Raw genomic sequence first — 55301 nt, forward strand, 5'->3', positions numbered from 1 at the left:
CGACGCCCTGACGCTGCCGGGTTGGGCGTCGGCGGCGGCGGGCCCCCGCCGTGTCGGTCGGGCGCTCACCACCGCCGGCGTCTGGTCCCGACAAGTCCCAGCCCGGCCAGCGAGATGGCCAGGCCGATGACCCCGGACCAGAACAGTGAGCGGCTCACGTCGTCCCGGCGTTCCGTCGCCCCACCCGGTGCCCGGCGGGCCTCGACCACCGTGTCCGTTCCGTCGCCGGCGCCCGCGCCGGCGGGGCCCGGCACGCCGACCGCCCTCGCCGGAGCGCCCTGCGCCCCCGCCTGCGGGTCCCGGTCGGCCCAGCCCGGCCCGGGGCCGGTCCCCTCGTCCACCACGGTGATCTCGGGGGCCGGGACCGGAGCGCTCAGTTCGGTGGCGGACAGGGCCGGATATCGGACCACCATCACGAGGGTGGTGACGGCGCCGAGCAGCGCCAGCAGGCCGAAGGCGTAGAGAGTGCGGGAGCGGTGGTGCCGCCGCGCGGCGGGCAGAATGACCATGACCATCCCAGGTTCAGGGTCCGGGACGCGCGGGGTGGAGACGTTCGCCGGGGTGGGCGTACCGATTCTATGCCGGCGGCACGCCTCCCGACCTGCGATTCCGGGGGTCAGCGCACCCGCACCGCCGTACGGGCCACCGGGCGGCGCGGGCGGGCGGTGTGCTGCCGGGGCTGGGGCGCGGTCCGGAGCTGACGCAGCCCGGCCGCCTGCACGAAGATCGACCGCTGGCTGACCGCGTCCCCCGCCGCGTTCAACTCGTAGCCGTCGAGCCACACCCAACCTTCGTACGTGGGCCAGTCGTGCACCCGGATCACGCGGAACATGATCGGTGTGAGGAACTGGACACTCGCCGCGCGAGTCACGTGCAGTACGTCACCTGAGCGGGGAAGCACAGAGGACTCCTGAAGAGGATCGGCCGGCGTGTGCCGGCGGTGATTCGGGGGATGCCGTTGGCCCGGCCACGTGGTCGTGCCCCGTGAACCGGTCAGGCGGGTCGGTGGTGGTCGGGTTGTGCCCGCTGGTGGCGTGCCGTCACCCGACCATCACCCGACTGCATCCGGTCGTTGCGCCCGCCATCGCAGCCAGTGGCATGCGACAACGGGGCCTGGAACCGGGGCAGGTCCGTGTGGTGCCAGGGCTGGTCCCTCGACCGGGTGCTCCGTCGCGGCGGAGCACCCGCCTCTCCGGTGGCCGGCCGGAACGGTGAGTGACCTTGGCCCTACGGACAGACTGCATCAGTGGCGTGCTTCATGCAAGTTGCATGTCGACTTTTGCCGATACGTGAGCGGCGCGCGGAAATAGACGCTTGATGCCGCTGTCCCCGGGACGGCACACTGGACGCCGGTTTCGCCCGCCGCGGCCGGTCGACGACCGCACCACGCCTCTGCCGCGAAACGCTCGCCGCCCGACGGTCGCGCCCCCGGCGGGCGTCGATTCCGGGCGCGATCGACCGGAGGTAACCGGGTGAGCGCGAGCAGCGATCGGTTCGGCCACGTGGCCCGCTGGGGGACGCCGTGAGTGAGCGACACAGCCCCACCATCCGCCGCCGGAGGCTCGGAGCGGAGCTGCGCCGCCACCGCGACGCGGCACGCATCACGATCGAGGCGGTCGCCGAGCAGTTGGAGTGCTCCGCGTCGAAGATCTCCCGGATCGAGACCGGCCACACCACCGCCACGCCTCGCGACGTCCGGGACATGCTGCTGATCTACGGGGTGTCCGGCGCCGAGAGCGACGAGCTGGTGCAGATCGCCCGGGAGGCCCGGCAGAAGGGCTGGTGGCACCCGTACAGCACGGTGCTGGTCGGGTCGTTCGTCGGCCTGGAGTCGGCCGCGAACTCCATCCGGACGTTCGAGCAGCAGGTGGTGCCGGGCCTGTTGGAGACCGAGGAGTACGCCTCGGCGATGATCCGCGCCGCCCGTCCGGACTTCACCGCCGATCAGGTCCAGCAGAGAGTGCGTGTCCGAATCGACCGCCAGTCGTTGTTGACCCAGGACGATTCGGTCGATCTCTGGGTGGTGCTCGATGAGGCGGTGCTGAGCCGGCCGGTGGGCGGCGACGCGGTGATGCGTGGTCAGCTCAGGCGGCTGGTGGAGGTGGCGGAGCTGCCGAACGTGACGCTCCAGATCCTGCCGTTCTCGGTAGGGGCGCACGCCGGCATGGACGGCACTTTCACCATCCTCAGCTTCCCCGAAGCGGGTGATCCCGATGTCGTGTACGCGGAGAACGCCACGGGTGGGCTCTTCCTCGAGAAGAGCGACGAACTGCAGAAGTACAACTTCATCTTCGATCACATTCGAGCAGCGGCCAGACGTCCGGAGGAATCCATCGCACAAATCGCAAAACTGGCAGAGGAGCCGTTGTGGAAGTGGCGACCAAGTGGTCCCGTGGGGACCTGACGCGGGCGACGTGGTTCAAGAGCTCGAAAAGTGGGCCGAACTGTGACAACTGCGTCGAGGTGGCGTACGTGACCGGGGTGGTCGGGGTGCGGGACTCGAAGGACAAGAGCGGGCCCAACCTGATCTTCGCTCCGGGTGACTGGCACGCCTTCGTCGCCGGCACCAGGGAAGGCACCTTCGCCCGGGACTGATGGACCGGACCCAGACACGACGGGCGCGGCCCGTCCGGCAGCGTAGCCGGACGTTCCGCGCCCGTCGCGCGTCCGGCCGGGCCCGTGACCTGTGGGTACGGACCGGCGGTCGGCGCTACGGATCGGGCCCGGACCCGTCGCCACCCCCGCCCCGGGTCGTTGTACCCCTCGGTACGGCGCTGGTCGACAACCCGCCGCACGGATCGGCAACCGAGCGAGGCAGGCGAGACGATGACGACGATCGGGTCAGAGAACCTCACCAACGGTCCGGGCAAACCGGAGCGGTTCGGCGGCAAGTACCGCGGGGCCCGTCGGGACACCGTGCTGACAGAAGTGGTCTCCACCGACACCGACTTCGGTGGCCGGGACGGCGGGGCGCCGGCCCCCGAGCAGGCCGGGCCGCCGCTGTCGCTGCCCTCGCTGGACCCGAACCCGCTCACCGAGCCGTCGTTCCCGCCGGCCGGCTGGCCGACCGGGTCGGTCGAGTCCCTGGCCGACCACCCGTTGCTGCGCGGCCTGCTGCTGGAGTTGCCCCCGAAGGGGAGCGTGCCTCCGCCCGGCTGGATGGACCGCTGGTTCGAGGCGACCCGGGCGATCCTGGAGTTGCTATACGTACAGGGGACCGGCCACCCGCGATGACGCCGGCTGCTGTTGGGGCAGCGCCCGCTCGGCCAGCCGGCTGTGGCGCAGCGCATGTCGTACCCCGATGGCGGCGACACCCAGCGCGCCGACGGTGACGGTGACCCCGGTCGTGCCGGGCCCGGCGAAGACGTCCAGGCCGCTGGCCGAGAGCACGCCCGGGACGGTGGCCAGGCCGGTGGCCTGGAGCGGCAGGCCGACGAGCGGATGGGCGGCGGCGGCCCGCAGGCCGTGCGGGGCCGGGGCGTGCGGCGCCGTGGCGAGGGCGCCCGCGCCGGTTCGCAGCCGGCGGACCCGCCGGGCGGTGCAGACCGCGACAAGCAGCGCGGGTGTGGCCGCCAGCGCGAGCCCGGCGGCGGCCCGGTCCACCGTGCCGGCGCCGGCGCTCTGCAATCCGGCGGCCAGCACGCCCGCCGTCAGGCCGAGGCCGGTCAGGGTCAGGGCGAGCACCCATCCGGTACGCCGGTGGAGTGCGCGGGCGCGGTCCAGCCGGGGCAGCCGGTCGGCGAGGACCCCTGCGGCCAGCCAGACGCCGGCGACCGGCAGCAGAACGACGAGATGCTCATCCATGGGGCCAGCCTCGCCGAATCCGACCCCGGGCGGATCCGGGCCGTTCCCGGGTTCGACCCGAAGCCTGGTCCCCTAGGGGCCCCGTAGCGACATCTACCATCATGGGGTAAATGTGGTATCTGCGGCTTGATGGATAGATTGGGCGGAAACCCTGGCCATGTAGTCGGCGTTGGCCGTTGTGGGTGAGCGTGTGAGACAACGGGCCGGCCGTCCGAGCGGCTGGGGTGCCGGGCGGGTAATGCCACCTCGCCCCCTTTGCTCTGCTGCCGCCACTGCAACACCAGCACCGCGTGCAGCACCAGCATTAGCGGCTGCACAGCCGCTTCGGGTGGGGTGCCGGCATGAGAGGTCGGCAGAATCGTCACGCTCCGCGAGCGTTGCGCCGGGGGCGGCAGAGCAAAGGGGGCGCTGTGGGGGTGCCCGCGGGTCGGCGACGACATCAGCGTCGGCGTTCCCGCCCGCCCCTGGGGGTGGGACGGACTTCACGATCGTGCCGATTCTGGAGAACCCGCCCGGCGTGTTGTCTCACAAATCAGCAGACGACCACGCCACGACAGACTGCCAAAGGGGCTGCGTCGACGACCTCGACACAGGCCCCTAGGGCGACCCGTCGGCGCGCGGGTCACCGCATCGATGTTGCCGGGTGACCGGCGGGGCGTGGGTTAGACGGCGAAGGTGGCCGGACGTTCGGCGGCCGGGGCGGGCGGCTTGGCCTTCCACAGGCCGGTCTTCTGCGCCGCCAGCCGGCCCAGGTAGGCCGGGTTGAGGATGACGTAGCGGCGCCAGAGCCGCTTCGGCTCCAGCCCGAGCCGCCAGAACCACTCCAGGCCGGCCCGCTGCATCCACGGCGGCGGCTTGCGGAGCAGGCCGGCGTGGTAGTCGAAGGCCGCCCCGACCGCCATCAGCGGCATGTCCAGCAGGGGTCGCATGGCGTACGCCCAGACCTCCTGGCGGGGGCAGCCAAGGCCGACCAGGACGAGCCGGGCGCCGCTGGCCCTGATCCGGTCGGCGATCTCGACGTCCTCGCCCGGCTGCACGGCCCGGAACTTCGACGGCTCCACCCCGGCGATCTTCAGGGCCGGGAACATCCGCTCCAGCTTCGGGATCAGCCGGCCCAGGGTGTCCTCCGTCGAGCCGTAGAGGTAGACCGGTAGGCCCTCCTCGGCGAATCGGCGCAGCACGTCCAGGGTCAGCTGCGGGCCGTAGACCCGGTCGGCCAGGCCGGCGTGGTGCAGCAGGTTCAGCGCCCAGCGCACCGGCTGCCCGTCCGGAGTGACCACGTCGAACGAGTTGAGCCGGGCGTTGTGCGCCGGGTCGAGCACGCCGGTCATCACGCCGTGCACGGCGAGCGCGGTCAGCGCCAGCGGCCGGCGCTCACGCGCCGCGGCCACCACCCGCTCGGTCGCGCCGGCGTAGTCGGTGGCGTCGACCAGGACGCCGAGGACGTTGCGCTTGCTGTCGACGGTCATGCGCCCGGGGTCCACTTGTCCACGTTGGCCTCGTGGATCTCCCGCATGATCATCGGAACGTCGTAGACCTGCTTCCAGCCCGGGTAGTCGGCCTGGAAGGCCTCGGTCGAGCCGATCCACCACTTGTGGTCGCCGACCCGGTTCGCCTCGACGTACTCGGTCACCATCTCCTGGCCGGTGATCTGCTCGGCCAGGGCGAACGCCTCCCGGTTGGAGATGTTGGAGTGCCGCCCGCCACCGAGGTTGTAGATGGCCGCCGAGCGCGGGTTGCGGAAGAACGCCTCGAACGCCGACACCACGTCCGAGCTGTGGATGGCGTCCCGGACCTGCTTGCCCTGGTAACCGAAGATCTTGTACGTCCGGCGTTCCATGTTGGCCCGCATCACGTACCCGAGGAAGCCGTGCAGCTCGGTCGCGGAGTGCGCGGGGCCGGTGAGCGTGCCGCCCCGGAAGCAGGCGGTCCGCATCCCGAAGTAGCGGCCGTACTCCTGCACCATCACGTCGGCGGCGACCTTCGACGCGCCGAAGACCGAGTGCAGGCAGGCGTCGATCGACATGTCCTCGCGAATGCCCTGCTCGTACGGGTGCCCCGGCTCGATCTCCCACCGGGTCTCCAGCTCGACCAGCGGGAGGCTGTTGGGGCGGTCGCCGTACACCTTGTTGGTGGAGCAGTGGATCACCGGCGCCTCGATGCAATGCTCGCGGACGTTCTGCAGCACGTTGAGGGTGCCGCCGGCGTTGACGTCGAAGTCGGTGAACGGGTCCCGGACCGCCCAGTCGTGCGACGGCTGCGCGGCGGTGTGGATCACCACGGCGATGTCGCGGCCGTACCGGGCGAAGAGATTCGCCAGCGAGTCGCGGTCCCGGATGTCGATGCTGTGGTGGGAGTACGCCCCACCCAGCTCCTCGGACAGCCGCCGGACGTTCCACGCGGTCGACGCCTCGGCGCCGAAGAACTCCTGCCGCATGTCGTTGTCGATGCCGACGACGTCGAGACCGAGGCCGGCGAAGTGCCGGACCGCCTCGGAACCGATCAGGCCGCCCGACCCGGTCACCAACGCGACACTCACACGCCACTCCTGGTCAATAGGAGGCAGGGAAACGATCGGAGCATAGCGTGACGTCTGGCACCGGCCGGACGCGACGCAGGCCCCCGAATGACTCAAGGGCCCCGCATCGCTGCGGAGCCCTTGATCTGGTGGGGAAGGGGGGAGTTGAACCCCCACGTCCTTTCGGACACACGGACCTGAACCGTGCGCGTCTGCCATTCCGCCACTTCCCCGTGGCTGACCAGAGAAACTGTAGCCTGCTCCGGTTTCGCCGCTGTCAGCGGCCCGGCACATCCTACGGTCTTTCCGACCCTGGCCACGACCGGTTACCGTTCGTGGCGGACGAAACTGTAGCACGAGGGCACCGGCCCGTCCGAGCGGGCCGGCAGCGGGCGGCCGAGCGGCGTGTGAGCTGCACGCGCGCCGGCCGGATACCATCATGTCCTCGGGACCCGAGGAGGAGCCGGTGAGCGTGCTGCAACGCTTTGAGAAGCGTTTGGAAGGCCTGGTCGAAGGAGCCTTCGCCAAGGTCTTCAAAGGGGTGGTCCACCCTGTGGAGATCCTGAACGCCATGCAGCGGGAGGCCGAGGCGCACAAGGCGATCCTGGCCGGTGGGCGAACGCTGGTGCCCAACCGCTACGTGATCGATCTCTCGCCCTACGACCACAGCCGTCTGGCGCCGTACGCCGCCGCGCTGGCCCAGGAGCTGGCCCAGTCGCAGGCGGAGTTCATCGGCGAGCAGGCCTGGACGGTCTACGGCGACGTGATCGTCGAGATCGAGCGCGGCGAGGGCCTCGACACCGGGATGTTCCGGGTCACCGCCGAGGTCTACACCGGCGGCGACGTCGCCCCGGTCTCCGCGCCCGGCTACGACCAGGGCGGCTACGACCAGGGCCCGCCCGCATACCCGGCGTACGACCAGGGTGGCGGCTACGGTCCCCCGCCCGGGCACGGCGGCGGGCGCAACGTCCGGCTGGTCTCCGGCGACGGCCGCACCTACCCGCTCCAGATGGGCTCGACGGTGATCGGCCGCGGCGACCAGGCCAACCTGCGCCTGCCGGACGTCGGCATCTCCCGGCGACACGCCCGGCTGGACTTCGACGGCGGTCAGGTCGTGCTGACCGATCTCGGGTCGACCAACGGCACCATGGTCAACGGCCAGCGGGTCTCCGCCGTCGCCCTCAACCCAGGCGACATGATCCAGCTCGGCACCACCACCCTGACCTTCCGCGTGGACGGCTGATCCGCCTTGCCGGAACTCGTCATCACCGTCGCCCGGTTCGGGTTCCTCATCCTGTTGTGGATCTTCGTGTTCACGGTGGTCGGCGTCATCCGCCGGGACCTGTTCGCGGGTGCCCGTTCGGGTCGGCTGGTGGCCGCGCCACGCGCGGTGGGGGCCTCGACCGGGCAGCCGCTGGCCAAGCCGGCGAAGGTGAAACGGGGCAGGGCCGCACACCAGATGGTGGTGACCGCCGGCCAGCTCGCCGGCACCCGGATCACCCTGGGCGAATCGCAGATCACCATTGGTCGGGCCGAGGATTCGACCCTGGTCATCACCGACGACTACGCCTCCGCGCGACACGCCCGACTCGTGCCGCGTGACGGGCAATGGTTCGTCGAGGACCTCGGATCGACTAACGGCACGTACCTGGATCGCGCTAAGGTCACCGGACCAACCCCCGTCCCCCTCGGCGTGCCGATCCGTATCGGCCGCACCTCTCTCGAATTACGGCCATGACTCTGACCCTGCGCTATGCGGCCCACAGCGACCGCGGTCTGATCCGAGACGGTAACCAGGACTCCGTCTACGCCGGACCGCGGCTTCTCGCCGTCGCCGACGGCATGGGCGGCATGGCCGCCGGTGACGTCGCCAGCAACATCGTCATCGGTGCCATGGAGCCGCTCGACCAGGACGTCCCCGGTGACGCCCTGGTCGACGCGTTGCGCTCGGCCGTGGGCACCGCCAACCAGCAGCTCCGCGACACAGTGGACGCCAACCCGCAGCTGGAGGGGATGGGGACCACGCTGACCGCGACCCTGTTCTCCGGCACCAAGCTGGGCATGGTCCACATCGGTGACTCGCGGGCCTACCTTTTGCGCAACGGCGAGTTCGCGCAGATCACCAAGGACGACACGTACGTCCAGATGCTCGTCGACGAGGGCCGGATCAGCGCCGAGGAGGCGAGCAGCCACCCCCAGCGTTCGCTGCTCACCCGGGCGCTCGACGGCCGCGACATCGACCCGGAGTACAGCGTCCGGCAGGTGCTGCCCGGCGACCGCTACCTGATCTGCAGCGACGGCCTTTCCGGCGTCGTCAGCGCGGAGACGATCGACGACACCCTGCGTGAGTACACCGACCCGCAGCAGTGCGTCGAGCGGCTGGTGCAGCTCGCGCTGCGCGGCGGCGGCCCGGACAACATCACGGTGATCATCGCCGACGCCACCGCCCATGACATCGTCGAGGCGAGCCCGATCGTCGGTGGCGCCGCCGCCCGCGACCGGGGCATGGCCACCTCCGCCGACGTCTCCACGCCCGCCGCGCGGGCCTCGGCGCTGTCCGCGCCCCGGCCGCCCGCCCCCGAGGAGCCGGTCGAGGAGGACGACGACCGCCCGAAGCGTCGCCCGCTACGGACCACCGCGATGCTCGTGGGCCTCGTGGTCATCCTCGGCGGCGTGCTCTTCGCCAGTTGGAGCTACACCCAGCGGCAGTACTACGTCGGCGCCACCGAGCAGGGCCAGGTGGCCGTGTTCCGGGGCGTCCAGGGGCAGGTCGCCGGCCTGGACCTCTCGGCCGTGCACTCCACCAGCCCCGCCCGGTTGGACGACCTCACCCTGGCGGCGCAGGAGCAGGTCAAGCAGGGCATCCCGGCCAAGAACGAGCCGGACGCCGAACGCCGGCTGGCCGAGCTGACCAGCGACGACCCGGCCAACCCGAACCTCAAGCCGATTTGCCCGGCCAATCCGACTGCGACGCCGGATCCGGCCAACTCGGCTGCGGCGAGCCCCACCCCCGCGGTCACCCCCAAGGCGAGCCGCACCCCGGTCGCCAGCGGCGAACCCGCCGCCACCCTGACGTCCTCGCCCACCACCACACCCGACACGCTGCCCTCTGACACGGCCACGCCGGCGGACCCCGCCGGCTGCCGGTCGCCCGAGTGAGCGTCGGCTGAGAAAGTCCGAGGACCATCCGTGACCGCAGCGGCCGTACCGGCAGCCTCGCCCGCCACGACGGGCGAGCAGTCCGGCGTACGCATGGCCAGGTCGCGGCGCAACGCCGAACTGTCCCTGTTGCTGTTGGCCCTGGTGATCGTGGCCGCGTACGGCGCGACGGTGGAGGCGACCGTGCTCGACACGGTCACCCCGGACTTCTGGGTCCCGACCGCCGTGCTGGCGGCCGTCTTCCTCGCCCTGCACGTGGTCATCCGGTTCCTCGCGCCGTTCGCGGACCCGGCCCTGTTGCCGGCGGTGGCCCTGCTCAACGGGATCGGGGTGGGCTTCCTACGCAGGCTCGACCTGGCCAAGGCCGCCCCCGGGGAGCGGGAGTCGCTGGCGATCTTCGCCGGCAACGGCGGCCGCCAGTTCGCCTGGACGCTCGCCTCGGTGTTCCTGGCCGCCGTCCTGCTCGCGCTGATGCGTGACCACCGGTCGATCTCGCGGTACGCGTACACCCTGGGTCTCGCCGGCATCGTGCTGGTGATGATCCCGGCGGTGCTGCCGGCGCGGTACTCCGAGATCTACGGCGCGAAGCTGTGGATCCGCGTCGGCGGCTTCAGCATCCAGCCCGGTGAGTTCGCCAAGCTGGCGCTGCTCGTCTTCTTCGCCTACTACCTGGTGCGCAAGCGCGAGGTGCTGTCGCTGGCCAGTCACCGGGTGCTCGGCATCGACTTCCCGCGTGGGCGGGACCTCGGCCCGGTGCTCGCGGTGTGGGTGCTGAGCGTGCTGGTGCTCGTCTTCGAGAAGGACCTGGGCACCTCGCTGCTCTACTTCGGCATGTTCGTGGTGACCCTCTACATCGCCACCGAACGGGTGAGCTGGCTGCTCATCGGCCTGATCCTGTTCTTCGGCGGGGCCTATCTGGCGTACGTGCTGGGTGGCGTGATCGGCGGGCCGTTCGAGAACTTCCACCTGCGCGCCGAGATCTGGCTGGACCCGTTCGCCGACCCGTACGAGGACGGCTACCAACTGGTGCAGGGCCTGCTGGCGCTCGGCAGCGGCGGCCTGTTCGGCGCCGGGCCGGGCGGCGGGCAGCCGCTGGAGATCCCCGAGGTGCAGAACGACTTCATCTTCGCCGGCATCGGCGAGGAGATCGGCCTGTTCGGGCTCTCCGCGCTGCTGGTGGTGTACCTGCTGATCGTGGAGCGGGGGCTGCGGGCCGCGCTGGCGGTGCGGGACTCGTTCGGCAAACTGCTCGCTGGTGGCCTGGCCTTCACCCTCGGCCTCCAGGTGTTCGTGATCGTGGGCGGGATCAGCAAGCTGATCCCGCTGACGGGTCAGACCACCCCGTTCCTTTCCGCCGGTGGCTCGTCGCTGATGGCGAACTGGCTGCTCATCGCGGTGCTGCTGCGGGTCTCCGACGGCGCACGCCGTCCGCTGGCCGGGGCCGGCGGCTCCACGGCCCGACCCGGGGGCGGCCCGCCCGAGCAGCTGCACGGTGCCCCCACGGAGGTGATCCGGCCGTGAACGCACCCCTGCGCCGCGTTGGCGTCGTCGCGATGGTCCTGTTCGGTCTGCTCTTCGCGAACCTGAACTGGATCCAGGCCTACAAGGCGGACGAGTACCGCGGCAGCGACTACAACGGCCGGGTCCAGGTGGCCGAGTACGAGCGCAAGCGCGGCAACATCGAGGCCGGCGGCACCGCCCTGGCCACCAGCAAGGAGACCGGCGGCAAGCTGCGGTTCCTGCGGACCTACCCCGGCGGGGAGAAGTACGCGCACGTCCTCGGCTACAAGCCGGTCACCCTCGGCGACACCGGCATCGAGCGGGTGGAGAACGACTTCCTCGCCGGCACCAGCGACGCGCTGATCGGCAACCGGATCAAGGACATGTTCACCGGCGACGAGACCGGCGGCGGCAACGTCCTGCTCACCCTCTCCAAGCGGGCCCAGGACGCGGCGTACAACGGGCTGGCCGACAACAAGGTCGGGGCGAAGAAGGGCGCGGCGATCGCGATCGACCCGCGTACCGGTGCGGTGCAGGCGCTTGTCTCCATGCCCAGCTTCAACCCGAACCCGCTGGTCAGCCATGACAGCAACGAGGCGACGGCGGCGTACAACAAGCTGGACAACGCCCCGGACGGCCCGCTGAAGAACCGGGCGCTGTCGGAGGTGCTGCCCCCGGGGTCCACCTTCAAGATCGTGGTGGCCGCCGCCGCCCTGGAGAACGGCGTCGGCAAGAACACCGAGATCCCGGCCGGCTCCAGCTGGACCCCGCCGACCTCGGGCACCCCGATCCGCAACGCCGCGCCGTCGATCTGCCCCGAGGAGCAGGTCACCCTCCTCGACGCGGTCACCGAGTCCTGCAACACCGGATTCGCCCAGCTCGGCGTCAAGCTCGGGGCCGACAAGGTGAAGGAGAAGGCCCGCCAGTTCGGCTTCGAGCAGGACGACCTCACGGTCGGCCAGCTCGGCGAGGGCGGGCTGCCGACGGCGGCCAGCCGCACCGGAACGATAGAGGCCCCCGACGGCACCACCGACCCGGCCGCGCTGGCGCAGTCCTCCATCGGGCAGCGCGACGTGAGGATGACCCCGCTCCAGGGGGCGCTGATCGCCGGGTCGGTGGCCAACGGCGGCAGCCAGATGCGGCCGTACCTGGTCCGGCAGTTGCTGGCGCCCGACCGCACCACCAGCTACTACACCGCCAAGCCGCGGGAGCTGCGCCAGCCGGTCAGCGGCCCCGTCGCGTCGGACCTGCGAGACATGATGGTCAGCGTGGTGGAGAACGGCAGCGGCCGCAACGCGAAGATCGACGGCTACCGGGTCGGCGGCAAGACGGGCACCGCCCAGTCCGGCCCGCAGACTCCCGACCACGGCTGGTTCATCGGCTTCGCGTTCGACAAGAACGGCAATCCGGTCTCCGCGGTCTGCGTGATGCTGGAGGAGGCGGGGGCCGGCGGCAGCGGCGAGGCGGCTCGGATCGCCGGCAAGATCATGCAGGCGGCGATCGCCGACCCCGGGGGCCGCTGACATGCTCAGCCCCGGCGTCCAGCTCGGCAACCGCTACCGCCTCGACGAGCGGATCGCCAGCGGCGGAATGGGCGACGTGTGGCGCGGCACCGACCAGGTGCTGGGCCGGACGGTCGCGGTGAAGAGCCTCCTCCCGGCGTTGCTGGACGAGCCGGGCTTCGCCGAGCGGTTCCGCGGCGAGGCGCGCACCATGGCCACCATCAACCACCCCGGCGTGGTCGACGTCTACGACTTCGGCAGCGACCAGCACATCGCCTTCCTGGTGATGGAGTACATCGAGGGCGACGCCCTGTCCTCCACGCTCGGCCGGGTCGGCCGGCTCACCCCGGCCCGCACCATGGCCCTGCTCGCCCAGGCCGCCGACGCGCTGCACGCGGCGCACTGCAAGGGCATCGTGCACCGCGACGTGAAGCCGGGCAACCTGCTCGTCCGGCCGAACGGGACGCTGGTGCTGACCGACTTCGGCATCGCCCGCTCCGAGCTGGTCGGTCAGCTCACCGCAGCCGGCTCGGTGCTCGGTACCGCCTCGTACATCTCCCCCGAGCAGGCCACCGGCGCGGTCGCCACGCCCGCCTCCGACGTGTATGCCCTCGGCGTGGTCGCATACCAGTGCCTCGCCGGACGGCGGCCGTTCGAGGGGGACAATCCGCTCGAAATCGCCATGAGGCACGTCCGGGACGCCCCCCGGCCGCTGCCCGGCGACATCCCGCCGTCGGTGCGGGCGATCGTCGAACGGGCGATGGCCAAGGATCCGACGGCCCGCTGGCCCAGCGCCGCCGCCCTGGCCGGGGTGGCCCGGCAGGCGAAGCTCGCGCTCGGCCAGAAGTCCCGCACCGCCGGGCACCTTGGCCAGATCTCCGCCGCGCCGGCGTCTCCGGCGGCCCCGCAGGCCCGCGCCCAGGTGCCGCCCGCCACCCGCCAGCCGCCCCGCCCGCCAGCGGTGGCCCAGCGGCCGGTCCCGACGTCCGCGCCGCCGCAGCCCCGGCCGCCGGCCGCCGTGTCCCGGCCGCCGGTCGTGCACCAGCCGCGCCCGCCGGTCACCCACCAGCAGGCGCAGCCCCCGGCTGCCGTCTCCCGCCCGCCGGTCGCCACCCCGCCGGCCTACCCGCGTGGCGCCGCGCCCGTGCCCCCGGCCCCGGTCCGGCAGGCCGGCCCGATCGGGTACGTGCCGCAGCCCGGTCACCCGTCGGTCCCGCCGCAACGGTCCAGTTCGGGGGTGGTCCTGCTGGTCGTCGCGCTGGCCGTGCTGGTCCTGCTCTGCTCGGGCGTGATTTCCTACAACTTTTCGAAGAGTTCGGCGGCCGGTGATCCCGGCGTCCTCGGCACCCGGGTCTCGACCTCCGGCGCGCTGGTGGCCGGCGAAGGCGACGAATCCTTCCGGACGCCGTACCGTCGGGTGGAACGGCTCCTGCCGGGTGGCGGCGAGACGACGACGAGCGAAGGACGACAGACGCGATGACAGCGCAGGCCCGCCTGCTCGGTGGCAGGTACCAGGTCGGCGAGCTGCTCGGCTACGGCGGCATGGCCGAGGTGCACCACGGCCGTGACCTCCGGCTCGGTCGGGACGTCGCGATCAAGATGCTCCGGGCCGACCTGGCCCGGGACGACACGTTCCAGATGCGGTTCCGTCGGGAGGCGCAGAACGCCGCCTCGCTCAACCACCCGGCGATCGTCGCCGTCTACGACACCGGCGAGGAGACCGGGCCGACCGGCGAGACGCTGCCGTTCATCGTGATGGAGTTCGTCAACGGGCGGACCCTCAAGGAGCTCCTCGGCGTCGAGGGGCGCCTCCAGCCACGCCGGGCGCTGGAGATCTGCGCCGACATGTGCGCCGCGCTGGAGTTCAGCCACCGGCACGGCATCATCCACCGGGACATCAAGCCCGGCAACGTGATGCTCACCCAGACCGGCCAGGTCAAGGTGATGGACTTCGGCATCGCCCGGGCCCTGGCCTCCGGCGTCACCACGATGACCCAGACCAGCGCGGTCATCGGCACGGCGCAGTATCTCTCCCCGGAGCAGGCGCGCGGCGAGGCCGTCGACGCCAGATCCGACGTGTACGCGGCCGGCTGCGTGCTCTTCGAGCTGGTCTGCGGCCACCCGCCGTTCGTCGGGGACAGCCCGGTCAGCGTGGCGTACCAGCACGTCCGGGAGGCCCCGCCGACCCCCAGCGACATCAACCCGGACGTCACCCCCGCGATCGACGCGATCGTGCTGAAGGCGCTGTCGAAGAACCCGCTCAACCGGTACCAGAGCGCCGGCGAGATGCGGGCCGACCTGCTCCGGGCGGCGGCCGGCCGGCCGGTGCTGGCCACCCCCGTGATGCAGGAGGCCGAGACCGCTCCGATGGCGGCCGCCGGGTCGGGGTACCCGACCCAGGTCGTCGGCGGCGCGGCCACCCAGCAGCAGCCGCCGGCCCGGGTCGGTGACCCCCGGCAGCGCAGGGCCTCCTCCTGGGTGATCGCCACCTTTGCCGCGCTCGGCGTGCTCGCCGTGATCGCCCTGGTCGCCGGCATCCTGCTGAACCGCAGCCCCGAGAAGATCGGCACCCCTGAGGTGGCGGGCCAGACGAGGGACGTCGCGGTGGCCGCGATAGAGGGAGCCGGTCTGGTCCCCACCGTCGGCGATCCGGTCTTCGACAGCACCTGCAAGAAGGACACGGTCGTCAACCAGAAGCCGTCGGCGGGCACCGAGCTGGAGAAGGGTCAGGGGGTCACCATCCAGCTCTGCGGCGGCAAGCCGGAGGTGACGATCCCGCCCGCCCTGGTCGGCTCCCCGTTCAAGAACGTCGAGGAGCAGCTCGATGGGCTGAAGCTCGTGGTGATCAAAAAGGAAATCGACAACGCCGCCCCCAAGGGGAACGTCACGGAGGTCTCCCCGCCCTCCGGCACCTCGGTCGCCGAGGGGACGAAGGTGACGGTGACGGTCTCCAAGGGCAACATCCGTGAGGTGCCGAACGTCGTCGGCTCCTCGAAGGAGGACGCGAAGCGGGAGTTGGAGCGGGCGGGCTACCGGGTGAGGATCGTCGACGGCGACGAGGTGCCGGCCGACCAGGCCGGCAAGGTCTCCGGCCAGAACCCCCGTGGCGGCGCGCCTCTGGAGCAGGGCAAGCAGGTGACCATCGAGGTCGACATCCCCGAGCCCAGTCCGGAGCCCACCGATCCGACCGGGACACCGCCCCCCAACAGCCCGACCCCGCCGGTGGGCGGCGGCGGCGGCGGTGGGCAGCCGTTCCCGACCCCGCCGGTCCGCCTCCCCGAGCAGTGATCCCCGAACCCGGCCCCTCCGAGGGGCCGGGTTCGTCGTTTCCGGCCTCGGGGCGGCGCGACCGCGACCGGTCGACCTTCGAGGCGGCGCCAACGCGACCGGCCGACGTCAGGCGGCGGCGAACGCGGAGCGGCGGCGGGCGTCGACCTCGGCGGCCAGCTCCGGCGCCCGCTCCAGCGCCTCGGGGTGGCCGCACGTCGCCAGCCAGTTGGCCAGCATCAGGTGGCCGCCCTCGGTGAGCACCGACTCCGGGTGGAACTGGACGCCCTCGATCGGCAGCGTCCGGTGCCGCATCGCCATCACTACGCCGGAGCCCGTCCAGCCGGTGACCTCAAGCTCGTCTGGCAGCGTCTCGGGCAGCACGGTGAGCGAGTGGTAGCGGGTGGCGGTGAACGGGTCCGGCAGCCCGGCCAGCACCCCCACCGAGTGGTGTCGCACCTCGGACGTCTTGCCGTGCAGCAGCTCGGGGGCGCGGGCCACGGTCGCCCCGAACGCCTCGCCGATCGCCTGGTGACCCAGGCAGACGCCGAAGATCGGCAGCTCGCCCGCGTACCGGCGGATGACGTCGAGGCAGATGCCGGCCCGGTCCGGGCTGCCCGGCCCCGGGGAGAGCAGGACGCCGGCCGCGCCGATGCGGCCCACCTCCTCGACGTCGATCTCGTCGTTGCGCCGCACGTCGCAGTCCACGCCGAGTTGGCCGAGGTACTGCACGAGGTTGAAGACGAACGAGTCGTAGTTGTCGATCACCAGGACGCGCATCGACTCACCTGTTCGGGGTGGGGGGCGGGGTGTTGTTCTGATCGGTGTTGTACGGCAGGTCGTGCGCGTCGCCGGCCGGGGCGCTCCCGTCCACGCCCGGCTGCTCGCCGCCCGGTTCGCCGGAGTCCTGCGTGACCTGCACATCGTCGAAGGGGAGCAGCGGCTCCGCCCACGGGAAGACCACGTACCACAACAGGGCGACCGTCGCGGTGGCGAGCAGCAGCGAACCGGCCAGCTTGCCGGGCAGCCCCAGCGGCAGTTTGCGCCAGATCCAGCCGTACATCATCAGGCCCCCAGCTCCGCCGGCCGGCCGGCCGATTTGGCCTCGGTGCGGTCGAGTTCGGCGTGAATGATCAGGCGCTGGTAGTTGTCGAACTTCGGGTTGCAGGTGGTGAGGCTGAGCAGCTTCTTCGTCGGCTTCGCGTCCGGTTCCATCGGCACCGGGGCGACGACCTCGACCTGGTTCGGCTTGACGATCCGGGTCTTGTAGACCTTGTAGACGTACCAGGCGGTCTTGCCCTCGACCACGATGGCGTCGCCGCTGCCCAGCTCGTCCAGCCGCCAGAACGTGGCCCGGTTGCGGTGCCCGGCGACGGCGAAGTTGCCCACCTCGCCCGGCATGGCACTATCCGGGTAGTGGCCGGGGGCGTACCGGATGTCCCCCTGGGTGACGCCCTCGACCACCACCCAGTTCTTGTCCAGCTTCGGGATGTAGAGCCCGGCGAGGGGCTTGCCGTGTATCGGTGGCTTCGGCTTCGCGGTGGCGGTGGCGGTGGGGGCCACGGTCGGGTCGCCGGTCGCACCCCAGGCCTGGGCGAGCTGGCGGTCGAGGTCGTTCTGGTGGGCGTCGACGATGGCCGACTTGCCCCACACCTCGTACCCGGCGAAGAGGAGCACCACCAGGCCGAAGGTGATCAGCACCTCGCCGCTGACCCGCACCCCGGTGCGCAGCCGGGTCCAGATGGACGGCCGGGTCAGCTCGGAGTAGACGCTCCGGTAGCCCTCGCCGGTCTGCTCGGCCCGGAGCTGGACCACCCGTTCGCCACGGCGCGGTCGGGGCGGCTCGGCCGGCTCGGCGTCGGACCCGGCCGGGCCGTCGCCATCCGCTGTGCGGGGCACGGCACCCATCAGCGCGGTCGAGTCCAGGGCCGGGCCGGTGGCCGGTGGCCGGCCGGGCGGCACGGCCGGGAGGAAGGCGGTGGGGGCCTCGGCGGCGGACGTCGGTCGGCTCGTGGGCCCGTACTCGGGACGATCCCCGGCGGGCCGCCCGTACGGCTCTGGCGCGGCCTGGTCGGCGGGCCGCCCGCGCGGCGGGGGGCCCGGGCCGTCGGCGGACCGGGGGCCGGGTCCGCGCCCGGGCGCGTAATACGGGTCGGGCTGTCGCCCCGGACCGGGCCGCTGGGGCGCACCCGTCGGGGGCCTGCCCGTGAACTCGGGGGCACGGGCCGGGGGGCGGTTCGCGGCGGGGCCGGGCCAGGCGGGCGGCGTGTCCGCCGGTTTCGGCCGGGTGCCGGGTGCCGTCGGATCGCCGCCCCGGGGGGCCTTCGAGCGGGGCGGCAGCACCGGGTCGGGCCAGGCGTCGGCCTGGCCGGGTCGCTCCGACGGGCTCGGGCCGGGGCGGTCGACCGGGGGGAGGAAGTCGGTTGCTTCCTCGTCCCGGCCGGGGTGTCGGCCGTCCCAGCGGTCGTCGGGCGCCCGGCTCACCTGGGCACCTTGGCCGCGCGCAGGGCTGTCGAGTCCTCGAAGGCCGGCACGGTGACCGTCGAGACCGTCTCCCGGTACCCGAGGTGGAAGTCGTTGACCACGCCCTTGAACACCCGGACTCCCTCGGATGCGGCGAGGGCCTGCTGGAGGGCAGCGGGATCGCCGATTGCCACGATCTTGAACGGTGGGGAGTACACCCGGCCGTGCAGCAGCAGGGTGTTACCCACGCAGCGTACCGCGCTGGTGGCGAGCACGCGGACATTCATGATTGACATGGCCTCCGCGCCGCCGGCCCACAACGCGTTCACCACGGCCTGGACGTCCTGCTGGTGGACGACCAGGTCGTCGTTGCTGGCACCCTCGGGCAGCCCCTGATCCGGGCGTCGCGGCGCGTCGTCCAGCTCCACGACGACGCCGGTCCCGCTCAGCGCGGTGAACCCGGCGGCCTGGCGGCTGGCGGCGGCGCGGTCCCGCTGATCCCTGGTCGGGCCGTCGGAGTCGGCGAGGGCGGCGGTCTCGTCCTCGACCTCGCCGCGTAGCCGGGCGGCCCGCAGCTCGCTCGTCGCGACCTGCTCCCTGCGTTCCTCGATGAGCTGCGTGAGCTCAGGGCGGCGGTCCTCGCGCAGGGCTGTGCCCCCGGCGGTCGTCGCGGTGGTGGTGAAGAGCAGCCCGGCCGCGGCGGCGATCAGCGGCACCCCGATCGACCAGCCCGGTCGACGCTGGCGTGGGCGTCGGGGCAGGAGGGCGATGGCCGCCCGCCGGAGGACCTTCCGCCAGGAGGCGGCGCCGGATGTGTACTCCACCGACCGTTCCTTCCGCGTCGTCTGATGTCAGCCCGCCACGCCGTGGACCGCGCGAGGACCCGAACAGTCCCGCCCTTTTCGGTCACTCCGCGCATCGGCCTGACCCCATTCATGGCCTGAACGGGCCTTCGGGACTACGCTAGCTGTCGAAACATTATTGGCCATGGACCGTCGCCCCCGTGCCCGGTTGTCAGGCCGGACGAGGTCGTCACCCCCTCTGGAGAGCGTCGTGCCCAAGTCTCAGGTCCGCAAGAAGAAGGTGTACACCCCGCCGACGGACGTGCGTCCGACGGCGACGGCGGCGACGCGCAAGCCTAGCCCGGTCTGGCTGCCGATCACGGCGGTTGCGCTGATCGTCGCCGGCATCGGCTGGCTGGTGATCTACTACCTCTCCGAGCAGGAGTACCCGGTCATGTCGTGGGGTTACTGGAACCTCGCGGTGGGCTTCGGCGCGATGGTCGGATCCCTGGTGCTGCTCTCCCGCTGGCGCTGACCGCGCCGGGCGTCGGCCCGGCGCGTCGTTTTCGGTGGTGGACACGATCCACGTCACCTCGCGGGCCCGTGCCCGGCGCTTCGGCGCCGGGCACCCTATGGTGTCCGCAGGGCGGGGCGGCCCCGGGCTGCGAGATGACTCACGTTACTGCTCGTTAACCTTGCGCGTAGGCTGCACTGCATGACCGAGCGGAGCGAGGTCATCGACCGGTCCGGTCGGTGCGCGGGGGCGGCGGAACGCCGGTCACGCACCTGATCCGACCCCGGTCGCCGAGCCGCTCGACAGGCAGCAGACCGGGAGGCCAACTCGATGGGCAGCGTCCAGATCGTCACCACGATCCTCGCGGCCGCCATCACCGCCGTGGCGGTGTGGCTTGCGGTGCGCGCTGTCATGAAGATGGTGGCAGTGATCCGGTTGGGGCAGCCCGATCCGGAGCGGTTCACCGACAGGGCCACCCGCACGAAGACGATGCTGGCGGAGACCGTCGGCCACACGCGGATGCTCCGGTGGAGCGTGGTGGGCGCCGCGCACTGGTTCGTGATGGTCGGCTTCATCGTGCTGTCGCTGCTGGTGCTGGAGGCGTACTTCGAGGTCGTCTCTCCGACCGGAGGCCTGCCGCTGATCGGTGGCCTGGCGGTCTACGGCCTGGTCACCGAGCTGATCGCGGTGCTCGGCGTGGTCGGCATCCTGGTGCTGATCGCGATCCGGGTCCGCAACCGGCCCACCCGGCCGGGTGGGCGGTCCCGGTTCACCGGCTCGACCATGTGGCAGGGCTACTTCGTCGAGGCCGTGGTCCTCGCGGTGCTGATCATGGGCTTCGTCATCCGGGGCTTCAAGGTTGCCACCGACCACTTCGAGTATCCGGTCTGGGCCACCCCGGTCAGCCACGCCGTCGGCTCGCTGCTGCCCGACTGGGAGGCCGGCGTCAGCATCGCCGCCGTCATCAAGATCGCCATCTCGATGACCTGGCTGATCGTCATCGCGCTCAACGTGACCATGGGCGTCGCCTGGCACCGCTTCCTGGCGTTCTTCAACATCTTCTTCAAGCGCAACCCGGGTGAGGCCGGCTCCGGGCTCGGCGCGCTGCGGCCGATGATGAGCGAGGGCAAGCCGCTCGACTTCGAGGAGGCCGACCCCGAGTCCGACCAGTTCGGCGTCGCCCAGGTCGAGCAGTTCACCTGGAAGGGCCTGCTCGACTTCAGCACCTGCACCGAGTGCGGCCGGTGCCAGTCGCAGTGCCCGGCCTGGAACACCGGCAAGCCGCTGTCGCCGAAGCTGCTGGTGCTGAGCCTGCGCGACCACGCGTACGCGAAGGCGCCGTACCTGCTGGCCGGCGGCGGCAAGGACCTGACCGGCGAGGAGAAGGCCACCGCCGCGCAGCTCGCCCACATGGACGTGCTGGCGCTCGCCGAGGCGGAGAAGCCGCTGATCGGCGGGGCTGAGGACGGCGGCGTCATCGACCCGGACGTGCTCTGGTCCTGCACCACCTGCGGGGCGTGCGTCGAGCAGTGCCCGGTCGACATCGAGCACATCGACCACATCGTCGACATGCGGCGTTACCAGGTGCTGATCGAGTCGAGCTTCCCGTCGGAGGCCGGCGTGATGCTGCGCAACCTGGAGAACAAGGGCAACCCGTGGGGCGCGCCGCAGAACACCCGGGAGGACTGGACCAAGGGCCTCGGCTTCGAGGTGCCCCGGGTCGGCGAGGTCGAGGACTTCGAGTACCTCTTCTGGGTCGGCTGCGCGGGCGCGTTCGAGGACCGGGCCAAGAAGACCACCCGGGCGGTCGCCACGCTGCTCAACGAGGCCGGCGTCAACTTCGCCATCCTCGGCGAGGGCGAGACCTGCACCGGCGACCCGGCCCGCCGGATCGGCAACGAGTTCGTCTTCCAGATGCTCGCCCAGCAGAACGTGGAGACCTTGAACGAGGCCTTCGAGGGCCGGGAGAAGAGCAAGCGCAAGATCGTCGCCACCTGCCCGCACTGCTTCAACACCCTGGGCAACGAGTACGGGCAGCTCGGCGGCGAGTTCGAGGTGGTGCACCACACCCAGCTCCTGGCCCACCTGGTCAGCACCGGCAAGCTCACCCCGGTCCAGCCCGTCGACGGCGGAGTCACCTACCACGACCCCTGCTACCTGGGCCGGCACAACCGGGTCTTCGCCCCACCGCGCGAGGTTCTCGACAGCTCCATCGCCGGCGAGGTCACCGAGATGCCACGCAACAGCGAGCGTTCCTTCTGCTGCGGCGCCGGAGGGGCCCGGATGTGGATGGAAGAGAAGATCGGCAAGCGGATCAACGTGGACCGGGTCGAGGAGGCCATGGCCACCGGGGCGAAGACCATCGCGGTCGGCTGCCCGTTCTGCTCGACGATGCTGAACGACGGCGTGAACGGCAAGGGCGCCGGCGAGCAGGTCGAGGTCGTCGACGTCGCCAGCGTGCTGCTCCGCTCGGTCAAGCCGGCGGACGCCGCCGGCGCGAAGGAGACCGCGCCGGCCGGTAGCTGACGGCGGCCCCGGGCGACGACGGGCGACGACGGGCCGGCGGCGACTGCGCGTGGTCGTGTGTGACGCGGCCGGTCGTGGAACAATCGCGCCGAGGTGAACCGATCATCGACAGTCCTCTCGTTACCACGGTGTTGCCCCTGGTCGGCTTCGTGCTGCTGACAGCGGGCAACGCATTCTTCGTCGCGGCCGAGTTCGCCCTGGTCACTGTGGACCGGCCGGAGCTCGACCGGCGGGTCGCGGCCGGGGACAGCGGGGCGGCCACCGTCCGTCACGCGCTGCACGAACTCTCCTTCCAGCTCTCCGGGGCGCAGCTCGGCATCACCATCACCGCCCTGCTCACCGGGTACCTGGCCGAGCCGGCGCTGGCCCGCCTGTTCACCCCGCTGCTGCACCCGTTGGGGGCGTCCGCCGACCGGTTCACCCCGTTCCTCGCCCTCGCCCTGGCGACCCTGCTCTCCATGCTCTTCGGCGAGCTGGTGCCGAAGAACCTGGCGCTGGCCCGGCCGATGCCCACCGCGCTGGCCACGGCCGCGGGGATGCGCGGCTTCTCCCGGACGTTCGGGTGGCTGATCAGAGGGCTGAACAACTCGGCGAACACGCTGGTGCGACGCCTCGGGGTGGAGCCGCAGGAGGAACTGGCCAGCGCCCGGTCCCCGGAGGAACTGGGCCTGCTCGCGGTGATCTCGGCCCAGGCCGGTGCGCTCCCCCGGGACACCGCGATGCTGCTGCGGCGCACCATCCGCTTCGGCGACAAGCGGGCCGCCGAGGCGATGACCCCCCGGGTGGACGTGATCGCGCTGCGCGCCACGGCCAGTGTGGCCGAGCTGCTCACCCTCGCCCAGCAGACCGGCCGGACCCGGTTTCCGGTCTTCGAGGAGACCCTCGACCTGGTCACCGGCGTCGCGGCGGTGCCGGACGCGCTGGGTGTCCCGCTCGCCCGCCGGGCCGGCACCAGCGTCGCCTCGGTGGCCCGGGAGCCGGTGTACGTGCCGGAGAGCCTCGACCTCGACGGCGTCCTCGCGGCGCTGAAGGTGGCCGGCTCGGACCTGGCGATCGTGGTCGACGAGTACGGCGGCACCGACGGCGTGGTGACCATGGAGGACCTGGTGGAGGAGCTGGTCGGGGAGATCGCCGACGAGTTCGACCCGGCCGCGGTCGACGACGGCGGGCCGGTCGAGCTGACCGTGCCGGGCGGCGAGCGGACCGCCCTGGTCGACGGCGTGCTGCGCGAGGACGAGCTGGCCGAGCAGACCGGCTTCCGGCTGCCCGAGGGCCCGTACGAGACCCTCGCCGGCTTTCTGATGGCCAGGCTCGGGCACATCCCGGTGGCCGGGGAGACGGTCGAGGAGAACGGGTACGAGTTCACCGTGGTCGAGGTGGAGCGGCACCGCATCGAGCAGGTGCGGGTGGTCCGGCCGGAGGAGCCCGGCGACGATGCTTGAACTGTCGGTGACCGTGCTGCTGCTGCTCGGCAACGCCTTCTTCGTCGGCAGCGAGTTCGCGCTCATCGCGTCCCGGCGGACCGTGATCGAGCCGCTCGCGGCGACGTCGAAGCGGGCCCGGTGGGCGCTGTCGGCGATGAACCAGATTCCGCTGATGATCGCCGGGGCGCAGCTCGGCATCACGGTCTGCTCGCTGGGCCTCGGCGCGATCGCCGAACCGGCGCTGGCGCACCTGCTGGAGACGCCGTTCCACGCGCTGGGGCTGCCGGCCGGGGCGGTGCACCCGGTGGCCTTCCTGATCGCTCTCGGCGTGGTGGTCTTCCTGCACACCGTCGTCGGCGAGATGGTGCCGAAGAACATCACCCTAGCCGGGCCGGAGCCTGCGGCGCTCTGGCTGGGGCCGGCGATGCTCGCGTTCTGCACGGCGACCAAGCCGCTGCTGCTGGCCATGAAGTGGGCGGCGCGGCGGGTGCTGGGGCTGTGGCGGGTCGAGGCGACGGACTCGGTCAAGACGGTCTTCACCGCCGAGGAACTGGCCGGGCTGGTGGCTCAGGCCCGCACGGAGGGGCTGCTCGACGCGGAGGAGCACGCCCGGATCACCGGCGCGCTCGCCCTGCACACCCGTACCGCGGCGGACGCCCTGCAACCCTGGTCGACGGTGACCACGGTGGCCGAGGACGTCTCGCCGGCCTCCCTGGAGGTGCTGGCCACCCGCACGGGCCGGTCCCGGTTCCCGGTGGTGCAGCGGTCCACCCGCAAGGTGCTCGGCTTCGTGCACGTCAAGGACGTCCTCGGGTACGCCGGGGCGGACCGCCGCGCGCCGGTGCCCGCCGAGGTGTACCACCCGCTGGCCGTGGTCCCGCCGGACCGCACGCTGGCCGACCTGCTGCTGGCGATGCGCCGCGAGCGGCGGCACATGGTCCTGGTCAGCGACGGCCGCCTGCCGCTGGGCGTGGTGACCCTCGACGACGTATTGACGGCAATCGTCGGCTGAGTCACCCCTTGGCGGGCCGTACCCGTTGTGTGCGAACGGTTGTCGGTGCGTGACCGTAGGCGACCCACCTTGATTACCCGAGTGGGCCTCGCCTAATGTGGGGCGCTGACCGCTGTGGGTCGTCTGCCTCGATCTTCCCTCTCGCGAGGCGCCCGGCGGTCGGTTGCGAAGGAGTCGGTGCCGGTGGCAACCATGCCCCCTCATCGCCATGCCCTGGGCCGGTCAACTGCTCGTCCGGGTGGTGCCCGCCGGTTCGTACGACGCCTGCTCACCCTGGTCGCGGCGGTCGCCGTGGGCGCCGGAACCCTGGCCGCGCCCGCGTACGCCGAGCCCTCGGTCGACGAGATCGAGGCGCAGATCGACAAGAAGTGGGAGCAGCTCGAACCCACCATCGAGCAGTACAACAAGGTGCGCGCCCAGCTCAAGGTGAACAAGCAGAAGTCGGCGGAGCTGGAGAAGAAGATCGAGCCGCTCGCGCTCGAGACCGAGCTGGCGATGAACCGGGTCGGTGACCTCGCCGCCCGCTACTACATCTCCGGCCCGTCCCAGGATCTCGGCGCGCTGCTGGTCAGCACCAAGCCGGGGACGCTCGCCGAGCAGCTCACCATGCTGGACCGGCTGGCCTCGGAGGAGCGCCGTCAGTTGCAGGGCGTGCTCGCCGTCCGGGCCAAGTACGACGGCCAGAAGCTGAAGCTGGACACGTTGATTGTCGGCCAGGAGAAGCAGACCAAGGAACTGGCGGCCAAGAAGACGCAGATCAACACCGAGATCAAGCAGTTGCAGGCGTCCATGCCGAAGACCGTGGTGCCCGCCGGCGGCGGTTGTCCCACGATCCAGGGCGTGGTCAGCGCGGCCGCCCGGACCGCGATCAAGACCGCCTGCGCCCAGGTCGGCGACCCGTACGTCTGGGGGGCCACCGGCCCGAACTCGTTCGACTGCTCCGGCCTGACCCAGTACGCGTACAAGGCGGCCGGGATCTCGCTGACCCACTTCACCGGCGCACAGTGGAAAGAGGGCCGGGCCATCCCGCGCTCGGAGGCCCGACCGGGTGACCTGGTGTTCTTCTTCAGCGACCTGCACCATGTCGGCCTCTACCTCGGCAACGACAAGATGGTGCACGCGCCCCGGGCCGGTAAGCCGGTCAACGTGAGCAGCATCAACACCATGCCGGTCGCCGGCTTCCGCCGCCCCGGCTGACGCCGCGCATCTCAGCACCGTCCACGACGAAGGCCCCCGGGTGACCGGGGGCCTTCGTCGTGCCGGGGAAACCGTCAGCGGGGCGCGCCCAGCGGGGACGGCACCAGGTTCACGTCGGCGCGGTCGACGTACATGATCCGGTGACCGAACTGGATCTGCACGTACTTCTTCTCGCCCCGGATCACCGTCCAGTCACCGGGAGCGGAGCCGTCGAACGTGCTGGCCTGGTAGTACTCGCCGGGCAGCACGGTGCCGACGGCGTACCGCTGGCCGGCGGAGAGGGTGTACTGCAACGGCGAGATCGGCTGGTACGGAACGCCGGCCGGGTAGGCCGCCTCCTCCGGGTAGGCCCGCCCGTACACCGGGATCGTCGCCTTCCCGGCCTTCGGGGTGGCCACCAGGCCGATGGTCCAGGCCGCCGTGGGTGCGGAGGACGGGTTGTGGAACCACGCCTTCTGCCCGAGGTACCAGATCGCCGTCCAGTCACCCTCACGGCCGGCCAGGGCGTACGTCTGCCCGGTCGACGCGCGGGCGCCGTGGTCGGAGACGGCCATCGTGGCCGGCGAGCCGTCGGGGCGCAGGGCGACGTCGTTGACCAGCGGAGCGTCGGCGCGCGGCGCGCTGCGCAGCACCACAGCCGAGGAGCCGCGCGAGGGGCACGGCACGCCCGCCGTCACGCAGCCGGTGAACGCCGGCCGGTTGGTGGCGAAGTTGGGGTCGATCCGCACCATGCCGGTGAGCGGGGTGCCGGTGTTGAGCTCCGGCGCGCGCAGCAGGTCGAAGTAGTGCGACCAGTCCCAGTACGGCCCCGGGTCCCAGTGCATCCCCCGCACGGTCGAGGCGACGGTGCCGGGCACGTTGTCGTGGCCGATGATGTGCTGCCGGTCCAGCGGGACGCCGTGCCGCAGCGCGAGGTACCGGACCAGCTTCGACGAGGTGCGGTACATCGCCTCGGTGTACCAGGTGCCCTGGGCGGCGAAGCCCTCGTGCTCCAGCCCGATCGACTTCGAGTTGACGTACCAGTTGCCGGCGTGCCAGGCCACGTCCTTGGTCTTCACGTGCTGGGCGATGTGCCCGTCCACCGACCGCAGGGTGTAGTGCCAGCTCACGTAGGTCGGGTCCTGGACCATGTTGATCGTGCCCGCGTAGCTGCCCTCGGTGTCGTGGATGACGATGTACTCGACCTTCTGCCGCTTCGGCCGGTCGGACAGGTCGTGGTTGCCGTAGTTGCCGGGGTCGGCACCGAGCGACTGGTAAGGCGCGGGGATCCACTCGCAGGAGATGCTCGTCGGGCACTCCAGGCCGTCGGCACGCTGCGGCAGGCGCAGGCCGAGCCGGTCCAGCCAGGACTTCTGCGGGGTCACCGCGCGGGCGGCGAGGGTCACCCGCTGCCCGTCGTCGGTCACCCGGCTCTCGCCGCCGGCGATGGTGCCGTAGACCTCGTCGGCGAAGGCCGCCGCCGCGTCGGCGCCGTCCGCGCCGGCGTACCGGGCGACCGCGCCGTACCAGGCCGCCGGGTCGGTGCCGGCTCCGACCGGTGCGCCGATCTGCCGCTGGTACGACGCGAGCAGCGCCGCCCCGCCCCGGATGTTCGTCGGCGCGTCGGCGCGCAGGGCGGCCTCGTTGGCCCCGGTGAGGGTGGCAGCGGTGTCCAGGGTCTGCATCGACTCGGCGGCCGGGGCCTTGTCGGCCGCCGGTTGGGCGGCGGCGGGGGCCGGGCGGGAGTCGTCCCCGCGCGGGTCCTCGTCGCCGGAGTCGTGGTGGGTGCCGGTGGGCAGGCTGGTCACGTATTCGGCGTCGGTGAGGTGCATCGGCCCGTATCCCCCGCTGGTGCTGGGGGTGCCGGCGTTGGTGTCCCACCGGGACTGGAGGTAGGAGACGCCGAGCAGGACGCTCTCCGGCACGCCGTACTCGGCGGCGGCGTCAGCGTACTGCTGCTGGCGGGTGGGGGTCTGACCGGCCGCGGCCGGTGAGGCGGTGGTGCCGAGGGGCACGAGGGCCGTGGTGGTGGCCACGGCAGCAGCGAGCAGGATCCGTCTGCTCGACGACACGACGGAACGGGGCATCGAACCTCCTGAGGGGGCGTCGGATGAGGTCACCTTTCCGCCGCCGCCCTCCCGCGTCAATAGCTTTCCACCAGGTGCCGCGATGTGAAGAAAACTTCCGCCCGCCGCGCTGTGGCTTGTCATGGCCCGGCGGGTTGCGGATCGATAACGGGCGTCTCTACTCTGGTCAATCGTCGGCCGGTAGCTGTACCGCCCAGCCGGGCGGTGACGGTCCGACACCGCCGAGTCGCCTCCGGGCGAGCCGGGGATCCAGGTACGCCGGGGTGAATCCGCAGCGCTGTTGCGGTAGGGCGCTTTCCCTTCCCGCCCGAACCCGTCAGCTAACCCGGTAGGCGGTCGAGGAAGAAGGAGAACGGAGCCCGGTGGCACACCATGCCCCGCGGCGCCCGTCACGCCGGTCGGCGCACGCCGACCGGATGCCGGCCGCGCCGCGCCCACGCTGGTCACGCTTCACCACCGCCCTCGCCGCCCTCGCCGGCGCCGCCGTCGTCCTGACCGGCGCCCCGACCGCGGCCCACGCCGATCCCTCGGTCGCCGAGATCGAGCGGCAGATCGACCAGGACTGGAACAAGCTCGAACCGCTCATCGAGCGACACAACGCCACCCGCCAGGACCTCGCCCTCAAGCGCCGGCAGGCCGACGCGATCGCGAAGCAGATCGGGCCGCTGCAACGCCGGGTCGACGAGGCGATGGACAAGGTCAGCGGTCTCGCCGTCGAGGCGTACAAGAGTGAGAACCTCTCGGGGGTGAACGCGCTGCTCGGCAGCCGCTCGCCCGGTCAGATGATGGGGAAGCTGGAGCTGCTCGACCAGTTCGCCGAGCGCCAGCAGCGCGACGTCCAGTCGGTCATCGACCTCCGCGACGAGCTCGACGCGAAGAAGAAGCCGCTGGACGAGATGGTCACCCAGCTCGCCCGCACCGATGCGCAGCTCGCCGCCAAGCGGAAGCAGATCAACGCCGAGATCGACCGGCTCCAGAAGCTGCGGCTCAAGGTGTACGGCAGCGGCGGCGGCGGCGCGCTGCGTCCCGCTCCCTGCCCGGCTGCCTACCCGGGCGGCGGCGCGGGGGTCGCGGTGAAGTTCGCCTGCGCCCAGATCGGCAAGCCCTACGTCTGGGGCGCCGAGGGCCCCAACTCGTACGACTGCTCGGGCCTGATGCTCGCGGCCTGGGCCAAGGCCGGCGTGTCGCTGCCGCACAACGCGGCCCAGCAACGGTCGGTGACCGCCCGGGTGAGCCGCGCCGACCTGCGCCCCGGCGACCTCGTCTTCTACTACGCCGACCTGCACCACGTCGGCATGTACGTCGGCAACGGCTGGGTGGTGCACGCCTCCCAGGCCGGCCAGCCCGTCAAGATGAAGCGCGTCGACGACGGCCAGATCAACAGCTACGGCCGCCCCGACTGAGCGGCGAGGGGCCCGTTCCGTGGGACGGGCCCCTCGACCACGCCCGCGCCGTCAGCGGGTGGGCCAGGTGCGCCAGTTCTGCCAGGAGCGGCTCGGGGTCGGGCCGCGCTGGCCCTGGTACCGCGAGCCGTACACCTTCGACCCGTACGGGTGCTCGGCCGGCGAGGAGAGCCGGAAGATGCAGAGTTGGCCGATCTTCATGCCCGGCCAGAGCGTGATCGGCAGGTTCGCCACGTTGGACAGCTCCAGCGTGACGTGACCGGAGAAGCCCGGGTCGATGAACCCGGCGGTCGAGTGGGTGAGCAGCCCGAGCCGGCCCAGCGAGCTCTTGCCCTCCAGTCGGCCCGCGAGCTGGTCGCCGAGCGAGATCACCTCCAGCGTGGAGGCGAGCACGAACTCACCCGGGTGCAGCACGTACGGCTCGCCGTCGGGCACCTCCACCGCCGAGGTCAGGTCGTCCTGCTGCACCGACGGGTCGATGTGCGTGTAGAGGTGGTTGTTGAAGACCCGGAAGAGCTTGTCGAGGCGCACGTCGATGCTCGACGGCTGCACCAGGGTGGGCTCGAACGGCTCCAGCGCGAGCGTTCCGGCCTTCAGCTCGCTGACGAGATCGCGGTCGGAGAGCAGCATCGGCACACCATAGCGAGCCTGGTCGGTGGGCCTGTCATCGCCTGCGGCAACCGGCGTGCCGCGCTCGCCTGTCGTACACGTGTTCGATAGAATGTCGGCATGGCTTCCTGGTCCGAATTTGCCGCTGACGAGCCACGACTCGCCGGCGGGATCCGCCTCCTCATGCAGCAGTACGGGCCGGGCTTCGGCTACCTGGCCACCGTCCGCGCCGACGGTGGGCCCCGGGTGCACCCGGTCTCCCCGGTGATCACCGACGACGGGCTCTTCTGCTTCATCGTCGACTCGCCGAAGCGGCGCGACCTCGAACGCGACGGCCGGTACGCCCTGCACTCCTTCCCGCCGGAGGACAGCGACGACGAGGCGTACGTGGCGGGGCACGCGTGGCCGGTGACCGACCAGGCCCGGGTGGCCCGGCTCGCCGAGCTGGGTCGGGCCGCCCCGCAGGTGGACTGGCGGCTGTTCGAGTTCACCGTCGACGTGGCGATGCTCGCCCGCCGCTACCAGGGCGGGTCCGTCTTCCCGGGCGGGGGCCCGGGGCAGCCGGCGGTGCAGGTGTGGCTCGACCACCGGGCTGTCGGCGGCGCGGGCGGTGCCCCGGTGGGCGTACCGGATCAGGGGTTGGCCCGGCAGGCCCGCAGCGCCCACCGCGCGGCGGCCTGACCCCCGACGACGCCGGTGCCGGCCCCGTCGGAGGACGGGGCCGGCACCGGAGGGTCAGGAACGGGGGTGTGTCAGGCCGCGCGGTACGCGTTCCACGCGGTCAGCATCTGGCTCGCCTGCCCGGGAGTGCGGGTGGCGGTGCCGGCCCGGGCGCGGCTGCCGGTCAACGGCGCGCGATGGGGGTGCCTGGATGCACCCGGCGACGCCGTCGGGTACAGTGGTGCCGCCTGCGGGTGTAGTTCAATGGTAGAACATCAGCTTCCCAAGCTGACAGTGCGGGTTCGATTCCCGTCACCCGCTCCACACCGAAGGCCCTGGTCAGGACGCAAGTCCCAGCCAGGGCCTTCGGTATCCCAAGGTCAGCGATCATCCCGCGTGCCATTAACGTGCCATTAGCCCCGGCTGACCAGGGCGCCGGCCGTACCCTCGTCCGGGTCGTCGCCGCTGCCCTTCCGGCCCTGCTTCCCGCCGCCGGCCGGCTTGGTCTTGCCCTTGGTCTTCGCTGGCTTGTCGGTCGCCGCCTTCTTGACCTTGTCGGCCTTCTTGGTCTGCTTCCGGTCGGCCTGGACTGCCCGGTTGAGCGCGTCGGCGATGGCCCGATCCGCTTCGGCCGTCGCGTGCTGGTAGATCATCGCCGCCTGCGGTGAGTCGTGACCCATCCGTGCCATCAGGTCGCGGGTGCTCGCCCCGGTCTGCGCGGCCAGGGTGTTGCCGGTGTGCCGCAGGTCGTGGAAGTGCAGGTTCGGCTGACCGATCCGGGCAACGGTGGCCTTCCATTTGATCAACTTGTTGAGGTTGCCCCGCCAGATCGGCCGCCCGGACTCGGTGGTGAACACGTGTGCTTCCGGGTTGTCGTCCACCTCTGCGGCCAGGTGGTCACGGAGCACGTCGACGACCACCGGGGGCAGGCTGACCATGCGCCGGCCGGCCCGAGACTTCGGCGGACCGAGGACCAGACCGACACCCCGTTGCTCGGTGTACGCCAGGCGCACCCGGACCGTCCCGGCGGTGGTGTCGACGTCCTGCCGCTGCAGCGCCGCCACCTCACCCCAGCGCAGGCAGCCAAAGGTGGTGAGCAGCACCAGGGCGCGGTACCGGGGTGGCACGGCATCAGCCAGCTTGAAGACCTGGGCGAGGGTCAGCACCGGTCGTTCCGCCGGCTTCTCCTGATCGGCACCGGGCACCTGGCACGGGTTGCGAGGCAGGATCTCGTCCTGCTTGACGGCGGTCATCAACACCGCGCGCAGCAGCCGGTACGCCTTTGCCGCCATGCTCACCGAGACGCCGTTGCCGAGCAGCTTGGTCCGCCACTCCCGGACCATCGGGGTGTCGAGGCGGGCCAGCTCGGTGCGGCCAAGGTACGGCTCGATGTACTTGCCGAACAGCCAGCCGTAGAGGTGCACGGTCCGGGGCCGCAGGTTCGGCCGCTCGGCGATCCACCGTCGCCCGTAGTCGCTGAGCTTGACCTTGCCCCGCTCCGGGTCGACCCACGTCCGCCGGATGATCTGCGATTCGACCAGGGTGAGGTACCGGTCAGCGTCGGACTTGCGAGCGAACGTCTCCGGTGCCTTTCGCATCTGGCCGTCCGGTCCGAGATAGCGAGCCTGATAGCGCCCGGAGGGCAGCTTGCGGAGGCTGCCGAACCGTCGGTGTCCGTCCCGGTTCGCCATCAGGCCACCTGCCGCAGAGTCGACCAGACCCCGGAGGCGGTCAACGGCTCGACCCGGCCGGCTTCGACGTGCGCGGCCAGGTCTACGGCCTTGATGCGTACGCTGCGCCCGAGCTTGTGGAACGGGATACGCCGTTCGGCGACCAGGCGCCGTCGTCGCCACGGTGCGGGCCGCGTCGGACGGCTCGGCCGGCGGGACGTACCCGTAGGGCGAAGAAGTGCCCGGACAGCTCACCGACGGGCCGGTCCGGGTCGCGGTCGGGTGTGGGTAGCCGGGCACGCCAGCGCACCAGGCGTGCCGTGTCAGCACCGTGGGCGAGGGCCAGGTCCTTCAGGCTGCGGGCCGGTTGGGGGTAGCGCGGCGTGGGGTACTTGCCGACACCGGCGTAGGGCACCTGCACCGGTTGGGCGTCGCCGGGTTGCGCGGTGGTGGACGACGTGGTCGCCACGATGTAGCCGATGCCGCGTTCGGTCAGGCCCTGACGGAACTCGGCGACCTGGCCGTAGCCGGCGTCAGCGGTCAACAGCGGCGGACGTAGCCCCCACTCGGCCAACTCGTCGAGCATCTCCAGGGCCATCATCCACTTCGGCCGGTACCGCTCGGTGTCGGGGACCTTCGACGCTGCCCGCCGCCGGCGGATTTGCTCGATCTGCTCGGCGGACGGCCCCCGCACGCGTTGGTGTGGCTTCTTCGCCCCGGCCGCATCGAGGGTGACAGGCTGCTGGCGCAGTCTGTGGGCGTGCGCGTTCGTGGGCTTGCCGTCCGGTCCTGGGACGCAGGTGTCGTCCCAGGACTCCGGCACGAACAGCCGCCAGTTCAACACCGCCGACGCGGCGTCGGTCGCGACGTGGACGCTGACGGCGATCTGGCAGTTGGCGACCTTACCGAGGGTGCCGGAGTACTGCCGGGCCACACACGCCGAAGCCTTGCCGTCCTTGGGAAACCCGGTGTCGTCGACCACCCACACCTGGGGTGTCACCACTTCGAGCGCGGCGGTGGCCAGCCGCCGCCGCACACCGGCGACATCCCAGGTCGACGAGGTCAGGAACTGCTGCAACTGCTGGTGATCGACCCCGAGCCGCTGCGCCATCGGCTGCATCGACTTACGCCGACCGTCCAGCATCAGCCCTCGCAGATACCGCAGACCGGTCGCCCGCTGATCCGAGCGCCGTAACCCCGCGAAGTCCTCCAACCGCGCCCGCACCTGAACAAGATCGCGCTCATCCACGCACCGCAGCCAAACACCGCCACAATGCCCACACAAGCGACACGCCACAACGACCTAACAAAGCACTACTAGTACTCCAGCCGGGGATTGTGATTATGGCTCGGTGAGGGCTTGCGACCACGGCCGGCCCGGCGGCCTGACCGAGGACACTGCGGGTGGTCCAGCTGATCCCTGCGGCGACCGCGTCCCGCCGCAGGGTGAGGGCCCGAACGAGAAGCTCCACAGTAGATTCCAGGTAATCGCTCATTGTATTGATCATAAGCGCAGCCTATGGTGTAGACCAGAGCATTCCATTGAAGGCCATCACCGAGTCGTGTGCGGTGTTGTCGGCATTCACTGCCCTCGTTTACCCGTACGGCGGCCCTGGAAGCCGCCGCACGGATCGGCAGATTTCGCCCCGGAGGAGGACCTGTGCATTCCTCGACAACCCGCGTTACGCGCCGGCCGCTCGCTGGCCTGGCGGCGCTGCTGACCGGTCTGGTAACGGTGCTTGTCGTACCACCACCATCGGCCGAGGCGGCGCTCGGTGACAAACCTCTGATCACTTACAACATGCAGGGCGCGACCACCGGCGACGACAGCAAGTGGACCACGACGATCGCCGGGTACGCCGCCCGGGCAGAGATCGTGGCCCTCCAGGAGGCTGGTCCCACTCCGCCGCCCCTGACGCCGGGCACCCAGGCCGGACAGATAAACATCCCGGGACTGCCGCAGATCGGACGCGCCGGCTACGTACAGCACACCAGTTGGCGGGGCGGCCAGGGCAACTACGACGTCTATTTCCTGCAAACCGACTCCACCGGCGGCACCTACGTCGGCGGCCGTACCAACATTGCGATGGTCACCCAACGGGCGGCAGACGAGGTGACCGCGGTGCCGAACCCCGCCGGTCGCGCCGCGCTGGGCGTCCGGTACGACGACACCTGGTACTTCACCCTGCACGCCCGGGCCTCGGGAAACCAGAACGAGGCGGACGCGATGGTCGCGCAGATTGCGCTCACGGTCGCGGCGCGCGGACGCAACGAACGCTGGACGATCCTCGGCGACTTCAACCGCCCGCCGGGCGATCTCACCGTCCCCGCTGGCGCGCATATCTACCGTTCCGGCCAGCCCACCCAGCAGTCCGGTAACGAACTCGACTACCTGGTCTCCTCAGAGAACGTCAGCGGCATCCAGGTGAACCGGCTCGCGGGGGCGACCTCCGACCACTATGCCGTCGCGCTGGGCACGCTCCGCGCGTCGGCCGAGCCGATTGACCGCTATGGCAGGGACCGGACGGTGGTGAATGTAGAGGCCGGAGGCGTGCTCGACGCGGACCACGGAAGGACCGAAAGGGACACCGATATCGTCTCCTGGCACCGGAACGGTGAGCCCAACCAGGCGTGGACCCTGAAGCACTACCTCGACAACACGATCCAGTTCCGGGGTCGGGGCAGCGGCCGGTGTATCGACATTTACTACAGCGACAGCGCCGAGGATGGCCGCAAGCTCGTCCTGTGGGACTGCACTGGCCAGGCGAGCCAGAGGTGGATCCCGGAGTCGGTGGGATACGGTGAAATGCGGTTGCGCAGCGTTGTCCGGCCGGAGCTGTGCATGGCTACCAGTGGGAGGGGAGACTCCAAGCCGTACGAAAGCAAAATCAAGGTTCTGCACTGCTCCGATGCGTCCAGCCAGCGGTGGCTGTTCACCCCGGCCGAAGCCACCACCACCGTGCTCGATGGGCTGCTGTTCGACGCGCAGGCGCACCCGGTGAAATCCGTTGTGGAAAGTATGCGATCGGGTGGTGTGCTGAATGTGGACGGCAGCGGAATCGACACCCGGATCGTCTCCAGGAACCGGACCGGCGTGGCTAACCAGGGTTGGAAGCTCGAGTGGTCCCACGGGAACAACGTTTCGTTCCGGGGCATCGACAGTAACCGGTGTATCGACATTTACTACAGCGACAGCGCCGTGAACGGCCGCGAGCTTGTCCTGTGGCACTGCACTGGCCAGGCAAGCCAGAGGTGGCGACCAGTGATGTTGGACAACGGTCAAATGTTGCTACAAAGCGTCTTGAAGCCAGAACTGTGCATGGATATCTACCGCGGATCGAGCGCCCCGAACGAGGGTTACCTGGTTGTCTGGGGGTGCAATACCATCTTCGCCAACCAGCAGTGGATACTCACCCCGTACAACCCGGGCAGCGGGCCGGAGCATCAGCACCCGCATGATGATCTGTGACGGTGCCGGTTCGTTGAGCCCACCGGCCCCGCGTCTCCCTATGAAGGCGGCGCGGGCCGATTGCACTGGTGGGCCACCGGCGTCGCGACTGTAGACCCGACCGCTAGTAGTGCTGTGTTGAGTTGGGACGAGTTGGTGGCAGAGGGGGCAGAACCCGAGCCAGGTCGCGAGTAGGTACTGCAGTTCGCGGAGGACGGCGTAGATGCTCAGGTTTGCCCCGCTGCTTTTGGGCGGGCTGTCCGTAGCTGGGTGAGGAACAGTTGGGCGGCTGCGGTGAGGGTGACGTGGCGGTGCCAGCCGATCCAGGAGCGTCCTTCGAAGTGGTCGAGCCCGAGGGTCTGCTGCACCGATAGGTGACATCTGAGATGGCTTGCCCTGGTGGCGGGCTGGAAGGATGTCGCTGTGCCCAAGCCCTACCCGCGTGACTGAAACTGTCACCTACTGGTGCAGCAGACCCATCTTTGCAAGGCAGGGGCTGGCTGCTGGGTGATCGACCGGAGCGGCACGGCAGGAACCGTGCCATTAGCGTGCCATTGGGCCAGGACAGCAGGGGTCAGCCGAGGCCATCCAGGACCACCGCTGAGCAGGGCATCGGCCCTTCGAGCGGCTAGGCATCGACGATTCCCAAGCTGACAGTGCGGGTTCGATTCCCGTCACCCGCTCCAAGACGATGAGGCTGGTCAGGGTAGATAACCTGACCAGCCTCATCTGTATCCCGGGTGCCCAAAACGTGCCGCGCGCCGCCGGGTGGCGTGGTCACCGCTGGCTGCCCCAGAGGTAGAGGCCGAATCCGGCAAGCAGCAGGCTGACCACGCTCGCCCCGGCGCGCACGGTGTTCCACCAGGTCCAGCGCGAGGCGTAGTCCGCCCAGATCCGCGTCGCCTCCGCCGGGTCGGTCGGCACACCGGCCGCGTCGAGCGTCTCGTTCATCGGCACGTTGAGGGCCACCGTCGGGATGAACGCGCCCACCAGGTACACGGCCCCGGCCAGGAAGAACAGCAGCGCCGCCGGACGGTGGCCGAGGATCAGCAGCAGTACGCCCGTGATCGTGGCCGCGAGGATGGGACCGAAGAAGGTGACGAAGAAGAGCGGATTCTGGATCTTCTGGTTGATGCTCGTCATGGCCCGGATCGCGGTGCCGGTGTCGGTCGCGTTCAACCCGGGCATCACGGACACGGAGAAGGCGTAGTAGACCCCGGCGATCAGACCGGTCACCGCCAGGGTCACCGCCGCCGACCAGGCTGTCAGCGTGTTCATGACGATCAACCCCGATCCGATTGTCCGGTTGCCCAGATGCCGGTGGCGGCGGCGTCCCGCGCGTAGTCCGCAAAGTCCCGGGGCCGGCGGCCCAGAGCGCGTTGCACACCGTCGGTCAGGTGGGCGTTACGCCCGTCCAGGACCTTGCCGAACAGGTCGGTCAGGACGGCCACCAGCTCGGCGGGCACATGGTAACGCGCCATTACCTCGGCGTACTCCTGCGGAGAGACCGACTGATAGGTGATCGGTCGCCCGACCGCCTTGGCGATCTCGGCGGTCGCCTCGGCGAAGGTGAGCAGCCGGGGCCCGGTCAGTTCGTAGAGCTGACCCACGTGGCCCGCCTCGGTCAGCGCCGCGACCGCGATCTCGGCGATGTCGTCGGCGTCGACGAACGGCTCCCCGACGTCGCCGGCCGGAAGCACGATCTCGCTGCCACGCACCGAGTCCACCAGGAAATCCTCGCTGAAGTTCTGGCTGAACCAGCTCGCCCGCAGGATCGTCCACTCCGCACCGGATCGCTGCACCACCTGCTCGCAGAGCTGAGCCGCCTCCTCGCCCCGGCCGGAGAGCAGGATGATCCGCTCGACGCCGCCGGCCACCGCCTGCTCGACGAACGCGCGGATCGTGGCGAGGGCGTCCGGTGCGGCCAGGTCCGGGTAGTACACCAGGTACACCGACCCGACCCCCTCCAGCATGCCGGCCCAGGTGCTCTGGTCGGTCCAGTCGAACCGTGGCTCGCCGGAGCGGGAACCGACCCGTACCGAACGGCCGAGGGCGGTGAGGCGGTCCACCACGCGACGGCCGGTCTTGCCGGTGCCGCCGAGCACCAGGATGGGCTGTTCGTACACGTCCTCTGTCATGTCACTAGTCAAGCCGAGCGGGGCCTGACCGGGAATGAGTGAGACGCTTGGCTCCATGTCCGGGCGTCTCACCATGGTTCTTCTAGCCTGGGGTGCATGGACGCACTGGCAGGGCTGTTGGACGGGCCGAGAGCGCGCGGCGCGTTCCTGCTCCGATCGGTGTTCGACCCGCCGTGGTCGGTACGGATCCAGGACCGCGCACCACTCACCCTGGTGTCCATGTTCCGTGGTGACGCGTGGGTGGTGCCGGACACCGGCGCCCCCGTCCGGCTTCGCCCCGGCGATGTGGCGGTCATCCGGGGTCCGGAGCCGTACACGATCGCCGACGACCCGGGCACCCCGCCGCAGGCGGTGATCCACCCCGGCGAGCGCAGCACCACTCCGGACGGGGAAGAGTTGTGCGCCGTGATGGACCTGGGCGTACGCACCTGGGGCGAGCGGCTGGACGGCTCGGCCGTGCTGCTCAGCGGCACCTACCAGTTCCACGGGGAGGTGAGTCAGCGCCTGCTGCGGGTGCTGCCGGCGCTGCTGGTGCTGCCGGATGAGGCGTGGAGCAGCCCGCTGGTCCCGTTGCTCGCCGACGAGATGGCCAAGGACGAGCCGGGCCAGGAGGTGGTCCTCGACCGGTTGCTGGACCTGCTGCTCATCGCCGTACTACGGGCCTGGTTCTCCCGTCCGGAGGCGGCAGCCCCGGCCTGGTACCGGGCACACGGCGATCCGGTGGTGGGCCTGGCGCTGCGGCTGCTGCACGACCATCCGGCCGACCCCTGGACGGTGGCGACGCTCGCCGCCCGTACCGGGGTGTCCCGGGCCGCGCTGGCCCGCCGGTTCACCGAGCTTGTCGGTGAGTCGCCGATGGCGTACCTCACCGGTTGGCGACTGGCCCTGGCGGCCGATCTGCTGAGAGAGCCGGACGCCACCATCAGCGCGGTGGCCCGCCGGGTCGGCTACGGCAGTCCGTTTGCGCTCAGCGCCGCGTTCAAGCGGGTACGCGGGGTCAGTCCGGCCGAACACCGGATCAACGCGGAGGGGTTGGCGGCGGTCTGAACCCGCTCAGCACGGTGTATCGAGATCGTGGTGGTCGCCTACCCCGGTGGCACGGTCATCGCGCAGGGCGACGCCGCACTCACCGAGCTGATCGACAAGCCGTGACCTGTCGGCGAGGCCGCTCCTACGGCCTCGCTCCGGTTGCGGTGGGCGCCCGGGGCGCCGGCCGAGGTCCTGCCGGCCTACGACCCCGGCCCGGACACATATGTAAGCCTGGCGGGAATCAGGGCCGGCACGGTGGTCGGCACGGAGAACGAGGGCGGGCTCACCCGTGTCGTGACGTGGGCACCCGGCGCTGATCCGGTCTTGCTCGGCTCGGGAATGGCATTTCAGGTCAACGCGCGTGGCTCGGTCGCCTACAAGCTCCCGTACGAGAACGAGCAGTGGCTCCGGAAGGACGGTGTAGACCGTCCGCTGCCCTTCGGCCCTTCCCCCTATTCGATCGCGCAGATCACCGGACTGACCGACGACGACATCGCGTACGGCCTGCACTACTCGACACCGGTCCGGTGGATCTGCGCCTGACTTGCCCTCAGGCCGCGGACGCCAGAAAACTCGGGAACCCCGGCCGGCGGGGCTCGGGCATGCGGTGCACCCGGGTGCGGAGGGTAGAGCCAGGTATACCGCTCGGGTACCGGCCCCTCGACCGCCTGGCCGGGTCCGTGCACCATCGCGCCCCGACCCGGCCATCCCTACGGTTGACCTGTGCGAACTCGAAGAATCACGGCACTTGTCGCCGCCGGTGCACTGACACTCGGCGGAGTACTGACCACGACTGTCGCGTCGGCCGGGGTTGCCCAACAGCAGTCGGTGAACTGGCACGGCTGCCTTACCGGCCCGGACGACGAACTGGGCGCCGCTCTCGACGACGCGGGCGCCCAGTGCGGCGAAGTGACCGTCCCGGTCGACTACAGCCGCCCGCACGGCCGTACGACCACGGTCGCGATGGCGCGGATCAAGGCGACCGACCCGGCCCGGCGCCGTGGCGTCCTGATGATCAACCCGGGGGGCCCTGGAAGCAGTGGGATGGAGATGGTGCTCGCCGGCGGGCAGATGCCGGACGTCGCGGCCCGGTACGACCTGATCGGGATGGACCCGCGGTTCGTGGGCCGGAGCAGCCCGATCGAGTGCCGATGGGAGACCGACACGTTCCTGCGTTCCGCCGGCCCGAACCGGCGCACGTTCAACGAGAGCGTGGCACTGGCGAAGGAACTCGCCGTCGGGTGTGCGCAGGGCAACCTCGATCTCCTGCCGCACGCGTCCACGCGGAACACCGCCCGGGACATGGATCTCGTCCGAGACGTCCTGGGGGAACGGAAGCTGTCCTACCTCGGCTACTCGTATGGCACCTACCTGGGTGCGGTCTACCTGCAGATGTTCGGCTCCCGCGCCGACCGGGTGGTGCTGGACAGCGCCGTGGATCCGGCCATCTTCGGCCCGGCCCTCTTCTCCCGCAACGCGACGGCGATCCAGGCCGCGCTCGAACACTGGGCCGCGTGGGCGGCCGATCGCAACGGCGAGTACGGCCTGGGCGCCACCGCCGGCGAGGTGTTGGCCACGGTGGACCGCATCAATGACGCCAGCGCTCGCCGTCCGCTCAAGATCGGCGCGTACGCGGTGGACTCGCACGTGCTGCCGTACTTCCTCTTCGCCCACCTCTACGACGACCTCGTCGAGGGCTACGCGGATCTCGCCGAGCAACTGCGGGTGCTCGACGCCGCCGCACGCGGTGAAGCGGTGACGCCCACGCCCTCGCTGGAGGGCTTTCTCGCCGGTCTGTTCACCGGTGCCGGCTACGCCGCCGACCGAGCCGGTACTCCCGTCCTGTGCGCCGACCGCGCCGCCCCCCGAAATCCGGACACGTACTTTCGCGACATTCAGGCCCACCGCGCCGACGAGCCGCTCTTCGGGCCGCTGACCCGCAACATCACGCCGTGCGCGTTCTGGCCCGTGCGGCCGGCCGAGGCGACCACGACGATCCGCAACAACGCGCCGGCGCTGATCGTCGGAGCTGACGGCGACGCGGCCACCCCGTACCCGGGACAGCAGGCGATGCATCAGGCGCTGGCAGGCTCGCGCATGGTGACGCTTCGCGGCCGTTTCGCGCACGCCCAGTACCTCGCCGCAGAGAATGAATGCGTCGACAGCACCGTGAACCGCTACCTGGTCGACGGTGTCCTGCCGACCCGCGACACAGACTGTGTCGCGGCGGAGTGAAGGTGGCTGCGAGCGTGTGGCGGGTGATGGCGAGCAATCCGCTCCGCTTCCTGCTGTCGTCGTGGCCGTGGCGGAGCCTGGCCTACGTCGCCAGCACGGTGGCGGTCGCCGGAGCCGCATGGGTCGCCGTCCTGGTGCTGCTGGTGTTCCCACCGTTGCTCCTGTTCGCCGGTGTGCCGGTCGGGGCACTGGAGCGTCACCGGCTCCGCCTCCTGACGTCGGCCCAGGTCCGCAACCCACACGCGACGGCGTCCGGAAGCGGGCTGGCGTGGGCACGGCTGCGGCTGCGCGAGGCGTCGACCTGGCGCGAACTCGGCTACTTCGCGTGCCTGCAGTCGGTGCTCCTCCTCCTCGACACGGTCGCCTTGTTCGTCGTCTTCCTCTGCGTCATCCTGCTGGCGCTGCCGCTGTTCGTCGCGACGATGGACCCGGGTCAGATCCAGATCGATCTGGGCGGCTGGTCGGTCGACACGATTGGCCAGGCGTGCGCCGCCGCCGCCCTGATCGGGGTGCCCGCGACGGTCGTCACCCTGTACGGGATCAGCGTTCTCGCCGGTGGGCAGGCGGAGTTCGCCAGGTGGCTGCTCGCCCCCACCGGTACCGAGTTGAGCCGTCAGATGGACGAGCTGGCCGAGTCGCGCAACCGGCTGGTGAACGCGTTCGAGGCCGAACGTCGGCGCATCGAGCGTGACCTGCACGACGGCGCACAGCAGCACCTGTTACTCCTGACGATGAATCTGAGCCTGGCCGAGATCGAGCTCGCCGGCAAGAACGAACGGACCGGCGAACTCGTCGGCGAGGCCCACCAACAGGCCCGGATGGCGCTCGCGGCGATCCGGGAGCAGATTCGCGGCATCCATCCGCAGATTCTCACCGATTTCGGGCTGGCCGAGGCGGTACGCGAACTCGCCGAGCGCTGCCCGATTCCGGTCGAGGTCGACCTCGTGATGCCCGGTCGCCCGTCGCCTGCGGTGGAGTCCACCGCCTACTTCGTCGTCTCCGAGGCCCTGACCAACGTGGTCCGGCATGCCGCGGCCACCTGCGTCCGGGTCACCGGAAGAGCGGTGGAGGATCGGCTGGTGCTGACGATCACCGACGACGGGCGGGGTGGCGCCGACCCGTCGCTGGGCACGGGCGTCCGAGGGCTGGCCGACCGGGTGGCCGTCATGGATGGCACCCTGGAGATCAGCAGCCCGCGAGGAGGCCCGACCGTGGTGAGGATCGACCTGCCGTGTCGCTGCGGATAGTCCTGGCCGAGGACTCCGCCCTCATGCGGGCCGGCCTCGTCAGCCTGCTTGAGGGCCTCGGCCACACGGTCGTGGCGGCGGTCGGCGACGGCGACTCGCTGTTGCGGGCCGCCCTGGAGTACCGGCCTGACCTGGTCATCACCGATGTCCGCATGCCGCCCGATTTCACCGATGAGGGGTTACGCGCCGCAGTGACGCTGCGTGCCAGCGACCCGGAGGCGGCGGTCCTGGTGCTGTCGCAGTACGCGGCCACCGCGTACGCCGCCGAACTGCTCGGCCCGGCCGGTCATGCCGGGGTCGGCTACCTGCTCAAGGACCGCATCGGCGAGGTCGCCGACTTCGCCGATGCGGTGTCGCGGGTCGCGGCCGGCGAGACCGTCATCGACCCCGATGTGGTGCGGCAGTTGCTGAGTCGGCAACGCACCACCAATCCGCTCGACCGGCTGACCCGGCGGGAGCGGGAGGTGCTCGGGCAGATGGCCGAGGGCCGCTCCAACCCGTCGATCGCCCGCACGCTCGGGGTCAGCGACGCCGCGGTGGCCAAGCACATCGGCAACATCTTCCTGAAACTCGATCTTCCCGTGGAGGACGGTCACCGCCGTGTACTCGCCGTCCTGACCTACCTGCGCGGCTGACCGGCCTGCTGGCGTCGGTGAGCGGGCGCAACGCTCGCGCAGCTCCTCGACCGTCAGGTCCCCGTACAGGCCCTCCAAGATCACGAAGCATAATCGCGCTGGCGCCCTGGTCGGCCGGGCGGCACAGGGTGGTCGGCGAGACGCACACGACCGGGATGCCGGGGAGTCGAGCATGCTCGCCTACGCTGCGCGGCATGGATCAGAGTCTGCCTCCGAAACTCACCCGGGATGAGGCCATCGTCCTCGTTGAGCGGATCATGAGTCTCGGCTACGCGGACGATGCTGAGCTCAACGACCTGTTGGCTCAGCTCGAACGTGACCTCGTCTGCCCGGACGTCGCTGAAATGATCTTTTCGGTCCCCGAGATGACGGCCGCTGAGGTCGTTGACCGGGCCCTCGCCTACGCGCCGATCGAGATGCGGTCCGGGCCGTGGACGGAGCCGGCGACCAGCTAGATGACGTCGCTGTCAGGCGGGAACTGCTTGTCGACCAGCGCCAGCAGGGCGGCGTGCGTCTGACGATCCGCAGCCACGATGAGCCCGCCCGCGCCGGTGTGCGGCGGTTGTCCCTGGATGCCGGTCACCACGCATCCCGCAGCCTGGCACAGGGCGATCCCACTGGCGAAGTGCACGCTGTCCCGCAGGTCGCCGTCGGTGACATAGGCGGCCCGCCGGCCGGCGGCGACCCAGGCGACCGCCAGGGTGGTGGAGACCACGCGGGGCCGGAACCGCTCGACGAACCCCGGGTCGGCGAGCAGCCGCGCCGCCCGGAACCGGGGAGCGTTCGGGAACGGCGGATCGAGATTGACGTCCACCAACTGTGACTCGGCGGAAGGTGTGAGCCGCTCGTCCACGCCGTCGCGGCGTACGTATGCCTGGGTGCCGTCGGTCCAGAACACCTCGTCCGTGAACGGGTCGGCCGAGGCCGCCACGGTGACCTTCGCGTCGGTCCGCAGCGCGACGTTCACCGCGACCAGCATGTTGCGTACGGCGTAGTTGAGCGTGCCGCACAGGGGGTCGACCAGCCACTCGCGGGCGGTGTCGTCGGCACCTGTGCGTCCACTCTCCTCACCCGTCACGGCATCCTCGGGCCGCGCGGAGCGGAGGACGTCGAGGATGGCGTTCTCCGCCTCGATGTCGGCCGAGGTGGCGAAGTCACCCCCGGACTTCTCGAAGCGGGTCAGGGCGGCTCCGTACCTGGCCCGGACGACGACGGCTCCTGCTTGCGCGGCCTCGATCGCCACGTCCTCGTCGCTGGTCGGCATGCGCGCAGGGTACCGGCCCTCGACGGGTCGAATGTGGCCCGATCCGGCGGGCCGGGCGCTCCGCTGCGTTCTGTGGCGCGGTCGACGCGTCAGGGACAGCCAGCCGAGGAACCGGGCGTACATGGCGGGCCCGTCGGGGCGCCCGCCCAGCCGGTACACGTCGTCGATCGCCTCGTACATCGACGTGGCCAGGTAGAAGGCGAGCGCGACCGAATGACCGTAGAACTCGGTGGCCAGGTCGAGTTGGGCCGCCGAACACGGCCACTGCGCGGCACAGACCCGGCAGAGCCAGGCCGGGCGCATCGGCAGGTGGGGGCGGCTCACGGTACGTCCTGCCGTGTGGTCGTAGTCCTTCACCGACACGGCCGACCACCGTTGCCACGTCGCTCCCCGCCCCACGCGCGGAACTCTCCCGCCGCCGGTCGCAGGACCCGCGTCGCGACGTCGTTACGCGGGAACCGGTGCGGCGGGACCATCGGGCCGATCAACGGCGGTTCGTACGGCACCGGGTCCGGTGGGGCCTGCGGCGGCGCGGGTTTCGGATCGGGCTTCGGTTTGTCTTCTCCCACGCGCTCCCGCCACGGCGGACACGCGGCGTGCCGGCCCCGGCGGTCGTTGGCGCGGTGACGTCCTTCTCGGTTCGACACGATGCTCCCTGTCCATCCAGTCTGGAGAGGGGCCCGCCCCCGCCCTCAGGGCGCAGGAAGGCCGCGGCGGGCCCCTCGACGAACGTGAACCGGGGGTACCCCTCACCGACCCACGCCGTCCTGAGAAACAGCCTCCCGACCGTTGCGGAGCGATCACACTGCGTTGCACTATGAAACCCTGACGTACAGAACGTTCAAGGGAGACTGTGGAATGAACCGGGCCGTACAAGCAGCGATGGCCGAAACAGGTCACACCGCCGACAGCCTCGCAGCTCAGGTTGGCGTCGACCCGAAGACAGCAGCCAAATGGGCGAGCCAAGGACGGATACCGCAGACGCGGCATCGCGCCCAGGTCGCAGCGCTTCTTGGTAAGGACGTTCTGGAGCTATGGCCGGACGTTCTGAAGCGAAAGGAGCCGGCATGGTTCCGGCCGTGGGCGGATATAGAGCGCGAGGCGACGGGGTTGCGTTGGTTCGAGTCGGCCGTTCTTCCCGGGCTCCTTCAGACGGAGGCGTATGCCCGTGCGGTCCTCGCAAGTGGCCCGCTGATGGCCGACGCGGACGACCACGTCGAGTCTCGTCTCCGGCGGCAGGCTGCGGTCTTCGACCGCCCGCGTCCCCCGCTGACAGTCTTCGTGATTGACGAAGCGGCGCTCCGCCGCGGCCATCCAGACGTGATGGGCCCGCAGCTCGACCACCTCGCGACCATGGCACAGCGACCCAACGTCATGGTGCACGTTCTCCCGCTGAGCGCCGGCCTGCATCCAGGCCAGGCCGGGCCGTTCATCATCGCGACCACACCGGAGGGCGGGGAGGTCGGCTACCTCGATGATCAGTCCTCCGGCCGTATCACGAATGACGTTGCCCCCCTCTGGGCCGTCTGGGATACCGTGAGATCGGTAGCGCTTCCGCGTGACCAGACCATCGACCTGCTGAGGGCGTGAGCATGGACGACCTGACCGGCGCGCGGTGGCGAACCAGCACCCGCAGCAGCTCCAACGGCGGCGCTTGCGTGGAGGTCGCTGACAATCTTCCCGGCGTCGTTGCCGTGCGGGACAGCAAGGACCCGGTCGGCCCGGCGCTCACCTTTGCCCCGGTTGCGTGGCGGGCGTTCGTCGCCCGCATCGCCGAGCGAGACTGAACGACCCCGTACACCCAGAGCGCCCGTCCCCAGTCGTGTGGCGGGCGCTCTTGCGGTCTGACGGGATGGCGGTCTGACGGCGAAACCGGTGGTGTCCGTCGTCGGCGTCCCGGTACCGTCCTGGCACTCCGGGCCCGAACCGGTAGGGCCGGATGAGCGGTGGCGAGGTCGAGATGGGCAGTGGTGGCGGTACGACGGTGCTGTGGCGTCCGACCGGTCCGGAGGAACTGGATCTCGTCCGCCTGTCCGGGTGGCGGCGCTGGCCGCCGCGCCTGCCGGACCAGCCGATCTTCTACCCGGTCCTCAACGAGGAGTACGCGATCATGATCGCCCGGGACTGGAACGTCCCGGCGTCCGGCGTCGGGTACGTGACTCGCTTCCACGTCGAGTCGGACTTCGTGCGCCGGTACCCGGTGCGGCAGGCCGGCGGCGAGTCCATCCTCGAACTGTGGGTGCCCGCCGAGGAGCTGGACGAGTTCAACGACCACGTCGTCGGGCCGATCGAGGTCGTGCACGAGTTCCGGTAGCCGACGGCTGGCGCTTGTGTCGAAGTCGGTCTACCTCGGCGCGGCGCGGGCGGTGGGTGCGGGGTGAGGGCCCGCCCGCTCCGGCCTGTCAGGTCTGTTCCATGGCGGGACGAGCCCGAGCGAACTCCTGACACGGTCCTGCCCGTACAGGGGGCACGACCGAGTGAATCCGGCACCTTGATTCGGTACCACTTGGGTAGGTTCTTCGGGCACCAGCTGTGGTGTACGGGCCACTGAATCTCAGCCTGTCGGTGCCGAAGATCGACATGTGAACTCGGCACCAGCCTGGGGGCCACACTCTTGACCGACAAGTAGTCCTCGACACCGCCGCGGACGCGTTACGCCCGCTGCTGTGGGTTAGAGGATGGTGACCTCGACTGCTCGGGCGGGGTAACCGTCCTGGCCCGGGACTTCGTAGTGGCATCGCACCTGCTGACCCGGTGTCAGGCTCCGGTACTCGGTCGGCCCTGCGACGATGTGGCTGTAGTGCACCCAGACGGTCAGGTCAACGTGATCGAGGGCGACAGTTCCCCACCCCTGCTCGGAGTGCCAGGTCTTCACCACGCCGGTGTCCTGCAGGCCCTGATCACTCACACGCGCCAGGGTATCGGCTCGATGGAGGTCGGGCAGGGGACCGCGATGATGCTCGACCAAGGTGCCGATCAAGAAGGTACGCCGAGTGGTGCCCAGAGAAGCTAACCATCAACAGCCGCCGGTCAGCTATGACGGCAGGTGGTGCCCGAAGAACCTGCCCGGTGGTGCCCGTTCAACCTGCCGGAATCAACCGAGCGCGCTCTTGCGCGCCCTGACCGGGTCGGCGGCGGTTCCCGCCCCCGGAACTGGGAGATCTTGGAAGCAAACGGCCCCTCCAGGGGCCGAAATCTTCCAAGATCTACCCGATCTTCGCATTAACACCGCCATTGGGTGCCTGCTGTGATGAACGTGAACAGTTCCCCGGAGGCGTTTAGCGGGCGGGGCGGGCCGGTGAACCGGTGCGCGCCGACGGAGAAGAGCATGCCCTCCGGCGCGTGGAACGCCCGCTCCGCGAATCCGGCGTCGCGCAGCCAGCCGCGCAGCGCCGGGGTCCGGTCGGGGGCGCGTCGGGTCCGCGTCCAGATCACCGTGGCACCCGCCGCGCAGAGCTGCGGCAGGGCGGCCACAGTCCGGCGTACGTCATGGTCGGTGACGTTGCCGAACACCCCGGCCAGGAGCACCAGGTCGGCGGGCACCGCCCCCGCGTACGACGAGAGCCGCCCCGCGTCCGCCCGCTCGACGGCGACGTTCGCGAGCCCGGCCCGGCCGGCGGCATCCCGGGCGGCGGCCACGTTGCCCGGGTCGTACTCCAGCAGCGTCGCGCGGACCCGGTGCGCGTCGGCCCGCCCGGCGAGCACGCCGACGAGGTCGTGCCCCTGGCCCGCGCAGGCGCTGACCACCGTCAGCCGCTCGTCGGGGCGCTCGTCCAGCCACGCGGCGATCTCCCGCCGCACGAGGCGCAGCCGGCGCGACAGGGGCGATCCCTCGTCGGCGTAGGGCTCGTGCCACGCCTGCCAGTCGGTCCGGGCCGTCATCCCTTCGGAGCCGCCCAGCGGAGGGTCATGTCGGGCAGGTGCTCCATGTTCTGGCTGCCGTCGCTGGTGCCCAGGACCGTGAAGCCGTGGCGCTCGTAGAAGGCGCGGGCGTCGGTGTTCTGCTGGAAGACGTGCAGCGACAACCCGTGCGGGCTGTGCCGTCTGACTTCGTCGAGCAGGAGCGTGCCGATGCCCTGCCGGCGGGCGTCCGGCCGCAGGTAGAGGTGTTCGAGCACGTCGCCCGCGAGAGCGGCGTAGCCGAGGACCACCGCGTCGCGGACCGCCAACCAGATGCGGCACTCCTTGAGCAGAACGTCCTCGACCCAACGGGTCACCTGCTCGGGACTGCGCTTCTGCGGGGGGAGATACGGCATGGTCGCCGCCCGGGAGTGCAGATGGATATCCGCGATCACCGCCGCGTCCGCCGCTTCCGCGAGCCGGATCTCTGCCCCGACATCATCGCCCACCCCGAGGAATCTAGGGGCCGACGGGCTCCCGATCCACCGGATAACCGTCGGCCTGCGCGTCCTGCGGGTACCAGCGCAGCTCGACGACGTTGCCGTCCGGGTCGCGGACGTAGACCGACGTGGCGCTGCCCCGCGCCCCGAACCGCCCCACCGGCCCCTCGACGACGTCGAGGGCGCCCGCTTCGATCACCCCGGCCCAGTCGAGCGGGGCCACCACCAGGCAGAAGTGGTCGACGTTGGACCCACCCCTCGGACCCCGGACCAGGTCGATGATCGTCTCCGGGCTGACCCGCACCGACGGGAAGGGGGCCTCGCCGGCCCGCCACCGGTCGACGCGGACCGGCTCCAGGCCGAGCGCGCCGCAGTAGAAGGCCAGCGAGCGCTCGACGTCGGCGACGGTGAGCACCAGGTGGTCGAAGCCGGTCACCCGGACCGCGCTCACGCCGCCACCTCCAGCGCGTACGCCCGGCGCAGCCAGCCGGTGAACAGGGCCGGGTCGACCTCTTCGACGGTGCGCAGCTTCACCGACGCCATCCGCCGCGCGCCGGGCACGAGCCGCCCGGACGGGTCGGGGACGTCCTGCCCCCGCCACAGCCCGAAGGTCACGTACGTCGACTGGGCCTTGAGCAGGCACACCGGCTGCCTGCCGGGCCGGTCGCCGAGGCCCCAGACGGGGTGGCCGTGCCACAGTGCTCCGGTTGCCTCCGGCAGGGCCGCCTCGACGACGGCGTGGACCCGTTGCCCGACCTCCCGCAGCGGGGCGTCGAGTTCGGTCAGGTAGTCGCTGGGCATGGCGTGCTCCTCGTGATTGTCAGGCGGTAGGGACAGGCCCCGGGTGATGCCCTCAACGATCGTCTGGACGGCCGGTCCGACCAAGCCAGGATCGGGCTACGATCGTTGACCCTGGGTCAACGAACGGGTGGCCGGGTCGCCGCGCGGTGGGGGTCGGATGCTGGAACGGTACGAGGTCGAGACGTTCCTGACCCTGGCCGAGGAGCTGCACTTCGGGCGTACCGGCGGGCGGCTGGGGGTGACCACCGGGCGGGTCAGCCACGTGGTGAAGAGGCTGGAACGGCGGATCGGCGCGCCGCTGTTCGCGCGTACCAGCCGGGTGGTGACCCTGACCCCGATCGGCCGCCGCCTCGCCGACGACCTGCGCCCGCTGGTCGACGGGATGGAGGCGGCGGTGCGCCGGGCCGCCGAGGCGGGGCGGGGGATGACCGGGCAACTGCGGGTCGCCTTCCTCGGCGAGGGGACGGCGTCGGTGCTGCTGCGGGCCGTCGCCCTGTTCAGCGAGCGGCACCCCGACTGCGAGGTGCGGGTACGCGAGGCGCAACTCGCCACCTCCCGGGCCAGCCTGCTCGACAGCTCGGTCGACGTGCTCGTGGCCTCGTACCCGTTCGACGGGATGGCGTGCGGCCCGGCGCTGCTGACGGAGGGTCGGGTGCTCGCGGTGGCCGCCGGACATCCCCTGGCCCGCGCCGGGTCCGTCTCGCTGGAGGTGCTGGCCGAGCATCCGGTGGTGCAGTACCCGGCGGTGACCTCGGCGGAGTTCAAGCGGGACCGCACGCCCGAGCGCACCCCGTCGGGGCGGCCGGTGCCGAAGGGCCCGGCGGGGGACACGTTCTCCGAGATGCTGACCCTGGTGGCGCTGGGCCGGGGCGTCCTGCCGGTCGGTGAGCACGTCCGGCGCTACTATCCGCGCCCGGACCTCGCGTACGTGCCGATCAGCGACGCCCCGCCGATCCGACGCGGGCCGGTCTGGCTGGAGAGCAACACCACGGCCCGGGTCCGCGAGTTCGTCCGGGCCGCGACGGACGCGACGGCACGCCCGCCGGCCTGAGCGCCGGGCGGCGAGCGGGTCGGGAACCCCGGCAGGCCGTACGCTGGTGATCATGCGGATTGGCATCGTGATCCTCCCGGACCAGCGTTGGTCGGCCTCGCAGCGCCGGTGGCGGCAGGCGGAGGAGTGGGGCTTCGACCACGCCTGGACGTACGACCACCTGGGCTGGCGGGACCTGGTCGACGGGCCGTGGTTCGACTCGATGACGACGCTGACCGCCGCCGCGACGGTGACCTCCCGGATCCGGCTCGGCACCCTGGTCGCCTCGCCCAACTTCCGGCACCCGGCGGCGTTCGCCCGCCAGGTCACCGCCCTCGACGACGTCTCCGCCGGCCGGTTCCTGCTCGGTCTCGGCGCGGGTGGCATCGGCTTCGACTCGGCCGTGCTGGGCGGCGAGACGCTGCCGCCGCGCCAGCGCGTCGACCGGCTCGCCGAGTTCACCGAGCTGCTCGACCTGATCCTGCGGGAGGACGGGACGACGTGGCGCGGCGAGTGGTTCGCGGCCGTGGACGCCCGGAACAATCCCGGCTGCGTGCAGCGTCCCCGGGTGCCGTTCGTGATGGCCGCCAACGGTCCCCGCTCGATGCGGCTGGTGGCCCGGTTCGGGGAGGGCTGGGTGACCACCGGCACGGGCGGCGACGACCTGGAGGAGTGGTGGGGGACCGTGTCCGACCTCGCCGCCCGGATGGACCGGACGCTGGCCGAGGACGGCCGCGACCCGGCCACGCTGGACCGTTACCTCTCCCTCGACTCCGCCCCGGTCTTCTCGCTGAGCAGCGCGGACCTCTTCGCCCAGCAGGTCGGGCGGGCCGCCGCGCTGGGCTTCACCGACGTGGTCACGCACTGGCCGCGGGCCAGCAGCTGGTACGCGGGCGACGAGGCCGTCCTGGTGGACGTGGCCACCCGCCTGCTGCCCGAGCTGCGCCGCCTCGCCCCCGCCTGAGCCGCTGCGCCCGGGGCGCAGGCCCTCCGCCAGGGCAGGGTCGCGCCTCAGGTGGCGACGCTGCCCTCGGTCGAGACGAGCCGGAACCGGATGCAGACGACCTGGGTGTCGTCGGTGACGGGGGTGCCGACCCGGGCCCAGTAGGCGGCGTGACCGGCCCGCCACTCCTCGATGGACCGGTCGCCCTCCCCCTCCGAGTGGGCGAAGTCCCAGGGGACGTCGGCGAAGCGGACCACCTCGACGCCGGTCACCTCCACGACGCCGACCAGCGCGTCGTGGTCGTCCACGAGGGCCAGCCGCTCGCCGGCCCGCTCCAGCTCCTCGCCCTCCTCGGCGTACTCGTCGATCAGGCCGGCGGTCGCCGTCTTGACCCCGGCCAGCACCAGGGCGTTGAGTCTCGCCCGCAGCTCCCCGGGGGTGCCGAGGGCGAGGGGACGCAGTTCACCGATCCGAGGCCACATCCTGCCGAGGCTACGCGGGCTCGCTTCGTCGCGCCGCCGGATTTCCACCCCCGCTGCTGGTGGCCGGCCGGCCGGCCCGCCCGGCCGAGGTGCTGGGCCGGGCCTGCACGGCCGAGGTGCTGGGCCGGGCCTGCACGGCCGAGGTGCTGGGCCGGGCCTGCACGGCCGTCGAGTGCTTCCTCAGATCAGCCGCGCGGCGTCGAGCACACCACGTATCCGCAGCTCGGTGGCGAGGGCGGGCGGGCAGTCGACGACCACCGCGGCCGTGCCGAGGACCTCGGCCCCCCGGGTCGCGCAGATCTCGTACAGGGCGTGGAGCTGGGCGCCGGTGGCCACCCAGTCGTCGACCACCAGCACCCGGTCCCCGGGGCCCAGGTGCCGGTCCCGGACGCCGAGCTCGACCCGGCGGCCCCGGAAGTCGGGCGGGCTCTGCGCCCAGGTGATCGCCCCGGCGGGCAGCCGCCCGTCCCCGGCCTTGTACGCCGGCACGAAGCCCACCCCGAGCGCGGTGGCGGCGAGCGGGCCGAGCAGCAGCCCGGTGACGGCCGGGGCGAGCACCACGGTCGGCCGGGCGGCCCGGAACGGCGCGATCAGGGCCGGCCCGAGTTCCGCCAGGACCGCCGGGTCCCGCCACCAGCCGGAGACGTCGCTGACCAGGTGGGTGCTCTCCGGGCCGGGATCGATCCACCGGAACAGCTCGACGAGGCGTTCGCTCAGCTCAGCGGGCATGCCGCCCATCCTGCGACATCCCGGCGACCTGCCCGGCACCGGCTGGGCCCGGCGACGGCCGGGTTCGGGGCCGAGCGGGTCGGGGCCGAGCGGGCCACCTCGCCTCGGATGATCGGCTACACGTATGCGAGCAAATGCGGGCATAGCACCATGATCACGTTGACTTCGGAAGTGCTTCTCTCGTTACGGTCCGGGCCGGTTTGTTCAGCGACGACGAAAGGACGGGCCCGGTGGCTGGTAGGCACTCCCGTATCCGCATGTTCACCTCGCCGGCCGGAATCGCGGCCACCGCCGCTGTCGGCGTCGCGCTCGTCGTCGGTGGGACCGTGGGCGCCGTCCAGCTCGCCTCCGGCGAGCCGGCGGACTCCGCGCCGGCCCTCGTCGACGCCCCGGCGAGCAGCCCCGCCGTGCCGGCCTCGCCGTCGGCCTCGCCGAGCGTGGGCCTGCCGCCCAGCGCCAGCCCCTCGCCCACGGTCACCGCCAGCCCGAAGGCGACCCGGACCCAGGCCGCGTCGCGGAGCAAGGCCCGCACCGCCGCGCCGAAGCCGGCCGCAACGACGAAGAAGCCGGCCCCGACCAGCACCGTCGTCGACAGCGGCTCCTGCGGCGCGTCCTTCTACGACGAGGGCCAGCTCACGGCCAACGGGGAGAACTTCAACCCCGACGAGCTGACCGCCGCGCACAAGACCCTGCCCTTCAACACCAAGGTCCGGGTGACCAACCCGGCGAACGGCAAGTCGGTCACCGTACGGATCAACGACCGTGGCCCGTTCATCGAGGGCCGCTGCATCGACCTGTCCCGGGCCGCGTTCGCCACCATCACCTCCGTCGACGTCGGCGCGCTCACGGTGAAGTACGAGGTCCTCGGCTGACGCGGAGGCCCCGGCGATGGGCGAGGCGCCAGTCGTCCGTCGGTCCGTCGCCACGGACCGGCCGGGCAGAACATTCTCGGACGACGGGCCAGGTTTATTCACCGGTCCACGTCGATCAGGCATGCTGTCCCTCGTACGTACGCATACCTTTCAGTCGGGCCGCGGCCCGCTGAGCCCCGGATCCCGCGCCGGCCTCGGCGCGGCCCTTGCCCTGCTCGCGATCATCTCCGCGGTGGAGCTGGCGGACGGACGTCCGGCGCACTACATCGCCCTGATGGTCGCCGCGCCCTTCCTCGCCGCCGCGCTCGCCTCCTGGCGGGTGGTGCTCGGGGTGGGCGCCGTCGCCACCGCGATCGGGTCGACCTTCGCCCTGATGGAGCCGACGACGTCGCTGGTGACCGCCGTCAACGTGGCCGGCATCGCGTTGGCCACCGCCATCGCGGGGGTGGTGGCCGGCGTCCGGGAGCGGCAGGCCGAGCAGATCGCCGAGCTGTCCAAGCTGGCGGCGGTGGCCCAGCAGGCGGTGCTGCGTCCACTCGGCCCGCAGGTGGGCACCCTGGCGGTGGCCGGGCGCTACATCTCGTCCACCGCCACCGCCGAGATCGGCGGCGACCTGTACGAGGCGATCGACACCCCGTACGGCGTGCGCATGATCATCGGTGACGTCCGGGGCAAGGGGTTGGACGCCGTCCGGCTGGCCAGCATCGTGCTCGGCTCGTACCGGCACGTGGCGTACGAGCGGGCCGACCTGCGGGCCGTGGTGACCGATTTGGACCGGGCGGTGGCCCGCAACGTCGGCGACGAGGACTTCGTCACCGCGGCGCTGGTCGAGGAGCGGGGCGGCACGCTCACCATCGTCAACTGCGGCCACCCGGCACCGCTGCTGCTGCGCCGGGGCGCGGTGATCCCCCTCGAACCGCCGGCCCCCGCCCCTCCGCTGGGCTTCATGCCGGTCGTCCGGCCCCGGGTCGAGCGGCTGGAGCCGGGCGACCGCCTGCTGCTGTTCACCGACGGTCTCGGCGAGGCCCGCCGGGACGGCGAGTTCTTCCCGACCGCCGACCGGGCCTGGCGGCTGCTCGGCCACGGCACGGTCGGCGACGGGCTGGCCTCGCTGGAGACCGCCCTGGTCGAGTGGGTGCACGGCCGGCTCGACGACGACATCGCCCTGGTCCTGATGGAGTACGCGGGCCCGAGCAGCGCGGCGACCGCCCCGGTGCCGAGCTGGGAGGTCGGTGCCGCCGAGGGCTGACCGAGCTGGCCGCCGAGGCTGCCCAGACGCCCCGGGTCGGGATCGTGCGGTGTCCTGGAAAATGCGTGTCGCGGCACGGCTGGAACCGCTGCTTCCAGGATTGGGCACGATTTCGTCATCCGGCTCCGGGCGGCGGCGGCCCCACGGCCGCTGGCCTGCTGCTTCGGTAACCCGGCGACCGCCGGAACGCGGGTGTGTAATCGCTGTCACTTCCGCCATCGGCTTGTCGCTGCCTACCGACGAGTAATACAGTTCGGAGTTACTGATCGGTAATACCTGTCCGGAAGCGGGGCCAGCGAGCATGACCCACTACAAGAGCAACCTTCGGGACCTCGAGTTCAACCTGTTCGAGGTCTTCGGGGCGGACCGGGCGTTCGGCCAGGAGCCGTACTCGGATCTCGACGTCGACACCGCGCGCAGCGTCCTCGCCGAGGTGGACCGCCTCGCTCGCGAGGACCTGGCCGCCAGCTACACGGACAGTGACCGGAACCCTCCGGTTTTCGACCCGGCCACGCACACCGCCCCACTGCCGGAGTCGTTCAAGAAGTCGTACCAGGCGTTCATGGACTCGGAGTTCTGGCGGCTGGACCTCCCCCCGGCGCTGGACGGCACCAACGCCCCGCGCGCCCTGTGGTGGTCCCTCGCCGAGCTGGTGCTCGGCGCGAACGCCCCGGTCTGGATGTACTCCTCCGGCCCCTCCTTCGCGCACGTGGTGCACGTCGAGGGCAACGAGCGGCAGCGGAAGTGGGCCAAGCTCTTCGTCGAGAAGCAGTGGGGCTCCAC

56 protein-coding genes, 2 tRNA genes, 2 pseudogenes and 1 riboswitch (2 of these 61 running past the window's edge) are annotated in these 55301 nt (G+C 71.2%); of the genes and pseudogenes, 34 read left to right on the plus strand and 26 right to left on the minus strand.

What is annotated here, in order from left to right; genetic code table 11:
- A protein-coding gene (locus GVV04_RS15615; protein WP_161688764.1) for a PASTA domain-containing protein crosses the window boundary here: on the plus strand, nt 1–11 show its 3' end. Its footprint begins 724 nt before the window's first position; only the last 11 of its 735 coding nucleotides appear in the window; the start codon falls outside the window, past its left edge; it ends in the stop codon at nt 9–11.
- 54 nt (nt 12–65) lie between these two features.
- On the opposite strand, the gene GVV04_RS15620 is transcribed toward GVV04_RS15615, so the two are convergent.
- Nucleotides 66–515: a hypothetical protein gene (locus GVV04_RS15620; protein ID WP_161688765.1), complete on the minus strand. Its 450-nt coding sequence runs from the start codon at nt 513–515 to the stop codon at nt 66–68.
- 101 nt (nt 516–616) lie between these two features.
- A complete protein-coding gene (locus GVV04_RS15625; RefSeq protein WP_161688766.1) occupies nt 617–901 on the minus strand; it encodes a hypothetical protein in 285 nt (94 codons plus the stop codon).
- A 621-nt stretch (nt 902–1522) separates the two neighbouring features.
- Between GVV04_RS15625 and GVV04_RS15630 the strand changes: the two genes are divergently transcribed.
- From GVV04_RS15630 to GVV04_RS15640, 3 genes are all read left to right on the plus strand, one after another.
- On the plus strand, nt 1523–2404 hold the full coding sequence (locus GVV04_RS15630; RefSeq protein WP_161688767.1) for a helix-turn-helix domain-containing protein: 882 nt from the start codon (nt 1523–1525) through the stop codon (nt 2402–2404).
- Nucleotides 2374–2595, plus strand: a complete 222-nt coding sequence (locus GVV04_RS15635) for a DUF397 domain-containing protein (RefSeq protein ID WP_161688768.1) — start codon at nt 2374–2376, stop codon at nt 2593–2595. Before GVV04_RS15630 ends, GVV04_RS15635 begins: the two co-directional genes overlap by 31 nt.
- 231 nt (nt 2596–2826) lie before the next feature.
- Nucleotides 2827–3234 (plus strand): hypothetical protein, encoded by a 408-nt coding sequence (locus tag GVV04_RS15640; protein WP_161688769.1) that lies wholly within the window; start codon nt 2827–2829, stop codon nt 3232–3234.
- Here the strand turns inward: GVV04_RS15640 and GVV04_RS15645 are convergent.
- From GVV04_RS15645 to GVV04_RS15660, 4 genes are all read right to left on the minus strand, one after another.
- Nucleotides 3202–3804: a hypothetical protein gene (locus tag GVV04_RS15645; protein ID WP_161688770.1), complete on the minus strand. Its 603-nt coding sequence runs from the start codon at nt 3802–3804 to the stop codon at nt 3202–3204. The genes GVV04_RS15640 and GVV04_RS15645 overlap by 33 nt on opposite strands.
- A 662-nt stretch (nt 3805–4466) precedes the next feature.
- Nucleotides 4467–5273: a WecB/TagA/CpsF family glycosyltransferase gene (locus tag GVV04_RS15650; RefSeq protein ID WP_161688771.1), complete on the minus strand. Its 807-nt coding sequence runs from the start codon at nt 5271–5273 to the stop codon at nt 4467–4469.
- Nucleotides 5270–6343, minus strand: coding sequence for an NAD-dependent epimerase/dehydratase family protein (locus tag GVV04_RS15655; RefSeq protein ID WP_161688772.1), 1074 nt, complete (start codon nt 6341–6343; stop codon nt 5270–5272). The genes GVV04_RS15650 and GVV04_RS15655 overlap by 4 nt, the downstream gene beginning before the upstream one ends.
- Nucleotides 6344–6469: 126 nt before the next feature.
- Nucleotides 6470–6555 (minus strand) — tRNA-Leu (locus GVV04_RS15660).
- A 206-nt stretch (nt 6556–6761) separates the two neighbouring features.
- Between GVV04_RS15660 and GVV04_RS15665 the strand changes: the two genes are divergently transcribed.
- The 7 genes from GVV04_RS15665 (at nt 6762) to pknB (ending at nt 15771) form a co-directional block, all read left to right on the plus strand.
- Nucleotides 6762–7565: an FhaA domain-containing protein gene (locus GVV04_RS15665; RefSeq protein ID WP_161688773.1), complete on the plus strand. Its 804-nt coding sequence runs from the start codon at nt 6762–6764 to the stop codon at nt 7563–7565.
- A gap of 6 nt (nt 7566–7571) precedes the next feature.
- Nucleotides 7572–8060, plus strand: a complete 489-nt coding sequence (locus GVV04_RS15670) for an FHA domain-containing protein FhaB/FipA (protein WP_161688774.1) — start codon at nt 7572–7574, stop codon at nt 8058–8060.
- On the plus strand, nt 8057–9481 hold the full coding sequence (locus tag GVV04_RS15675) for a PP2C family serine/threonine-protein phosphatase (RefSeq protein ID WP_161688775.1): 1425 nt from the start codon (nt 8057–8059) through the stop codon (nt 9479–9481). The genes GVV04_RS15670 and GVV04_RS15675 overlap by 4 nt, the downstream gene beginning before the upstream one ends.
- Before the next feature lie 93 nt (nt 9482–9574).
- On the plus strand, nt 9575–11002 hold the full coding sequence (locus GVV04_RS15680) for an FtsW/RodA/SpoVE family cell cycle protein (protein WP_201753663.1): 1428 nt from the start codon (nt 9575–9577) through the stop codon (nt 11000–11002).
- Complete coding sequence (locus GVV04_RS15685; RefSeq protein ID WP_161688777.1) at nt 10999–12504, plus strand: peptidoglycan D,D-transpeptidase FtsI family protein; 1506 nt, start codon at nt 10999–11001, stop codon at nt 12502–12504. Before GVV04_RS15680 ends, GVV04_RS15685 begins: the two co-directional genes overlap by 4 nt.
- A 1-nt stretch (nt 12505) precedes the next feature.
- The gene (locus GVV04_RS15690; RefSeq protein ID WP_161688778.1) at nt 12506–13963 is read left to right on the plus strand and encodes a serine/threonine-protein kinase; all 1458 of its coding nucleotides are present in this window, start codon (nt 12506–12508) and stop codon (nt 13961–13963) included.
- Nucleotides 13960–15771: a Stk1 family PASTA domain-containing Ser/Thr kinase gene (gene pknB / locus GVV04_RS15695; protein ID WP_161688779.1), complete on the plus strand. Its 1812-nt coding sequence runs from the start codon at nt 13960–13962 to the stop codon at nt 15769–15771. The genes GVV04_RS15690 and pknB overlap by 4 nt, the downstream gene beginning before the upstream one ends.
- A 108-nt stretch (nt 15772–15879) precedes the next feature.
- On the opposite strand, the gene GVV04_RS15700 is transcribed toward pknB, so the two are convergent.
- Genes GVV04_RS15700 through GVV04_RS15715 form a run of 4 tightly spaced genes read right to left on the minus strand, consistent with a single transcriptional unit; the run spans nt 15880 to nt 19037 of the window.
- Complete coding sequence (locus GVV04_RS15700) at nt 15880–16530, minus strand: aminodeoxychorismate/anthranilate synthase component II (RefSeq protein WP_161688780.1); 651 nt, start codon at nt 16528–16530, stop codon at nt 15880–15882.
- 4 nt (nt 16531–16534) lie between these two features.
- Nucleotides 16535–16813, minus strand: a complete 279-nt coding sequence (locus GVV04_RS15705; RefSeq protein WP_161689406.1) for a hypothetical protein — start codon at nt 16811–16813, stop codon at nt 16535–16537.
- 2 nt (nt 16814–16815) lie between these two features.
- Nucleotides 16816–18234: a class E sortase gene (locus GVV04_RS33140; protein WP_328822412.1), complete on the minus strand. Its 1419-nt coding sequence runs from the start codon at nt 18232–18234 to the stop codon at nt 16816–16818.
- Nucleotides 18231–19037 carry a DUF881 domain-containing protein gene (locus GVV04_RS15715; protein WP_161688781.1) on the minus strand — a complete coding sequence of 269 codons (807 nt, stop codon included), beginning with the start codon at nt 19035–19037 and terminating at the stop codon, nt 18231–18233. The genes GVV04_RS33140 and GVV04_RS15715 overlap by 4 nt, the downstream gene beginning before the upstream one ends.
- Nucleotides 19038–19266: 229 nt before the next feature.
- Between GVV04_RS15715 and GVV04_RS15720 the strand changes: the two genes are divergently transcribed.
- The 5 genes from GVV04_RS15720 to GVV04_RS15740 all read left to right on the plus strand — a co-directional run bounded on the left by GVV04_RS15720 (nt 19267) and on the right by GVV04_RS15740 (nt 25668).
- Nucleotides 19267–19530 (plus strand): cell division protein CrgA, encoded by a 264-nt coding sequence (locus GVV04_RS15720; protein WP_161688782.1) that lies wholly within the window; start codon nt 19267–19269, stop codon nt 19528–19530.
- A gap of 309 nt (nt 19531–19839) precedes the next feature.
- A complete protein-coding gene (locus GVV04_RS15725) occupies nt 19840–22035 on the plus strand; it encodes a (Fe-S)-binding protein (RefSeq protein WP_161688783.1) in 2196 nt (731 codons plus the stop codon).
- A 131-nt stretch (nt 22036–22166) separates the two neighbouring features.
- On the plus strand, nt 22167–23477 hold the full coding sequence (locus GVV04_RS15730) for a hemolysin family protein (RefSeq protein ID WP_161689408.1): 1311 nt from the start codon (nt 22167–22169) through the stop codon (nt 23475–23477).
- Nucleotides 23470–24471 carry a hemolysin family protein gene (locus GVV04_RS15735; RefSeq protein ID WP_161688784.1) on the plus strand — a complete coding sequence of 334 codons (1002 nt, stop codon included), beginning with the start codon at nt 23470–23472 and terminating at the stop codon, nt 24469–24471. The genes GVV04_RS15730 and GVV04_RS15735 overlap by 8 nt, the downstream gene beginning before the upstream one ends.
- A 177-nt stretch (nt 24472–24648) precedes the next feature.
- Nucleotides 24649–25668, plus strand: a complete 1020-nt coding sequence (locus tag GVV04_RS15740) for a C40 family peptidase (RefSeq protein WP_328822413.1) — start codon at nt 24649–24651, stop codon at nt 25666–25668.
- 74 nt (nt 25669–25742) lie between these two features.
- On the opposite strand, the gene GVV04_RS33965 is transcribed toward GVV04_RS15740, so the two are convergent.
- Nucleotides 25743–27734, minus strand: coding sequence for an N-acetylmuramoyl-L-alanine amidase (locus tag GVV04_RS33965; RefSeq protein WP_161688786.1), 1992 nt, complete (start codon nt 27732–27734; stop codon nt 25743–25745).
- 209 nt (nt 27735–27943) lie between these two features.
- A riboswitch (cyclic di-AMP (ydaO/yuaA leader) is annotated at nt 27944–28084 on the plus strand.
- A 12-nt stretch (nt 28085–28096) separates the two neighbouring features.
- On the opposite strand from GVV04_RS33965, the gene GVV04_RS15750 reads away from it, so the two are divergent.
- Entirely contained in the window at nt 28097–29137 is a 1041-nt protein-coding gene (locus GVV04_RS15750; RefSeq protein ID WP_161688787.1) for a C40 family peptidase, read from the plus strand.
- Nucleotides 29138–29188: 51 nt separating this feature from the next.
- Here the strand turns inward: GVV04_RS15750 and dcd are convergent, their stop codons facing one another.
- Nucleotides 29189–29767 (minus strand): dCTP deaminase, encoded by a 579-nt coding sequence (gene dcd, locus GVV04_RS15755; protein WP_161688788.1) that lies wholly within the window; start codon nt 29765–29767, stop codon nt 29189–29191.
- A 99-nt stretch (nt 29768–29866) separates the two neighbouring features.
- Between dcd and GVV04_RS15760 the strand changes: the two genes are divergently transcribed.
- The gene (locus tag GVV04_RS15760) at nt 29867–30427 is read left to right on the plus strand and encodes a pyridoxamine 5'-phosphate oxidase family protein (protein ID WP_161688789.1); all 561 of its coding nucleotides are present in this window, start codon (nt 29867–29869) and stop codon (nt 30425–30427) included.
- Nucleotides 30428–30656: 229 nt separating this feature from the next.
- Nucleotides 30657–30730: transfer RNA gene (locus GVV04_RS15765), tRNA-Gly, on the plus strand.
- Nucleotides 30731–30819: 89 nt separating this feature from the next.
- On the opposite strand, the gene GVV04_RS15770 is transcribed toward GVV04_RS15765, so the two are convergent.
- The 3 genes and pseudogenes from GVV04_RS15770 to GVV04_RS15780 all read right to left on the minus strand — a co-directional run.
- On the minus strand, nt 30820–32097 hold the full coding sequence (locus GVV04_RS15770) for a tyrosine-type recombinase/integrase (RefSeq protein WP_161688790.1): 1278 nt from the start codon (nt 32095–32097) through the stop codon (nt 30820–30822).
- Nucleotides 32097–32243, minus strand: coding sequence for a MerR family transcriptional regulator (locus GVV04_RS34795; protein WP_161689409.1), 147 nt, complete (start codon nt 32241–32243; stop codon nt 32097–32099). Before GVV04_RS34795 ends, GVV04_RS15770 begins: the two co-directional genes overlap by 1 nt.
- 2 nt (nt 32244–32245) lie before the next feature.
- Nucleotides 32246–33325: pseudogene (locus GVV04_RS15780) on the minus strand (IS701 family transposase); the annotation flags it as partial.
- A 411-nt stretch (nt 33326–33736) separates the two neighbouring features.
- Between GVV04_RS15780 and GVV04_RS15785 the strand changes: the two are divergent.
- Nucleotides 33737–35545, plus strand: coding sequence for an RICIN domain-containing protein (locus tag GVV04_RS15785; RefSeq protein ID WP_161688791.1), 1809 nt, complete (start codon nt 33737–33739; stop codon nt 35543–35545).
- 206 nt (nt 35546–35751) lie between these two features.
- Here the strand turns inward: GVV04_RS15785 and GVV04_RS15790 are convergent.
- The 3 genes and pseudogenes from GVV04_RS15790 to GVV04_RS15800 all read right to left on the minus strand — a co-directional run.
- A pseudogene (locus tag GVV04_RS15790) lies at nt 35752–35880 on the minus strand (IS701 family transposase); the annotation flags it as partial.
- Nucleotides 35881–36301: 421 nt separating this feature from the next.
- A complete protein-coding gene (locus GVV04_RS15795) occupies nt 36302–36802 on the minus strand; it encodes an anthrone oxygenase family protein (RefSeq protein ID WP_161688792.1) in 501 nt (166 codons plus the stop codon).
- 5 nt (nt 36803–36807) lie between these two features.
- Complete coding sequence (locus GVV04_RS15800) at nt 36808–37662, minus strand: Rossmann-fold NAD(P)-binding domain-containing protein (RefSeq protein ID WP_161688793.1); 855 nt, start codon at nt 37660–37662, stop codon at nt 36808–36810.
- Between the two features lie 96 nt (nt 37663–37758).
- Between GVV04_RS15800 and GVV04_RS15805 the strand changes: the two genes are divergently transcribed.
- The 6 genes from GVV04_RS15805 (at nt 37759) to GVV04_RS15830 (ending at nt 43263) form a co-directional block, all read left to right on the plus strand.
- Complete coding sequence (locus tag GVV04_RS15805; RefSeq protein WP_161688794.1) at nt 37759–38709, plus strand: AraC family transcriptional regulator; 951 nt, start codon at nt 37759–37761, stop codon at nt 38707–38709.
- A 237-nt stretch (nt 38710–38946) separates the two neighbouring features.
- Nucleotides 38947–39234 carry a hypothetical protein gene (locus tag GVV04_RS15810; protein ID WP_161688795.1) on the plus strand — a complete coding sequence of 96 codons (288 nt, stop codon included), beginning with the start codon at nt 38947–38949 and terminating at the stop codon, nt 39232–39234.
- Nucleotides 39235–39414: 180 nt separating this feature from the next.
- The gene (locus GVV04_RS15815; RefSeq protein ID WP_161688796.1) at nt 39415–40926 is read left to right on the plus strand and encodes an alpha/beta hydrolase; all 1512 of its coding nucleotides are present in this window, start codon (nt 39415–39417) and stop codon (nt 40924–40926) included.
- Between the two features lie 2 nt (nt 40927–40928).
- Nucleotides 40929–42173 carry a sensor histidine kinase gene (locus GVV04_RS15820; protein WP_201753569.1) on the plus strand — a complete coding sequence of 415 codons (1245 nt, stop codon included), beginning with the start codon at nt 40929–40931 and terminating at the stop codon, nt 42171–42173.
- Nucleotides 42164–42808: a response regulator transcription factor gene (locus GVV04_RS15825; RefSeq protein ID WP_201753667.1), complete on the plus strand. Its 645-nt coding sequence runs from the start codon at nt 42164–42166 to the stop codon at nt 42806–42808. The genes GVV04_RS15820 and GVV04_RS15825 overlap by 10 nt, the downstream gene beginning before the upstream one ends.
- A gap of 194 nt (nt 42809–43002) precedes the next feature.
- Nucleotides 43003–43263: an e9imm peptide gene (locus GVV04_RS15830; protein WP_235966237.1), complete on the plus strand. Its 261-nt coding sequence runs from the start codon at nt 43003–43005 to the stop codon at nt 43261–43263.
- Here GVV04_RS15830 and GVV04_RS15835 read toward each other — a convergent pair.
- Nucleotides 43260–44072 (minus strand): inositol monophosphatase family protein, encoded by an 813-nt coding sequence (locus GVV04_RS15835; protein ID WP_161689412.1) that lies wholly within the window; start codon nt 44070–44072, stop codon nt 43260–43262. The genes GVV04_RS15830 and GVV04_RS15835 overlap by 4 nt on opposite strands.
- A gap of 858 nt (nt 44073–44930) precedes the next feature.
- On the opposite strand from GVV04_RS15835, the gene GVV04_RS15845 reads away from it, so the two are divergent.
- The 3 genes from GVV04_RS15845 (at nt 44931) to GVV04_RS15855 (ending at nt 46386) form a co-directional block, all read left to right on the plus strand.
- Nucleotides 44931–45662, plus strand: a complete 732-nt coding sequence (locus tag GVV04_RS15845) for a DUF5753 domain-containing protein (RefSeq protein WP_161688798.1) — start codon at nt 44931–44933, stop codon at nt 45660–45662.
- A 2-nt stretch (nt 45663–45664) separates the two neighbouring features.
- A complete protein-coding gene (locus GVV04_RS15850) occupies nt 45665–45859 on the plus strand; it encodes a DUF397 domain-containing protein (RefSeq protein WP_161688799.1) in 195 nt (64 codons plus the stop codon).
- Between the two features lie 173 nt (nt 45860–46032).
- Nucleotides 46033–46386, plus strand: coding sequence for a hypothetical protein (locus GVV04_RS15855; RefSeq protein WP_161689413.1), 354 nt, complete (start codon nt 46033–46035; stop codon nt 46384–46386).
- 357 nt (nt 46387–46743) lie between these two features.
- Here the strand turns inward: GVV04_RS15855 and GVV04_RS15860 are convergent, their stop codons facing one another.
- From GVV04_RS15860 to GVV04_RS15880, 5 genes are all read right to left on the minus strand, one after another.
- Nucleotides 46744–46980 carry a cold shock domain-containing protein gene (locus tag GVV04_RS15860; RefSeq protein ID WP_161688800.1) on the minus strand — a complete coding sequence of 79 codons (237 nt, stop codon included), beginning with the start codon at nt 46978–46980 and terminating at the stop codon, nt 46744–46746.
- A gap of 314 nt (nt 46981–47294) precedes the next feature.
- Nucleotides 47295–47954 carry a class I SAM-dependent methyltransferase family protein gene (locus GVV04_RS15865; protein ID WP_161688801.1) on the minus strand — a complete coding sequence of 220 codons (660 nt, stop codon included), beginning with the start codon at nt 47952–47954 and terminating at the stop codon, nt 47295–47297.
- Nucleotides 47951–48421, minus strand: coding sequence for a GNAT family N-acetyltransferase (locus GVV04_RS15870; protein WP_328822414.1), 471 nt, complete (start codon nt 48419–48421; stop codon nt 47951–47953). The genes GVV04_RS15865 and GVV04_RS15870 overlap by 4 nt, the downstream gene beginning before the upstream one ends.
- A 10-nt stretch (nt 48422–48431) precedes the next feature.
- A complete protein-coding gene (locus tag GVV04_RS15875) occupies nt 48432–48863 on the minus strand; it encodes a VOC family protein (protein WP_161688802.1) in 432 nt (143 codons plus the stop codon).
- Nucleotides 48860–49213, minus strand: a complete 354-nt coding sequence (locus GVV04_RS15880; protein ID WP_161688803.1) for a DUF1801 domain-containing protein — start codon at nt 49211–49213, stop codon at nt 48860–48862. Before GVV04_RS15880 ends, GVV04_RS15875 begins: the two co-directional genes overlap by 4 nt.
- A 157-nt stretch (nt 49214–49370) precedes the next feature.
- Between GVV04_RS15880 and GVV04_RS15885 the strand changes: the two genes are divergently transcribed.
- Both GVV04_RS15885 and GVV04_RS15890 read left to right on the plus strand, forming a co-directional pair.
- Entirely contained in the window at nt 49371–50264 is an 894-nt protein-coding gene (locus GVV04_RS15885; protein ID WP_161688804.1) for a LysR family transcriptional regulator, read from the plus strand.
- A gap of 52 nt (nt 50265–50316) precedes the next feature.
- Nucleotides 50317–51207: an LLM class flavin-dependent oxidoreductase gene (locus GVV04_RS15890; RefSeq protein WP_161688805.1), complete on the plus strand. Its 891-nt coding sequence runs from the start codon at nt 50317–50319 to the stop codon at nt 51205–51207.
- Nucleotides 51208–51254: 47 nt separating this feature from the next.
- Here the strand turns inward: GVV04_RS15890 and GVV04_RS15895 are convergent, their stop codons facing one another.
- Entirely contained in the window at nt 51255–51668 is a 414-nt protein-coding gene (locus GVV04_RS15895) for an ASCH domain-containing protein (RefSeq protein WP_161688806.1), read from the minus strand.
- Between the two features lie 180 nt (nt 51669–51848).
- Nucleotides 51849–52397 (minus strand): phosphoribosyltransferase family protein, encoded by a 549-nt coding sequence (locus tag GVV04_RS15900; protein ID WP_161688807.1) that lies wholly within the window; start codon nt 52395–52397, stop codon nt 51849–51851.
- A gap of 230 nt (nt 52398–52627) precedes the next feature.
- Between GVV04_RS15900 and GVV04_RS15905 the strand changes: the two genes are divergently transcribed.
- From GVV04_RS15905 to GVV04_RS15915, 3 genes are all read left to right on the plus strand, one after another.
- Nucleotides 52628–53269, plus strand: coding sequence for a septal ring lytic transglycosylase RlpA family protein (locus GVV04_RS15905; RefSeq protein WP_161688808.1), 642 nt, complete (start codon nt 52628–52630; stop codon nt 53267–53269).
- A 121-nt stretch (nt 53270–53390) separates the two neighbouring features.
- The gene (locus GVV04_RS15910; protein WP_161688809.1) at nt 53391–54518 is read left to right on the plus strand and encodes a PP2C family protein-serine/threonine phosphatase; all 1128 of its coding nucleotides are present in this window, start codon (nt 53391–53393) and stop codon (nt 54516–54518) included.
- A gap of 301 nt (nt 54519–54819) precedes the next feature.
- Nucleotides 54820–55301, plus strand: the beginning of a protein-coding gene (locus GVV04_RS15915) for an acyl-CoA dehydrogenase (protein ID WP_161688810.1). It continues 1375 nt past the right edge of the window; only the first 482 of its 1857 coding nucleotides appear in the window; it begins with the start codon at nt 54820–54822; the stop codon falls past the right edge of the window.

It is taken from the genome of Micromonospora rubida (assembly GCF_009908295.1).
Taxonomy (GTDB): domain Bacteria; phylum Actinomycetota; class Actinomycetes; order Mycobacteriales; family Micromonosporaceae; genus Micromonospora; species Micromonospora rubida.

Excerpts from the sequence above, each read along its gene's own strand:
- GVV04_RS15800 (WP_161688793.1), bottom strand. The coding sequence starts at position 37,662 with ATGACAGAGGACGTGTACGAACAGCCCATCCTGGTGCTCGGCGGCACC.
- GVV04_RS15850 (WP_161688799.1), top strand. The coding sequence starts at position 45,665 with ATGGACGACCTGACCGGCGCGCGGTGGCGAACCAGCACCCGCAGCAGC.
- GVV04_RS15900 (WP_161688807.1), bottom strand. The coding sequence starts at position 52,397 with ATGCCCGCTGAGCTGAGCGAACGCCTCGTCGAGCTGTTCCGGTGGATC.
- GVV04_RS15680 (WP_201753663.1), top strand. The coding sequence starts at position 9,575 with ATGGCCAGGTCGCGGCGCAACGCCGAACTGTCCCTGTTGCTGTTGGCC.
- GVV04_RS15880 (WP_161688803.1), bottom strand. The coding sequence starts at position 49,213 with ATGCCCAGCGACTACCTGACCGAACTCGACGCCCCGCTGCGGGAGGTC.
- GVV04_RS15835 (WP_161689412.1), bottom strand. The coding sequence starts at position 44,072 with ATGCCGACCAGCGACGAGGACGTGGCGATCGAGGCCGCGCAAGCAGGA.
- GVV04_RS15760 (WP_161688789.1), top strand. The coding sequence starts at position 29,867 with ATGGCTTCCTGGTCCGAATTTGCCGCTGACGAGCCACGACTCGCCGGC.
- GVV04_RS15640 (WP_161688769.1), top strand. The coding sequence starts at position 2,827 with ATGACGACGATCGGGTCAGAGAACCTCACCAACGGTCCGGGCAAACCG.
- GVV04_RS15885 (WP_161688804.1), top strand. The coding sequence starts at position 49,371 with ATGCTGGAACGGTACGAGGTCGAGACGTTCCTGACCCTGGCCGAGGAG.
- GVV04_RS15725 (WP_161688783.1), top strand. The coding sequence starts at position 19,840 with ATGGGCAGCGTCCAGATCGTCACCACGATCCTCGCGGCCGCCATCACC.
- GVV04_RS15830 (WP_235966237.1), top strand. The coding sequence starts at position 43,003 with ATGGATCAGAGTCTGCCTCCGAAACTCACCCGGGATGAGGCCATCGTC.
- GVV04_RS33965 (WP_161688786.1), bottom strand. The coding sequence starts at position 27,734 with ATGCCCCGTTCCGTCGTGTCGTCGAGCAGACGGATCCTGCTCGCTGCT.
- GVV04_RS15910 (WP_161688809.1), top strand. The coding sequence starts at position 53,391 with ATGCTGTCCCTCGTACGTACGCATACCTTTCAGTCGGGCCGCGGCCCG.
- GVV04_RS15890 (WP_161688805.1), top strand. The coding sequence starts at position 50,317 with ATGCGGATTGGCATCGTGATCCTCCCGGACCAGCGTTGGTCGGCCTCG.
- dcd (WP_161688788.1), bottom strand. The coding sequence starts at position 29,767 with ATGCTGCTCTCCGACCGCGATCTCGTCAGCGAGCTGAAGGCCGGAACG.
- GVV04_RS15690 (WP_161688778.1), top strand. The coding sequence starts at position 12,506 with ATGCTCAGCCCCGGCGTCCAGCTCGGCAACCGCTACCGCCTCGACGAG.
- GVV04_RS15700 (WP_161688780.1), bottom strand. The coding sequence starts at position 16,530 with ATGCGCGTCCTGGTGATCGACAACTACGACTCGTTCGTCTTCAACCTC.
- pknB (WP_161688779.1), top strand. The coding sequence starts at position 13,960 with ATGACAGCGCAGGCCCGCCTGCTCGGTGGCAGGTACCAGGTCGGCGAG.
- GVV04_RS15845 (WP_161688798.1), top strand. The coding sequence starts at position 44,931 with ATGAACCGGGCCGTACAAGCAGCGATGGCCGAAACAGGTCACACCGCC.
- GVV04_RS15795 (WP_161688792.1), bottom strand. The coding sequence starts at position 36,802 with ATGAACACGCTGACAGCCTGGTCGGCGGCGGTGACCCTGGCGGTGACC.
- GVV04_RS15895 (WP_161688806.1), bottom strand. The coding sequence starts at position 51,668 with ATGTGGCCTCGGATCGGTGAACTGCGTCCCCTCGCCCTCGGCACCCCC.
- GVV04_RS15645 (WP_161688770.1), bottom strand. The coding sequence starts at position 3,804 with ATGGATGAGCATCTCGTCGTTCTGCTGCCGGTCGCCGGCGTCTGGCTG.
- GVV04_RS15735 (WP_161688784.1), top strand. The coding sequence starts at position 23,470 with ATGCTTGAACTGTCGGTGACCGTGCTGCTGCTGCTCGGCAACGCCTTC.
- GVV04_RS15805 (WP_161688794.1), top strand. The coding sequence starts at position 37,759 with ATGGACGCACTGGCAGGGCTGTTGGACGGGCCGAGAGCGCGCGGCGCG.
- GVV04_RS15855 (WP_161689413.1), top strand. The coding sequence starts at position 46,033 with ATGGGCAGTGGTGGCGGTACGACGGTGCTGTGGCGTCCGACCGGTCCG.
- GVV04_RS15675 (WP_161688775.1), top strand. The coding sequence starts at position 8,057 with ATGACTCTGACCCTGCGCTATGCGGCCCACAGCGACCGCGGTCTGATC.
- GVV04_RS15865 (WP_161688801.1), bottom strand. The coding sequence starts at position 47,954 with ATGACGGCCCGGACCGACTGGCAGGCGTGGCACGAGCCCTACGCCGAC.
- GVV04_RS15705 (WP_161689406.1), bottom strand. The coding sequence starts at position 16,813 with ATGTACGGCTGGATCTGGCGCAAACTGCCGCTGGGGCTGCCCGGCAAG.
- GVV04_RS15665 (WP_161688773.1), top strand. The coding sequence starts at position 6,762 with ATGTCCTCGGGACCCGAGGAGGAGCCGGTGAGCGTGCTGCAACGCTTT.
- GVV04_RS15770 (WP_161688790.1), bottom strand. The coding sequence starts at position 32,097 with ATGGCGAACCGGGACGGACACCGACGGTTCGGCAGCCTCCGCAAGCTG.
- GVV04_RS15650 (WP_161688771.1), bottom strand. The coding sequence starts at position 5,273 with ATGACCGTCGACAGCAAGCGCAACGTCCTCGGCGTCCTGGTCGACGCC.
- GVV04_RS15620 (WP_161688765.1), bottom strand. The coding sequence starts at position 515 with ATGGTCATGGTCATTCTGCCCGCCGCGCGGCGGCACCACCGCTCCCGC.